Below are 57,671 nucleotides of genomic sequence, written 5' to 3'. Positions count from 1 at the left end.
CAGCTGCGCACCGTGCGGTCGGTGATCTCCCAGATACGCGCCTTCTCGGTCTTACCGGTTCGCTTATTGCGTCGCTCCAGCGGAACTTTCAGCGTGGCCACCATCATCTGCAGCTGACTGACGTACAGGTGGTCCGAAAGGGGGATCAGGCGAAGGGCCTGGCTCCCGGCGGGTGCACGTCCGGCCGTTCTCGCTGCTTTCTCTGCGCGTTGTTTGAGCGTGGCCAGCTGCACGAATGGGTAAAGCTCCGTCAGGGAAAAATCCCCACGGGTCAGGGCCAGCGCCTCGTTAATGCGCGCCCCCGTATTCCAGAGCGTCGCCAGCAGCATCTTACGGTGCAGATCCGGCACATAGTGGAGCAGCGCGCTCACCTCCGGTGCTATTAGGTAACTCGGCAAATTGTCCTGAAGCACCGCCATCTGACGCAGGGCGAGCGCGGCCGGATAGTCGATGGCCACCGGCAGTGTTGCCAGAGTCCCCTGATGAAACGCCGCCGGAGGGTATGAAGGGGTCATGATGTTTCTCCTGTAGAGTTTGGATTCTTTCCCCCGTCGCGCATCTGATTACGGATCTGAAACGCCGCAAGTTCGCGCTGACGCAAGATGTACTCCACCGCGCGACGGTGCCGTTCCTGCCGCCATACTTGCCAGAGTACGGGCTGGGCAGACCATTCCGTCGCATCAAGACGGGTGCCAGGCAGACAAACTAGTTTGCGCAGCCGCCGTGAGAGGATCAAGGCTTTCAGCCCGAGGCGGGCATACTGGTACTGACGTTCCTGAAAGCCTTCTTTGTGATAGGGGGCCCAGCTATGCTCTTACGCAATAGCAATGTCTCTTCGGGCTTCGCTCTGCAGTACGGGCAACTCGCGGATTCGATACATGATCAGTGGGGGCAGCGTACGCCAGTCTCCCGAAACATCCACGGTAATCAGCTCAGGTTGTTTTACCGCAGGAGAATACTCACCTTGCTGATCGGGCTCGCCCTTGTCCGTGGCAACCCGGACACAGTCCTCGGCAAAGTGCTCCAGCAAAAAGACCAGCTCCGTGGCAATAAATAGTCGTTCACTGGCCTGCTTCGCTGCTGCAGCCCTTTCCTCGCGCTTTCGAGTAAAATGATGCGTCAAACCCACGCCTCCCAGGGCCGCACCAATCGAGGCTATTGCCGTGATGATTTGTGGTGCCAGGCTGGCACTGTCCTTAACCACCTTCACCCCTTCAGTCGCAATAAACCAGTCACCCATGCTTTTTCCTTATTGAGTGCAAAATCCCGCCTACGATAATTGCCAATCAAGAAGATCAGTAAATCAAGCCAAGCGTGAAAATTGATTCCTCAGTTAGCTCATCATCAAACTGTGATGGTTGGCTACCGGGCGGATAAGGGAAAATTACTGTCGCATGCTTTGTAAAATCCCAGCCTTTAGTGTGAACATCCAGATGTCTCTCAGCCACAATGTAATTGTTCCATGTCACTATCTGACAGACACCTTTCTTCCTGTTATGAGGTCTTGGGTAGCAGAACCACAATTTCTCATGACCAAGCATGATTAGTGCATCATGAATATTTCTTAGATCAATTATCTTTCGCATAGCCAATCCCATATTCAATTATATATTTTTCAATAATCCCGCTTCGCATTCATCACCCATCCTCACCAACGTAATGATGATCGCCCTTGCAATACCTCACTGAAAAAATAACATTAAGAAATAATAACTATCCTGATGACCACGCCTGCAATTACCGTTTCGCCACTCCCGTTGGATCCGATTTTTTGGTATATGGAGAATTTCCGGAAGTGTAGCACGGAGGGTTAACGCCGACCAGCCGCGTTCAGGTGTCTTACGCACGCTCTGAAAACACTCCGCAACACATTATATAGCGTTTTAAAGATAAATATTTCCCACATATGCGAATGTTGCGCAAAAAACCGGCGCACCCTGAGCGGAGATCCAGAACTGCCAGAAATCGGATCTCAGCCGAAAAAATGAAAGGAATGAGGTACACCTTCATTTAAATGACATCATGTCTTTTAAAGACATTGAGTTACATAATATTTTAACAGTGTCAATAGTGAAGGCGTCTAATGATTTTAAACTCACTCTTGAAACACTCCTGACAGGAAAAAAATGATGCTCATCCAGCTGACCCTACGCTTTCCTAAAAAACTCATCGACGCATTGAAAAACCGGGCTGTCACGAAAAAAACCTCGTTCAATGCCCTAGCCAAGCGATTTGTGGACGCCTCCCTGCAGACGCCGGGGCAGGACGACTCATAGTGGTCAACCAAAAAAGCCAGGTTGAGAATTGCCCGAAGACGTACTGTATTGACAATAGATACACAACCTTATAATGTATATCCATTGTCATTACGGGAGATATATAAAATGCGTGATGCTGCGATTAATTTGCGTGCTTTGCCGGAACAGCGTGACCTTATCGATCAGGCTGCCAGTCTGTTAGGTAAAAACCGATCTGATTTCATGCTTGAAGTAGCGTGTGAACGCGCGCAAGCAATTATGCTCGACCAAATTTTTTTCCAGTTAGATACTGAAAAATTTCATGAATTCACAGCGATGCTTGATGCACCTCAAAAGACAAATCAGGGTCTGGAGCGCCTGATGGCAGTGAAAGCACCTTGGGCATGAGTTTACAATTATCTGCCCCGGAGCCACTGACAACTGCACATATCCTTGATGCTTTTGGTTGTGGGGAATCAACGTTAGATGAATGGTTAAAACGGCGCGCTCTGACAAACCATTTAAATGGTGCAAGTCGTACTTTTGTTGTCGCGACTAACGATAAAAGTGTTTTCGGTTATTACGCCCTTGCAGCCGGCGCTGTGTCCCACAGGGAAGCAACAGGGTCAGTTCGGCGCAATATGCCTGACCCAGTTCCGGTCATTGTATTGGGAAGATTGGCGGTCGACCTTCGCGCTCAGGGAATAAAGTTAGGAGCCTCATTATTACAGGATGCTGTTCTTCGAGTTCACTCAATTGCTAAAAACACAGGGGTCAGAGCATTGCTCGTACATGCACTTCATGAACCCGCTAAACAATTTTATGAACACTACGGTTTTACATCATCGTCAATTAATCCGATGACATTAATGCTTCGCCTTTAGTATTTACAGCAACCTTGAAGCAAGGCAAGTGATGAAATCGAAAAAAACAAACAAGAATTCATACTTCACAATGATGAAGTATGAATTATGCTAGTTGTTATTTTTCTGATTTATAAGACTTTTTTCCATAAGATCAGTCATCGCACCTTCATGAGCCTGAAGATTGCGGATATAGCGCATTAAAGTTTCAGGCTTTTTCCATGTCCCTTCCTGCATAATCTGAGCGACGGCATAGCCACGTCCCGCCATGTCCTGTGCAGCTCCTACACGGGCACTGTGACCAGTCCAGGTCATGTAGCGTCCTTTGTTTGGGGTGATAGTTTCAGCTGTTCCAATCGTACGCCAGGCCTGGGTGAAGATAAATTCTATCGCCGGCGTGCTCAGCGGACGGGTGATAGAAAGAGTTGCACTCCCAGAGCGGTGAACCGGACAGAAGAGGAAAGCGTCAGGTTCGGCGCTCATACCTGACGCCGACAACCATTCCGACAACCGTCGGGAAGACTGCGAGCTTAGGGATTTGATAAGGCCCCCCGTCTGAACAATAGTTTTGGTATAGCTCACATTGAGGATGATCCTGCCATCCGGTGCCCGGGAGATGTCTCGAACACGGAGTCGAGCTAATTCACTGATACGAAGCAGCGTGCTGTAAGCGACATGCAGGAATGCCAGATCCCGTTTGTGCCGAAGCGATTTCGAGTCAGACCACAGTGCATCCAGTTTCAGCAAATCTTCAAGACGAAAGGGAACCGCCTGACCCGTACGTTCACCGGTTACAACCGCAACACGGTTTATCTTCTTAACGGCCCGGAACACTAGCGGTGAGATGTTAGGAGGGGTAAGACCTGCGTTACGGTGTAACATCGAAATCAAAGAACCGTGCGTGGCAATCGTTGAAGAGGCGCGCCCGTTCTCTTGTAACCAGTTCAGGTAATCGCGAAGATCGTCCGGAAGCATAGGCAAAAACGAACGGCCATTCTTTGTCGACCATTTATGACAAATCCGCATTACGCTCATCAGTTGTCGCCAGGTATTGGGTGAAAATGCTTCCTTGTCCTGTACAAATTCCTTAAGCCTGGCCAGAACATCCTCTTCAGCTTGGATAGCCGGTAGCGCTTGGGGAGTTGGTGTTAATTTGCCCATATATAGCTTAAAAAGCGAACTCCCGGTCAGTGACGACGCTACGTAGATTCTGAGAAAGATGCAGGGGATTTACCTTGCAGATTTCACGTAGCGAAACCTGCACGATCTACAGCAAAAAATCACCTGAACCTGTAACTACTGGATAGATTACCAGCTAGTTCAGAAAATAACTAACTTTATATAAGTCCCATTATATAAAGTTGAATAAACTACCCATGTTTAGGAAATACTATAAAATATTCAGTAGAAAGGGCTTTTTTGGGTTATTTAAGCTGCAGGTATAGTTGACTGTGCTCGAACGCATGTCCGTCGCCATTGCTGCAGACGATCTTCCCACTGTTAGTCTTAGAGACTCTAGGTTTAATAAGCAACGTACTCAAAGCCTTTATTGTGGCAATCGGCGTAAATATGTCTGACAGACGCTGATAGTCAGCATATCCTCTAAGCCGCTATACTTAACCTAATCCAAGGTGATCGGACGCTTTAGTACTCAAAATGTGACATGTAAGCGAGTGCACATAATCGGTCATCAATGTTGTGTAAATAATAATAATAGATTTGATGTTTCAATTTCTTGTTATTTTTCTATACCTATCAAGATTAGCTAAACTATGATATTTATAAAAATCAGGCCACTAAAGGTGGCCTGAGAGTAATTTTGTTAGGTTATCTGTAATAAATATTAAAATTCATATTTGATGCCTAAAGCAACGTCACTGCTATTGTAGTTATTACTTCCGAAACGTGTTCCAATATTACCCCAAATGTTTATATTCTTTATAATATCTCCTTCGGCACCTACACGAACCTCTCCCATATTTCTTGTACCGCTCTGACTTACACGTTCTCCATCCATGCTTGTTGAAAACGCATTGGTATTATGGACCCAGTTAGTTTCGATATAAGGACGGAATATTTGATAAGTTTTTTGACCAGGATTTGGATTCTGAGCGATATAAGTTTTAGCACCAAGGCGAGATTGAATATTCCCATTACCTCTAATTATTACACGAGTACCATTATCTTCGGTGTGCTCTTTTGATTTCACTCCCATCCATGTAACTTGTGCATTCGGCTGAAGGTACCAATTATATTTCTCGCCGAGTAAAGTTGGTGAGTTGTTAAGTTGAATAGAATAACCAACCTCAACCGAAGCGGTAATGCCTTTAGACCGGTAGTTCTCATAGGTCAGTTGATCACCTTTTACTGAGTTATCAAACCAATTATATAATGCCCAACTATCAATATAAAGCCCACTTTTTTTTTGTACATCTTCGAACCATGTGCCATAAAGACCTGCACTATACCCGCTAATATTACCTTTTGAAGAATACCCTGTAAGCGAGCTATGTGTTCTACTTTTGCTAGTGCCGTATCCAGTCATAAGACCTAGACTCAAACGGTCCGCTCCTTTTAATTTCCATGATTTGATATCACCCCCAATCTGAACAACATACTGATTACTTTTTGTTTTAAGCTGTCCAGAAGAAGTGTGCCAATTCGTATGTCCGCCAACATTACGCATCCAAAGCAGGGTATTCTTTTGCTCACCCGTAAATGAATCACGGTAAGTAGCACCTGAGGACCGGTCGCCAATACGAGTAGTGAAAAGCGTATTAGCAGCAGCTGCATTAGAAATGTAACTGCCAGCTTCTGGCCGTTCTTGGCTTGAAGCCGAGGGAGCAGTCGGTGGGACAGTCGGTGGGACGATCGATGGTACAGTCGGATTGGTCGGGTTCGTATCTTTGCTTGTTAGATACCAGTTTCCTTTGTTTGAGCCAACACCGCGAACTAAAGAATAATCATAGGCTCCTGCAACAATCCTACTACCCTTGGTAAAGGTTGCCCCGGAATTTCCATCAACAGTAATGACGTTTATACCCTCAACAGTTTGCGCCCCATGACCACCTAGATTATTGATATATACAGAACTTTCACCATCGCTGTTACCGGTTATTAGTAGCTTGTCAGAACGGGAAGTATCATCGGACAATATACTGTTCATTACGATTTTTGAACCATTGTAACCGATATAATTGCCATCAATTGTCAACGTATTGCCTACAGTGTCGGCAGATGATGATAAGGAAAGCGTAGCGTAGTTATTTATATCACCAGTAAATATGCTTTCGACCATACTGTCATCTTTACTGACAAGTTGCAAAATACCAAAGTTTGTCAAATCACCTACGATACGTGTGTTATTATATAAATCAATACTTCCAGTAATTTCATTTAAGATAATACCTTGATTCAAGTTTGTGTAGCTGCCTGTATTTACGATAACTCTCCCAGTATTAGTAATGTCCATATTCGTGGAATTATCTCCGTCTATTTTTAAAGCCCCTGTGTTTTTAAACGCACCCCCAGAAATATCTACATTCTTAATAATAAAAACTCCAGAGTTTTTAGCATCTGTTCCCGAAAGATTTAATAATGAATCTGAAAGCGTAAATGTACCTGTATTCTCAAAACTAGAACCATTTAGACTTATATCCCCAGATAAACTCATCATTCCATTATTATAAACATTACTATCAGTCATTATTATATTATCGGTACCAGATACTAGACCTCCATTATTTATGGTAGATCCAGACAGATCAAGATTCCCTGAGAAATAAAAATTACCATTATTGTTAAGCGTTATGTTATTTGCAGTGGTTCCCACGTTATCTTTACAAACTTCATCGTTGCAGTCACCAATTGTAAAATTAGTGCCTTCGGCGTTGGTAATTTCAGAGTCTGATATGTTATTCCCAAGAGCAATTATAGTACCTCCATTGACATTGCTTATGTGAGTATTTTTTGCAATATTATGATACAAATTTATGGATGCGTCATCGTTGGTAATGGCTGCGCCTTCTACAGAATTACCATCAACAACTATCTTACCCTTATTTGAATTCTCTATTTCTGCTCCATTTGCATAGTTTCCTTTTAACAATATGAAGCTATCATTATTTTTTATAATAGCACCTTCTGCTGAATTTCCTTCGACAAGTAACGTCCCGCCATTAGAGGACGAAAGTGAAATGAAGTTGGCATTATTATTAAATAAAACAACGTTTGATCCTTCTCCTTCGGAAGAAATTGAAGAACCGCCAGTGTATGTTGACTCTAAATTATTACCTTCAAAATTGTAAGCAAAAGGAGTTCCCCCTTCTTCAGAAATAAATTCTCCGCGATAATCTGAAGCTTCAACTCCTATAGCATAGTTAGTAATATGTACAGAGGTGTCATTTTGACTATAGGGATTATTGAGGGTGTTATCACTATAATTCCAGTAAGGATTATCTCCTAGATTCTGATAATTATTCCCTGTATTAGATGGTGAAGGCGTTTTATTTCCATAACCGTCCTGAAAAGCAAAGGAGTTGAGGGAAGAGAATAGGCTAAAAACGATCAAATATTGGGGTTTCTTCTTAAATAAAAACATACATAATTCCTTTATGTAGGCTCGAAAGCCGGATACAACACCTGACATCAAGCAGGTTAACCGCTCGCATTAGATACACTATTATTTAGATTCTATTAAGCATTTGCAATTTAATCACTTTCTAAGCGACGAATTGATATTTCTACGTAATAATCTTTTATATAATAGCTGTAATATGTGCCACTCAAATACAATTCTATTTGAATCTGAATTTAAACTTAAACCATAGTTTACACCAAGACCTAAATTCCATATGGAAACTTGAAAAACTTTCCATACTCAATTTATTTAGTGCATTATTTTTGTGGCTACTGATTGTTTTCTCCTCAATATTAAGAAATTTTGAAATACTTTTTGAACTCATACCTTTGCAAAGATTATCTAAAACCAATAACTCACGCATAGTAAGCGGTGGTTTAGGGATGAAGTGACTATTTCCTATAACTTCCATAAGTTCATCAGCAAAATCATTAGTGTTGAGGTTCATCGAAATTTTATTCTTTCTGCATATTGCAAATATCTGTATTGGTTCAACAAATAAATTTGGTTTTATTTTATCAGGAAAAAAAACATATACGCTACCGTGTCCTGTATAAAAATATTTAATATTGAGGTTCGAAGGTAAGAAACCATTCTTTAACACCTCTTTTAAACCAATCTCAAAATAACTATTCTCTGTAATAATCATCAACTAACTCCCATTTCATAAAATGCCTTCGAATTTGAAAAAAAAGTGTTATTTTCGCATCATAAATTAAGGGGAATATATTAAAATAGGAACGCAGTAATTTTCTGCAGTATATAGCGTACCCAGTTATGTCTATTTGCCATGCACCCAAAGAAATGCGTTAATTTTTATAAGTAACACTTGTGAATCTAAATCAGATGCTGCTACAAAAAAACCGTGTGTTATCAAGATTAACTAAAGCTATGGCATTCACTCTTGAATGCGTTGATCTATAATTATAATTTTGATATCGTGTTCACTATCATCATGAACATATAAACTTTAGTTTTATTATTTAGATTATTGCATGCTACATATGAATTACCTTCAATTTTTAATGTTCTTTAATAATTAGTTAAAATTAAAAACTTTGAACACTTTTTTATTACCAATAATATTCCCACATAAATTATGTGAATTTTTAGTTACAAATTTTCGAAAGTCTGCTTTCAAATTTCAAGTATAGTCTAATCTATAAATAGTTGTGGAATTAATTACTATAAAATGATTCGATCACGAAACTTAAAAAGTAATTATGAGAGATATTCATGAAAAATAAATTAGTTATTTTCAGGGAAATATGCGGCCTTTACGAAACCATACTTAAAAATGAGTCTATAAACGAAGCCATCATAAATCATTCATTGCTCATTTTGGATGAATTCCGTTCAAAAAAACTTTTTTATAAATATATTTTTAAAAATAATCGTTTTTTGGCTGTTAGTATCGCTGCATGTGTTTTTTATAATCAAAATGATTCCTATTTTTCTGATGTAAAATCAGAGTGCTTAAAAACAGGAATGATTAGTGAAAATACAATAACCTCACTACTCTCCATGCTTAAAATCACAGGAAGAATAACTATTGACAAGAGCAGGTTAGATAAACGTAAAATAAAGTTTTCTTTCACAGAGAAAGGGGAGTTAGATACGCTATCTTTAATAAATTCTGTAATGCCAGCTCTCAATATTTTGTTCCCTGACATTGTCAACTCACCCAGTTTATCGAAAAATGAGTTAAGTTTATTTTTCAAAAAATACTATGATATTTTCCACGCTGGTTTATATCTTGTAGATTTAACTAAAGGAGCTGAGATATTCATCACTAAGGACTCAGGCCATATGATCATGGTTAGCTTATTTATGTTATGCCAAAATAACGAGATTGAGTCAAAAAAATCGAAAATTTTATATATTTCAAAAAATTGTGGAGTATCACGTTCGCACTTAAGAAACATTCTCATTGAGGCAAATAAATTGAACCTCCTCGTTTTTGATAACAAGTCAGGGCACATTCAAATCCTTGATACTTTCAATTCTATGTTCAGGTCCTATATGGCATATTACTTTTCTTTTGTAATTTACGGGTTAAAAGTGAGTTAAAAAATTCTGAAAAAAAATTTGCAATATACTTCAAAGTAATAGCCTATATTTAGGAACACTACCGTTATTCCCTAAAACATCTTGACTGAGAACTGCTAAGCTTCAAATCTGATATAAGAATAACCTTAGCTGTGGTTTTTGAGTAATACAAAAATTACCCCCAAATTTTAACAACCCACAACCTTTACTAATTGGTAAAAACATGTTCTGAACTATAATCTCTTGACATCATCCATTTGTTGGAAACATCTTTCAAATTCTCTACGTCGATTCTGCAAACTGCTGAATTAGCTGCAGTAAATTCGACTCGACGTAAATTCGAGAATACAAAAGGTATTGAATTACCTAAGCATTAGACTTAACAATTGGTAAATAACTTGGAATATCTTTGGTATATAACTTCTATATAGCCTAAATACTCGTCAAAACTGTTTCTATCCAGCGTGCCAAGTGCACTCATCCTGGGAGAATGGATGTCGTTGACCTGCCCCCAGAATTAAATACAAGGCTCAGTTAGTAATGTCGGACCCTTAACTCTCATAATTACCCTTTCTCCAGCTCGCTGCAAATTCAGACGGCGTCTGATAATTCAGCGTGGAGTGCGGGCGACATTCGTTATAATCTTGACGCCATTTGCTGATGGTTTTCCTGGCATGATTGACGTCGCTGAACCAGTGTTCATTCACGCATTCATCGCGAAAGCGCCCATCAAAACTCTCAATAAATCCGTTCTGCGTTGGCTTGCCTGGCTGGATTAAGCGCAACTCAACACCATGCTCAAAAGCCCATCGATCCAGTGCGCGGCAGGTGAAATCCGGCCCCTGGCCAGTTCTTATCGTCGCCGGATAGCCTCGAAACAGTGCAATGCTGTCCAGAATACGTGTGATCTGAACGCCTGAAATCCCGAAGGCAACAGTGACCGTCAGGCATTCCTTTGTGAAGTCATCGACGCAGGTAAGGCACTTGATCCTGCGACCGGTAGCCAGCGCATCCATGACGAAATCAATCGACCAGCTCATGTTGGGCGCCGCCGGGCGGAGCAGCGGCAGACGTTCTGTTGCAAGCCCTTTACGACGACGTCTGCGTTTAACGCCCAGCCCGTTCAGATGATAAAGGCGGTGCACGCGCTTGTGATTAACCAGAAGTCCTTCACGACGCAGTAACTGCCATATGCGGCGGTAGCCCAAACGGCTGCGCTCCAGTGCCAGTTCAGTAATGCGCCCTGATAAATGGGCATCAGCCGCCTGACGCTGAGCGTCATAGCGGCAGGTCGACAGGGACAAACCTGCGAGTCTGCAGGCACTACGTTGCGACAGACCGGTCGCATCACACATCAACACCACGACTTCGCGCTTCTGGTCTGTCGTCAGTACTTTCGCCCAAGAGCCACCTGAAGCGCCTCCTTATCCAGCATGGCCTCGACGAGCAGCTTCTTGAGTCTGGCGTTCTCTTCCTCAAGTGACTTCAGGCGCTTAACCTCAGGCACCTCCATGCCGCCACACTTCTTACGCCAGGTATAAAACGTGGCGTCGGAAATGGCGTGCTTACGGCAGAGTTCCCGGGCAGAAACTCCGGCTTCAGCCTCGCGGAGAATACTGATGATCTGTTCATCGGAAAATTGCTTCTTCATGGGGATGTCCTCATGTGGCTTATGAAGACATTACTAACATCGTGGTGTATTAATCAACGGGGAGCAGGTCAAGCCTTAATGTGTGGAATATCGCTGGAGCACTAAAACAGCTAACATGATAAAATTATGTCCATATTAATGAACTAGATTTAACATAATTATGATTATGTGAACTTAAGTTATTGTTTATAAACATAATTCCGATGCGCACTGGTGGGAATTTATCAATACGAGATTGTGCTTTGGTATTACTCATGATGTTCGTCACCAACAGATGCGGTATACGTTCGCGTCCATATGGGTCTCGACATGACCATTGAGAAAATCTGCCAGATATTGCGTGTAGTCAGACGACTAAATATCAACTCAATGCAAAATCTGTTTTGAAAAAGAGAGCCTCGCTCAGGCGAGGCTCTCTTTAGTGTATCTGCGTAGTTTGGGAATGTGGGGATGGAACAACATGCGAAATATCTACAGCTTCACGTGCTTTACTGAGATCATAAGTTGCCTGCATAGCAAGCCAAAGGCGTGCAGCTATGCCTAGCCCAGCTTCGAGGCGTACCGCCATCTCTGGAGTAATCGCCGTTTTACCGGCAGCCACCTTGCTCAAAGCTGACGGCGAGATACCAAGATCTCGAGCAAGTGAACGTAGAGTGATTTTATAATCATCAAGATACTCCGTAATTAATCCGCCTGGGTGCGGTGGGTTAAACATAGCCATTAATGATAATCCTCTAAATTAAGTATATATGCATCCCCATCTCTAAATTCGAAGGTGATCCGCCAGTTAGCTCTAACAGTTATAGAAAACAGATTATGTTTATCACCCTTCAGAGGGTGCAGTTTAAAATTTGGATAAAGCCTAAAGTCATCAGTGGTTGATGCTTCATCAAGTACGAGTAAGCGGAGTTTAATGCGCTCAGCGTCTTTAGCTTGAACCCCGCTTACGTCCCCTTTTTCGTAGAGCTTTTGCAGCCCTTTGTGCTTCCAGCTTTTTATCACTTTAATCACTTCCTGTTTCTCAATAGGAAACAGTATACCATGCGTTTCCTAAAAGGAAACATCGGGCTTTGCCACTTTATAAGAATGAAGGAAAGACACGAAGCTCTACCACCGCTCGATTAATTTTATCATATTGATTTAATTAACATAAATAGCATTAACCGCACCACGATGTAAGCCCCATTTTATAATGGAATTATCAGTACGCATTGAATCGGCTGCACTGCATCCAAAGAAGCCGCGCTTGAATCGCTTAACCGGTATCGTGATACGCCTACCGGACGCATCCGCATCAATGCTGCCGTTGAAGCGGCAAACCTTTTGCTTGCGCCGGTCATGCCCGCATTTATAGATCGCTATCCCGATATTGAAATCGATATTGTGGGCAGCAACCGTATGGTTGACGTCACTGATGCGGGCTTTGATGCCGGTATCCGCTATGGTGGCACTGTCCCGGAAGACATGGTTGCCCGGCGTTTATCTGCCGATATTCGCTGGGTTATCGCCGCATCCCCCGACTACCTGGAACGCTACGGAACGCCTGAACATCCGGATGATTTGTTACACCATCGCTGCATCAGCAATCGTCTCGGCGATGAGCGGATTTATCGCTGGGAGCTTGAGCGAGACGGTGAAACGTACCAAATCTCTGTGCCCGGCTCAGTGACGGTCAATCAGGCTGAAACCGGCCTTGTGGCCGTACTGGGCGGAGCCGGCCTGATGTATTTTCCGGAGCCTCTTGTTGCCCCCTACGTGAAGGATGGACGGCTCCGCCTGGTGCTTACGGAATGGTCCCCACTGGAGGAAGGTTTTCATATTTATTATTCAAGCCGTCGGCAACTGCCGACCGGGTTTCGCCTTCTGATTGAGTTCATACAGGAGGCCAGGCCGCTGGGGTTGTGAAATAGCGCTTCCATACGGGACGATGCGATTTCGTCTTTATCGTTCCGTGGCGGATATCAGTAAATCAATCAGGGCCTTCACTCTTTTCGTTTTACCCGCGTTTTTGGGGTAATAGAGATAGACTGGCGGGTAGGTTTTCCAGTGACTCTCCATCGCGGGGATAAAGAGCTCCCTGTCGGGCTGTAACTGCCAGATGGGTTCAAACAAGCGTCCAATTCCCAGCCCGTTACGGATCCCGTCAGCCATAACGTCGATATCGTTACTGATTAACTGCCCGGGCATCTCAACCGTCAACTGCTCTCCACGGTCGTTCAGGATCAACGGAAGGATTCGGTTGTTAGTAATAAAGCGGTAGCCAATCAGCTTGTGTTGACTGAGATCTGACGGTACCTCAGGCGTTCCATGCTCGCTGAGATAGGCTGAGGATGCATATAACCCTTCACGAAAGGGTTTCATTAACGGCCGCGCCACCACCCCACCCTCGAGGATATCTCCAAAACGGATCCCAAAATCAAAACGCTCTTCGATTATATTCACGGTACGGTCGTAAACCGATATTTCCAGTTGTATACCCGGATACGCGCACAAAGGTATCCGAATTAATGCGATTTGCCCGGGGATTATCGAGACCCCAATTGTATCCGGCATGCTTGAATCCCAGCCTGAAGCGATGGCCGAACTCATGAAAGAAGTTCCCATGCGACGGTTGGGCCGCGCTGAGGAAATCGCCGATGCCGTGCTCTGGTTATGCAGTCCGGCATCAAGTTTCATCGTGGGACATGCACTGCCTGTCGATGGCGGATATACCGTTCGCTAACATCTGTTTTTTTACGAATTAGTTTAGCTTAAATGAGAACCAGATTATGTCCCGTGAGTCATTTGAACCACATTCAAATAAAGGTTTCTTGCGAGTTTTGCTGACTCTCATGCTTGTCATATTTTCTGGTTTTCTTATTATCGGGGGCGCTCTGCCCGTTCTGCCGCGATATGTCCATAACGTATTGGGTTTTGGCACCTTTACGGTTGGCCTGGTGACCGGTTTTCAATTCGCAGCATCTCTGGCATCTCGTTTTGCCGCAGGCCGCTACGCCGACCTTCGAGGTGGTAAGAAATCCATCGTTCTGGGTCTGTTTCTGGCTATCGGTGGCGGTATGTTCTATCTCATATCACTGCTGTTCATCACACATCCAATAGCCGCTATAAGTCTGATACTGACAGGAAGAGCAGTCATCGGCGCGGCTGAAAGCTTCATTATCACCGGAGGAATGACACTCGGTCTGGCTCTCACCGGCGAAAAACAAGCAGGTCGTGTCATCGCATGGGTGGGCACCGCTATGTTTGTAGCTTTCGCTTTAGGCGCGCCTGTAGGAACCTATCTTTACGACAAAGCCGGTTTTTTATGGATTGCATCAGCGACCATCCTCCTCCCATTTGCCGCGCTTGCAACTGTGCGTATCCTCCAGGACCATGTTGACCCCAAAGCCAGTAAAGGCGCAATCACACGGACAATGAAAGCCGTATGGGTCCCAGGACTGGGTGCGGCACTCAACGGCGTCGGTTATGCAGCTCTGCTTTCCTTTTCTGTACTTATGTATGCAAATAAAGGATGGGGAATGGGGTGGCTGCCGGTCTCCGCATTCGCGACAGCACTCATAGCTGCGAGACTTTTATTAGGACAGCTGATCGATTCGCTCGGCAGCATTCGTGTTGGGGTCATCTTTTCTGTCATTACCGCGGCTGGGCAAGGGTTAATTGGATTTGCCCCAAATCCCCTGATTGCTGCCTTGGGAGCTGCAATGACCGGAGCCGGATGGGCAATGGTATACCCAGCATTTGGCGCAGAGGCTGTACGCCGCGTTGGCATGGCAAATAAAGGCATGGCAATGGCAGCCTATTCAGCCTTCCCTGACTTTGCCATCGGTCTGGCGAGCCCGGTTTTAGGACTGTTAGTTTCACCAGATAAAATCAGCATTGTCTTTCTGTGGAGCATGGTTTTGGTGAGTCTTGCTATTCCGGTAGCGCTTTGCTCGAGAGGGCGATTACCCTGACTGGATTTTTGAACCTTCACTGAACACCGGTTATCTATAACAATTGCAGCTAATGTTGCCTGGGGCCACATAATCAAGTAACTGCAAAAAATTGTTGTCGTTAAAACAGACGAGTTTATCAACCGTATTTCCGACAAATTGGCGTGCTAGCGATTCGTCAGACCTGCCTACAAAGACCAGAATTAGGCGAACACATTTTTTCACTACCGACTGATAAAGATTGTGACGAAACCGCTCTCCACTCAAGAGAGCGGTTTTTTATTATCAGAATTCAGTCTGCAATTTAACTGATTCCGGCTCAGAACCTTCGTTCTTCGATAACATGGCTGTGGCAATACCATTACCAAGCACATTAATTGCCGAACGCCCCATATCAAGGAAGTGGTCGATTCCCATTAACAACAAAATTCCTGCAACCGGGATATTGAAGCTTGGGATAGTCGCAGCCAGAACCACAAGGGCAGAGCGTGGCACTCCTGCAATCCCTTTTGAAGCCAGCATCAATGTCAGCATCATCATGGTAGTTTCTGTGAAATTAAGATGAATGTTATAAGCCTGTGCAATAAAGACTGATGCAAAAGAGCAGTAAACCATTGAACCGACGAGGTTAAACGAATAACCAATAGGTAGAACGAATGAGGCGATATTACGTGAGCAACCAAACTTCTCCAATTGCTCGAGTGTCTTAGGATACGCGGCCTCAGAACTACTTGTTGTAAAAGCAACCAGAACTGGATCTTTAAGCATATTCAAAAGACGGAAAACTTCTTTCTTAAGGACAATATAACCTACCGACAATAACATCACGCTGGTCAACATAATAGCGACATAATATCCTCCGATAAAAGAGGCATAATTTAGTAGGATGCCTAGACCTTGAGTCGCTATAACCGACGATATTGCCGCAAAAATGGCTAATGGCGCTACATACATCACATAGCCTGTCATTTTGAGCATAATATGTGACACAACGCTAAGCGAAGCTACCAACGGGGCATTGAATTTTTCACCCAGAGACGCACCTGCAATACCAAAAAACAATGAAAATACAACAATTTGCAAGATTTCATTGCTAGCCATTGCTTCGGTTATACTGGTTGGAATGGTATGCGATAAAAACGCTTTAAGATTCATCCCGCTTACGGCCAGGCCCGTATCAACTGACTCTTTTGGGATAGCCAGATTTAAGCCACTACCAGGATGGAAAATAGTAACAATAAAAAGACCAACCAGAATAGAAAAAATGGATGAAATGATGAACCAAATCATTGCCTTGCCACCGACCCTACCTATAGTAGCAGTCTCACCAAGACGCATGATGCCCACGGTTAACGTGCTAAAAACTAATGGTGCAATCACCATTTTTATCAGCCGTAAAAATAAATCGGTAAAAAGAGTAATGTTTCCAGCCCATGATTGGATAGTATCTGACGAAGCGTAAGAATGGATTGTTGCTCCTGAAATAATGCCGGCCAGCATGAAAATTACTATAAACAACGTTAGCTTGTTTTTGGTTGCCACAAAAATAACCCCTATCATATTTTTTACGTATTGATTTCAGCCCTGAGGACTTACTTATCGTAATAGACTGAAATATTCGACGCATACATTGAGTAAAAGTGTCGTGGGATACAACCCTTTTTTGTGTTATTTTTTGTCGAATAAATCTTAGTTTGCCCTGTGTATCGCGATCATCTAGCTGTCGTAACAACGATGCACAACGGCCGTATTGCAGTTGTCTCCCAGTACCTAAGGAAACGCCCCTGGTGTTTCACACTCCACCATTCTGCCCAAGCTATGCATAGACAACCTGACCGAGACTGGTGCCTCAGTGAGAAGCAGTGGAAGTGCTTGCCATTCTGGGATACAACATTTACCGCAGGCAAGCATACTCTCAAAGAAGATTTCAATTCACGCACTTAAACAATGAACGTATTTTTTCGAGAAAACGTATCTTTGGTGAGAATTGAAAATATGCCATAGACTTACAAGTCGGGTATAGAATGCTGCCACTCAAGAGGGCAGTATTGCCCTCTTACCTCTCAATATAATTAATTATTGAAACGCGAAGCATATATTATACGGTCTCTTCCAGATCTTTTTGCCTGATACAGTGCATCATCCGCAGCAGTTATTGTGGATGATGATGATTCGTGCTTCTGTTTGATTGCAACTCCTATACTAAATGAGACTTTAAAAGTACCATTACAATCATATGAAACTGATTCTTTTATTTTTCTTACGATACCTTCTGCACTGGCATGATCAATAATGACAATTGCAAACTCTTCGCCACCCGATCTGGAAATAAAAACATTATCGCTTGCCAAATTACTCAGTATTAACCCTGTATTTCTTAATACCCTATCACCAGCGTCATGACCGTATGTATCATTTATTCTTTTAAAATGATCAATATCAGCAATACAAATTGTCGCAAGTCTATTTTCAATTTCCCTCAGCTTAATATTCAAATGTCTTCTGTTTGGTAAGCCTGTTAGTTCATCTGTTAAGGAGAGATTCACAGCTGATTTGTAATTATGATTAACGTAATTTATGAATTTCCTGAATGAATAGATAATCATAAGCATAGCCGGCACATAAAGAATAGCAGCTATTAGGGAAGCCGTATCCCTATCGATTAGGTTCATTCCTCCAGCCATAGAGGCAAGAGATGAGTTTAGTAGAAAAAATAAGCTAATCCTAAAAACCAATAAATGCGCTTCCCTTGAATGAATATTAAATGACTTTCTTATGAACCATGTCATCACTGCTACTGTGCATGTGTTTATAAAAAAGTAAAAATTTAATCTTGATGTATCACCTATGACCAGAGCTAGCACAGTTAATAAGGCAGTTATGCAGCAAGCATAAATGATAATCATTCGATATAGTAATCCCTTTGGGGATTCAACTTCATGAACAAGTTTGTCATGTATCTTGAAATTCATCTTATGACCTTAGATTAATTGAGATAATTAGTGTATCATGTTATTAATCAATTTGGTTATAATTTGTGCTTCCTTACTCACCAGGCACGATATGCTCAGTCTTTCAGTTATAATCCTCAGGATTTTTATATAAAAAGTTTAAACTTTGGATTTTTTTACAAAACATGTTGCTTGGAATACAACACTTTATTTTATTTTTTAAAATCTGTTAAATAAGTTTTGGCCAAAAAGATATTTTTTCCGCTAATGATCTCACCTCACAATTTAGAATTTCACCAATGGAATTACCTAACTCCTGATATTTTGAAAGCGGTAATGGATAATCCATTTTGCTTGCATAAATTATTACATTACCACTATGTGTTGTGCAGTAAAGAACGGTTTTAAAAAGTTCGTGTAATGCATGAGAAAAGACTGATGATGCATCAGGACGAATATGATAATTCATTACCAACCAACCGTTAAGTGTAAGTCGGTCAGCGCATGAAACTAAAAAACTCCCTTTTGATTGCAAAGGAGACATCTCATCCTCTGAATAAAGGTCGGAAAATATAAGATCATACAGAGAATTATTCTCATGATTAATGAAATGATTAGCATCCTGAACATAATAATGGGTTAGAGCATTTGCAGGTAACGAAAAATACTCGTAACCAATACTTAGCACAGCAGCCCGAAGCTCGACCACATCCATAGCGGCTTCATTATTGTAAGCGTTAACAGCTCGGACCAAGCACCCTCCTCCTAGCCCCAAAACAAGCACCTTGTTGACAGGAGTAAAAGCGAGAGCCATAAGCATTGCTCTGATGTAATGATGAACTGGAACCATGGGTGAAGCTTTGAGTATTTTACTTTGCTCATAAATCATATCGAAAGTTAAAATAAAGTACTTGTTTTTTTCTATAACGGTAACGGAACCGTATTCATCATCCTTATGCACCAATTTTTTGCCGTGAATTCGAAAGGGAGAAAGTGACTTCATAGTGTTTGATATTGACATTCAATATTGAGTCCATGTTTAAAATATATAGAAAAGAGAACGCATCCATGAGCCCTCACGGAGTAGATTTAAGCATCTAAAATTACAGCGCATACTTGTAATATCACTGGAATGTAAGGACGGAATTAGTATCTGCTGTTGAATTCGCCCCCTCTTTGAAGATTTTTGAGTGTTTTATAATCCATTAATTGACACGGGTTGATATCCGAAGAGGCTATGGTAGTTGCGTGTGACAATGGGAATAATTGGCACACATGTTGTCATCGGAAACCTGTGATCTCGGTGCCGTACACTTAGGGATAAATGGGAGTAAAATATACTTCCCTAAGAACCTGCCGCTTGACATAATCTTTAAAATACCCCAGTTATTCCTTCTAATGAATTTCCAAGAGTATACATCAAAAATGATTGCATTTGAGTCCTGATGAAAAATTTTTAGTGAAGCAGCAATGTATGTCTCAAAGCAAGATGTTCACTCTTCCGATTTTTCGATATTTTTTAATATCCTATTGTTCAATACAGTTCCCAAATTTTCCTCTTCAAACTTGTACAGTGTGGAGGCCTGCATATACATCATTATTTTTTGCTTATCAAAACTAACTTGGCTGATTATCTGATTAGCCTCAGACAATTTTAGCATTTGAGGTAAGGTCAAACCAAGTATAACTTCCGCGGTTGCTCGGTTAATATTCAACTCAGACATTCCAGCTATTATATCTTTATATAAAGCATTCTGTGCAAAAATTAAATAAGACAGATTTATGTCATAAGTACTTCTGTGCAGAAGTTTATTTTTTTTCACTGGCTACCTCCAGATAACAACCCCTAGACTTATAAAGGTTGACTCAATTTCATGCAAACAGCAAAAGTGAAATAATGCTGTTTGCGCAGAATGCAGAATTAATACTTTGATAAATTATTTAATATTAGAATTAGGTGTAGGAAGAACGAAACTACTGACGACTTCACGCAGCTTCTCGGTTCTGGCGTGAAGATTTCCAGCTGAAAGAGTCACTTTCTGAACAAGGGCTGCATTCTGTTGAGTTACTCGGTCCAGTTCTGCGATCGAAAGCGTCACCTGTGAAATACCTTTACTCTGTTCATTAGAAGACAAAGCGATTAGTCCAATAAGTTCATTAACGCTATTGACATTTTCTTTTACCTCGGACATTGCGCTTCCTGCACCGCCGGCTACCTCAGCTCCCTCTCGAACAAATTCGAAAGTAGTACTTATTAGTGTTTCAATTTCCTGGGCAGCAGAGGCACTACGCTGAGCAAGCGAACGTACTTCTGTAGCTACCACTGCAAAGCCCCGTCCTTGCTCTCCTGCCCGAGCCGCTTCCACCGCTGCGTTTAGAGCAAGGATGTTTGTCTGAAAGGCAATGCTATTGATTGTAGAGGTAAAGCGACGTATCTGTTCTGCTTCTTCGGAAATTCGGCTCATTGTTACGGTCAGTCTTTCAACAAGAACACTTGCTTTATCCGTTACTGTGGCAGTTATTAAAGCAAGATTGCGTGCCTGACATGCATTGTCAGCATTGTGCCTTACAGTCGACGAAAACTCCTCCATACTCACTGCAGTCTCTTCCAAAGCGGCAGCCTGCTGTGTTGTACGGTTTGCAAGATCCGTATTCCCTTCGGCGATTTCACTTGCCTCCTTATAGAGAGCATTGGAGTTAACAGTGATAGCACGAACCGTCTTTTGCAGACTTTGTTGCATTTCTCGTAAAAGTGGCACCATTTGGCCTATGCAGTTTCGTCCTTGCTCTATTGGTTCACGTGTGAGATCCCCGTTACCAATATCATGAAAATGTCCTCTAATCAGGGAGACGGGGCGAACCAGGTGAACGACCAGGTAACGATCGCAAAAAATCACCAATAATATGGTAAATGAGACAGCCAAAAAGAGAACAGCATTCAACTGATGCAATTCATCAACTACCTGTAGTTGAGCAGCATCTATCTGCTTGGTTAACAATGAAAGGTGTGAACCCGAAGCATTTTCAGATGACAACGATGAATCAGAAAGATGCTGTTTATAGCTCGCCCACTCAAATCCACTTGGAACCTCATTTTGTAGCGCAACCTTTTGAGCAGCAGTTCCGTTGTGTAAGACATCTTCGGCATGTGCCAGGAAAATCACTTGATGCGTCAGGGCAAAGCTCTGATCAAAATATCTATGCATGTCATGGACCACAAACGCGGCATAGCCTCCAGTCACGGTGATTAACCCCATTGCCGTGAGTAGGATCCAAAGAACGACTCGGCGAATAGTAAAGTTTTTCAGGAAGTTCATTGTCACACTCTTATCTTGTTGTAGTGATATAAAAAGAAAATTAAGTAGCTCACTATTTATTTATGAACAACTTAATAGTGCGAGTATGTCAGTATGTTTGACTAAATAAAACATCACTACAATTAAATAATTTCATGATGAAACATTATTATTTCTATCGGAGATTCAAAGGAATGGAATGAGATTGTTATGTAAGGCTTTTTTAGGGAAAATCTGTGATTTGATAGCTTATGCCATTGGAATCGATAATCAGTTCCACTCATGTGGAAGTTTCTCTCTGTGGATGGAGTAATCGCTCATCGGGAGATACTTTATGACCCTAAACACTAAGTGTGTGTGGTTGCGTAATGCGAAAGATTAGAACGGAGATGGGGTATTCTGGTGGATGTTAAAATTACTTATAATTTGTTGTTTATTATCTAATTTCAATTCCGGTCTTAATGATAAATAACAGTTCTTATTTACTAATGTTTGAAGATACAAGGTTTCTAATTATTTTCCCAGGCTCACTACATGCCATCGTTTACCATCACTTCGCAGCAGCGTTGTGCTTAATGGCAAGATATCAATAAGTTGAAGAGAACTAGCGGGTGCATCAAGTATTTGAATAACTATCGCCCGAATGACAGTTGAGGATGCAACGGCACAATGTATCCCTCGGTCCGAGACTCTGCGCGATAGCCATATCCCAGTTCGCGCCATAACTTGTGCAATTTTTTCCCCTTCCGGCGGAGCCTCCCCCGAAAGCCAGCACTGAAACGTACCATAATCCTGTTCTATAACTTTTTTAATCGAGACCCCTTTCCATCTTCCATATCCTGCCTCAGCAAGCTCCCAAACAGACTCGCTAAGAAAGCCCAACTCGCGCGAAGTTTGACACGCCGCCTGATCCGGAGCTGTCCAGGTTTTACTGAATGGCCCAAAGCATCCCTTTAGCTCTTGAGCCTGTTTCTGGGAGACTTCGGTCAGTGGGTCATCAAACGGGAACCGTGAGTTCCTGTTTGCCAGGGTTTCCCCCTGGCAAATAAGCTGCATAACACAGGTCATGAAATCAGCACCTTTCCACCTGATAACGATGCCCAGGTTTGTTCATCGTCCTCTCGGCAAAGGCACCAAACAACAATCCTATTACGCACCACATCGTCAGCTGAGTGCTGAAAGCACTTAGGCGAAAACGCCACAGTAGATCCGCGGAAAAGACCTCCGGGATCTCATTGACTGTGGGCATCAAAACACAGGCGACAGTCAGCATCGTCAGTCCCACCAGGCCTCCGCACAGCGTAGCGTTCCAGCCACCTAGCCGCGATCTGAGATGATGGGCGCTCCACGCAGCAGCCACGACAATCAACATGGAAACCAACAACATGCTAAAATAGAGTGCAGTCCGATAACCAATCGTTGATGGATCTCCCACGGCGGGGGGATTTGGAGGGTATTTGAGCCCAGGCATCATGCTCATTATCAGAAACCCAGCCAACGACAAAGACAGAGCCAACGCTCTCGCGCTGCGCGGCCCAGTTCGCTGCCAGCACAGCGACCAGACCAGTGCCAGAGCACCACCCATAGCTGCGCTGAATAGGATCATCCCGCTCAGTAGCCCTACACCGGACTGGGTCTTGCGGCTAAATACTTGCTCATCAGCTTCTTCCTCGTGATGATGACTGCCCTCCACATTCAGTGGCTTGTGAGAGATTTTTTCTTCAAATGATATCGCGCGATCAACCTGCGGCTCACCGAAGACGTGGGCAAAACTGAAAGCGATAATGCCAGCGAATATTCCGGCTATCATTCCATTTAAAAGAAGTCTTCCCGTCATTGTCTTATCCTCAGTGGCAGGGAAATCCCAGTAGATGTCGGGCATCATGGAAGTATTCGTGTATCTGATTACCAGAGAAAACAGCCGTTGCCCCCTGCTCTGCACCGATAAAATAGACGCACAGCATCACAATCAGCGTGATAAATGCAATCCACGGCAATATTGCATTAAGCGGGATGGGCTTATGCTCGACTTGAATCTCATTTAATGTCTGCTCCATTTTTTTTCCTTATATCTGACTTTAGATAGTTTTTAGGGTTTAAGACAGATGGATGCTGGGCTCACTGCCACAGGGCTACGAAGTGCCAGGTGGTGGTGATTATGTGCCGGCATGCAGGTCGCGTTGGTAAGTACAACTGGCATCCCGTGTGGGGTGTTAAAATAAGCCTGACGCCATTCATCGGTTCGCCGGAGAACATCTTCCTTAAGTGCCAGTTTCAGTGAGATAAACATTTTTTCCGCTGCTGAGACCCACTGCCGGTAATAGGCATCGTTGATGCTTTCTCCCTTCCGCAATGGACTGGCTTTTATTTCCTCGCTAAAAACATCAACCCACTCTTTCCAACTGAAGTTTCCGGCCTGATGAAGGTAAACAATCAATGAAAAAACCTGCGCCTGCCACGGATGCTCAAAGGTGGCACTCTCAGCAGCAGGAGCTAATCCGATTTCTTTACTCATAACGCCTCCAGATAGTCGTCCCATAGGTCGATTCGCACCGTATCTTTACGCGGCGCTTCACTACCCCATAATTCGGTCGCGTCAAAACTCACGCTGTAAACGTGCTGAGGATGATCACCCTGGTCGTGTGCTGCCGTATCCGGAGTAATAAATACTCCATGGTCAATCACAATCGTACCGACCTTACCTCGAACATATCGTGGCAGACGGGTATGCCCGGCAGGATTGATATTTTTTGCTCTTACGCGGTCGCCTGGACTAAAGCTTGCAGGCAGATCAATTTCAACCCGCGCCCCCCCTCCGGTACTGACAACTGCCTGCACCATATCCTGTCGCAGTACAGGTGTTTCCGGCGGGACTGGGAGTGGCTTAACCGCACCTGAAAGCTCATTAGCGGTAATCACTCCCCTCTCAATCAAAAGCGTCTCGAAAGCATGCATCCAATGTTCGTAGTAGCTTTCTTCGAGATAGTGTACTGGGGGCATGCGTTCAATGGCGTGCCGGAACATATCAACATTGAAATGACCACCAACAAACAAAGAGGCAAAAAGCGAAAAGGTGCGCCGCTCCCATTCATGATGGAAGGGAGGTTCATTTTCTTCAGTAATGACGGCGCCCATACCATGCATACCGCCCATGTCATGTATCCCGTTCATCGGATTCTCCATAAGAAAGTTGAAAGAAATACCCTATGTTGCTAATTGCCCGGCTGAAGTGCCACGCCCGTACCAATCATTGCATCACGGGTTACCAACGCGACAAGTTGCTCTTCACTCCATCCCTCAGTGCCAGCTGGCCTTTCTGGCAGAACCAGATAACGCAACTCAGCGCTGCTGTCCCACACCCGGATTTCTCTGTCCTCACTGATGTTAAGACCAAATTCAGCCAGCACGCTTCGCGGTTCAAGGACAATTCGCGATCTATAGGGTGCTGATTTGTACCAAGCGGGCGGAAGACCGAGTGTTGGCCAAGGGTAGCAGGAGCAAAGTGTGCAAACCGTCACGTTGTGAACCTCAGGGGTATTTTCAACAACCATCATGTCTTCCCCCTGCACGCCTGAAAAACCTAGTTCAGCAATTGCACCGGTACCATCTGCAAGAAGACGGGCTTTGTAATCAAGATCGCTCCAGGCTTTTGCCACAACAAGTGCACCGTTCCGAGGGCCAATTCGATGTTCATAGGTGTCAATAAGCTCATCTAGCGCAGCTGGATCTATCATTCCCTTTTCCGTTAACAGGGACTCGAGTGCTTTAACACGAAGCGCAATTTCCTCAGGTGGTTCGGTATGGTCGTGGTCGTGTGCCATGATATTTCTCCATAAATTTAATGTTACTGCCGGGCTTTAAGTCCGCCGGTATAACTCTGAACCTATCGATGAATAGCGGTTACATTTCCTGCCAGTTACCGCTTGCTTCAAACGCGGCGGCGGCCTGATAAATAGTGCTTTCAGCGTGGTGCCGCCCAATCAGCATCATGCCTACCGGTAATCCGTCAACCAACCCACAGGGCACCGACATTGCTGGGTGGCCCGTCACGTCCAGTGCGGCCGTGTTACCAATCATTTCGAATGCTTTGGAGATATATTCGGTAAGTGAGCAGTTCGGTTGTGGTAGTGGCGGAGCCGTCACCGGAACGGTCGGCATGACCAGTAAATCGAAATCATCGAACGCGCGGTCATAGTCTGCCCGTGCTCGGCGGGCCAGATTCTGTGCCTTCGCGTAATAACGGCCGTTATAATGTTTCAGGCCAAACTGGCCTATGAGCATGCAGATTTTGAGAGAAGGAGAAAGCGTGTCAGCGCTGTCACGCCATCCCGCATGTTTGTCCAACAGAGGGACATCGTAGAGCCCTTCCCAGTTAAACCCCATTCCGTTGCCATGCATCATCTGCATGGTGAGTCCTTCGCAACCAATCGGCGACCACAGTGCGGCGGCAAGCTGGTGACCGGGCACAGAGACTTCCCCGACGAGCGCTCCCAGACTTTCCAGCCGTGCAACAGCATTACGGACCTTTTCTGCAAGCTGAGGCTGGAGATTAGGCAACTGGAACCCTTCCGTTACTACACCGATCTTCAGCCCGCTTACCCCTTTATCGAGCTCAGCGGTATAGCTTCCGCCCCGGGAGATGTACTGCCTTGGATCAAGACCGTCAGCTCCGGCCATCACCTCCAACATCAGTGCATTGTCCTTCACATTAGCGGTAATGGGCCCGGCATGATCGATGGTGGCTTCAATCGGCATAATGCCAGTGTAGGGGACGAGTCCGTGGGTGGGTTTCATGCCATATGTGCCACAAAATGCAGATGGAATACGAATCGAGCCCCCTTGGTCACAGCCTATCGCCATATCAACTTCCCCGGCAGCCACCAGCGCTGCACTACCCGATGAAGAACCGCCTGCGCTGTGTCCCTTGCGCCACGGATTATGTACCGGAGCAGGATCTGACGTATGACTTCCCCCTGAGAGGCAAAAATGTTCACAGGTGGCTTTACCCAGAATGGTGGCGCCGGCATCAAGAAGACGGGTTACAACGGTGGCATCGAAAGCTGGTACATGCCCCTCCAGTGAAGATGCACCGTTCATCATTGGGACTTCTGCCAGGGAGATATTGTCTTTAAGCACCACGGTTTTCCCGACCAGCACGCCTTGTTGTGCGCCTTGCACTTCACTTTTGTAGTACCAGGCATTCAGCGGGTTTTCTTCGCCCTCCGGGCGGTATCCTTTTTCACGCGGATATTTCACCGTGGGGACCTCATCACTCAGGCCATCAATCAGGTCGTAGGCATCGAGGTTTGGTTGCATGAGAGCAAGATATTCTGCAGCTTCGCTCTCAGAAATCTGCAAATGAAGCTCGCCTGCAAGCTGTTGCAATTGACTGACATTCGGACGTTCAATAGGCATATTTGTTCCTTAGCTAAAAAAATTGACTGACTCAATCCTGACCTGAACATATCGCACCGGCACAGCGGTTACCTGTCTTAGACGGACAGATACGTTGTTAGGAAGGACAGCCTCAGAAAACGCGTGCGTAGCGAAGATTTAGCCTGAAATTTTCTTCAGCACCGTTTTCAACGCGCAGGTCCCTGCCCAGCTGTATCTGGAATTGATCACGAGGTGTGGCAAATTTTGTTGCTGTGATACGGACGTTGGTGGTTTGTGACTGGTTATTTTGCTTATCACCGTCAATCGTGGTTTCTCCCCCCCAGGTCTGACCAAAACCCAGACCCAACGCCAGTGTAGGGTCTGGCATATAGCGCCCCATAATCTGTGCTGCCCATGCATTATCCTGCTGAAGGCGAGATGTGCCGGGCCCATAATCGTTATTGTCACCGTACCAAATGGCATCACCGACCATATCCAGCGCCCACTTTTCAGTGAAATATTTCACCCAAGCCGCCTGCAGGTCGACCTTCCAGCGGTTCTCTCCCAGATTTAGTGAATCGTTATGGTCATAGCTGCCGCTGGGCACATAGAGATAAGGGGCGAAGCCAAAAATGTCCCCCCCTGCGTTGAGTTTGATTTTTAAAGGCACGGTAAGGATCAGATCACTGGTCCCACTGGCTGAGCCAAGAGAAGCCGCATCACCGCCGCCAGATATCCTCCCGAAGGGCAATAGAAACTGCGGATCAAGCGTTGCTGTCTCAGAAATTTGTACGGTATGAAGCAGACGCAACATGCCAATATCTGAAGTCAGGTTATAATCAGAACTGACTTTTTCACCACGCGAGTGCGCTGAACCGGTTGAGGCATGCTGATAATAAAGCAGCCCCACCGTTGTACCGTCGGGAAATTGGCTATAATCGCCAGGTGCGACTTCAACGGCGAGGACTGGAGCAGACCCAATCAATATAAGAGGCAGGAAAAAGCGCAATGCGTGCATGGAGTAATCCCCGGAGAAAGTTGGATGGATGAGTTATAGTCGTGTGGTTTAGCGCTGAGCATCACGTAGCATCCCGGTCATAGGATGGCAGTTGATGTACTCGAAGGTTTGAAAGCGAGCGTCTGAAACAGAAACCTCGTGGTAAAGTCGCAGTTTCTGCAAACCCGTCACCACCCGGAAAAATGTAGTGAAGATGCGAAGATGAGTGGGGTGTGATTCTGCCCAGCGCTCAAGCCGGTCAAGTGAACGCCAGAAGCCAATATCGTAGGCAATATCCAGCAGATTTCCGTCGATATCTACGTTGCGAACGAACCGGTTGCTATAACAGCCGAGCATGTGACCTTCATCCCGAAGAAAATCCATACCAGCCTGCAAAGGAGGAAGCATCTCTGTGAAGTAAAGCTGACGTTCATCTGCATCCGCTTCCATCCAATCCTGCCCTGAACGGATTAGCGTAATGTTGTCATGCCCCTGCACTACAACTCTCCCGCCGGCATCAGGGTCGCCAGAAATAATACGCAGTTCTTCACCAGGCTGAAGCCAGTCATTCTGGGAGGCCGGAATACGGTCACGTACGGAACCCCAGTAGCCATGTTCCTGGATCTCGCCGCTAATACTGCCCATTACTGCCCCGACACCCGGCAGGTCTTCTTTAAAGGCATACAGCGTTTCAAACTGTTCAGCCCGCGGGGCTATAATTTCACGGAAGTAAGCGACATCATCCAGCAGGCGTTCATCAGAAGACCACCATTGCTCGATCTCCGGCTGACGGATCCAGCGGCAGTAAGCAGCCGGATCCCGCCAGTAACCCACTACGATAAAATTACCGTAGCCCTGATTGTCGGTATGGAAAGAGATGTCATGGTTGCCTGGCCCGTTACTCAGCTTGAAAGTCGACACCATGTGCTGCATTGCCCGGACAGCATCTTGACGATTTTCTTCTCGAAACTGCACGCCCAGATAGGCCATAACGACCTGTGTCAGATCATCCCCAGATCGACCAGCGAACATCGGGAACGGCGGCTGATAATCGTCATGTACCCGGCGTGAAAGCGAACGGGGGCATTGCAGGTGTTTATCAATGGCAGATTCCATAAAGACTCCTGGATAAATAGTTTCAGCGATGGGTTAACCCACCACTGATACTAAGGAGAAATCAGCCGGAGACCTGTTTTAACCGGACAATCGTCTGGCTTGGAAGGACACGTGTGATATTTTTTGAGTCGTGTGACTGATGATGAAATAAAACAGTGCGGCACTGCCCGTTAATAGTGCGTTTCATTCCGTTTATCGTATCTAAAGATATCCATTATTTAGGAAATCTCTCGCAAAGCGCTCATGGCGCAAATATTGCTTTCAGTTTGAAATAATTCATTCTGATAAGAGGTGTTGCCGTGAACAGCCATTCCATTTCCCGGGAAATACGCTACTCCACCGAACATGTTTCAGCGCATCACCGTTTCGAGTATTGGAATGATGTTATTCTTCGTCACTGCATTCCTTCCGATGGTAAACCACTCGCTGACTGCGGGTTTGACGGTGAACTTAACGTGCGTGAAGTGGGTCTTGTAGATGTGTGTACTCTCACTTCAACACTTCACCATTGGGAGCGAAAATCACGACATCTGAGAACGGGACCGGACGATGACTTGTGGCTCGGTTATATCCAGGGTGGCTACGGGCAGCTGGAACAGGGAGGACGAAAGGCCTGCCTGGCTTCAAATGATCTTGTTCTTTATGATGCGGCGCAGACCTTTCGCTTCAGCATTGGGGGTAAAAATAACCACCTGATAAGAATCCCCCGGCACCTGCTTGCAGGAAAAGTGCCTGCGAGTGATAGCCTGACCGCAACAGTTCTTGATGATACCCGTCCGGGTATTGTTCCGCTGCGTGAGATGATTCACCAGGCAGCTCAAACACCTCTATTGGTAAGCAATCCGGATGTGGCCAGCCGCTTTTCACAAACAATGTTAGATCTACTTATGCTGAGCCTGGAGCTTCAGGATCAGAACACCGTGTCTGTAGAACGCGATTTATACGCAAGAATGAGAAACTATATCAGTAGGAACCTTACTAATCTTGAACTCAGCGTGGAGAATATTGCTCTCGCTCATCATGTGTCAGTACGCACGGTGACAAGGACTTTTGCGCGTCACCAGAAAACACCAGCAGCGGTTATTTGGCAGGAACGGCTTCAGGCCAGCCGAGAAGCACTTGAAAATGGGCATGTTTGCAGCGTATCTGAGGCTGCACTTGACTACGGATTCTCTGATTTCTCACATTTCAGCCATGCATTCCGTAAAGCGTTTGGCGTTACACCAAGCTCTGTTATGAAACAGCAACGTCAGTTTTTTATTCAACCCTGACGATAAAAATACTCGCAAGAAAATAATATTGTGAAATTGAATAAGCAGAAATTTCTGCCCCTTAATATTCGGTTTAATCAAGATTACTTCTCATAGTTCTGAACCAAGTCTAAAATTGTTGCTATGAAAAGCGCTACAATAATACTTAAAAGCCCCTCCGATACCAGGGGCTCTTTTATTAGTTACTAAACACCATGAGAACTTAATCTTATACTAAAATAAATTCAGGAGTATCACTCCTACCTAGTAACTAAATTTTGATATGATATTTTCGCCTGCTATTGCAGGCTTTTTTTTCTGTCTGTTGAAAATTTCAATTCTTCAGGATGTGAGCAAATATGCCATGCATTAATAAATAACCGATCCTTAGTGGTGTTTTTCATGCTTGAGGAGTCTTTATTAGCTATCACTCAATTGGTTGATAATTGACTGATAGCATATTGATTCCCTTTGGTTTTTACTCACTTTTTTCAATTTGGCAAAAACGATGATTAGATTCTCCCTACTGATGGCGTACCCGCTACCACGCAGTCCAAGCACAACGTCCCCCAAAAATCATGCACATTTCAGCATACTCTTCAATCGACACCATTTAGTCTTCTAATGTGGTTACTTTCCAACACCTAAATATAGATAGTTGACCGTTCGGGAGGCAAGAAAAGACCCACTAGGAAAAATTCACTATTCAATGAATACACATCTTGTAAGATTCATTACTCCCAGAAACGACATTTAGTCCCAGCCTAAGCGATTTGCAGGCATACCTCACCATACCTAAGCTATTGGTAATCAATAAAAATATCGATTTTTAACGATTGAGCCGTAAAAAAAAGGTTTTACAGTAGTTTTTGCACAAAGACTTAAATTTATATTGTGTGTTTTCATACAGTGCTTATAATTGCTTGCGTGATTATTTACCCTCATGTAGTCACATTTGGAAAACCCCTTGGTCGTATCATTAACCGCCTCTAACTTGAGGCGGATTTTTAATCTCAGTTCATCATAATTTCAACTACCAAGGGATTCGGGGCTTTGCCAAAGGATGTGATTTTCTGGGCATGGAGCGAACCTTCCTTTTTGAGAAAAATATGTTTCGTATCTGCTTACTTATTCTTTCACTTTTAGTTATTTGCTCGTCAATTTTTTGCATAGGTATGTATATGGCGTTGTTAAAAGGAGTGTAATTTGATGGTTAATAGATGATCGGATTTTTTGTGGCTCCTAACCAGAAAAAATTAAATTTTGAAGGGGTTGAGAATTTTCGCATACCTGCGACGTACACGTGGAAGATTTCCATTTCAGGAAGATCTCGATTACTCCAGATGAGCATATAGTCTGGCTTATGCTGCTGCAAAATAATACCCGGTATTGGGACATAACAGAACTACTGGGGCTGCTGGCAACCATAATATTATGTGGTAACACTACGGGTATCAAAGATGCAACTGATCTGCCACGAAATGACCTAAGTTTTCATTTACTAGATATTATTTATCGCTAAATGAAGTTGGAAATAATGTTGATCTGGTCCTGAGACTAGAATCTGAGCAATTATGCTGTGGACCATTCGATTCTATTCTTCCCCCCACATTTCGCTTCATAAAGGGCGACGTCAACACGCTTGAGTAAGTTCTCAACAGTCTCGTCTTCTTTTTTGTGACCGGCTCCGATACTGACGGTGAACCGTATCTCCCCATGGATAACCAAGTCCCGCGTTCGGGATAATATTTTTTCCGCAACGACACTGGCGTCCTGTGTTGAGGGCAATTGCAAGATAACCGCAAACTCTTCGCCCCCGATTCTGGAGGCGGTGACATTGCCGTCATACAGGCTGCTCAGTAGATCTCCGAATGCCCGAAGAACTTCATCACCGATGTCATGCCCGTATTTGTCATTGATGTTTTTAAAGAAGTCGATATCGATGATAAAAACATAAATATTTTTATTGTCTAATTCCAGAAGAATATTTCTGAAATAACGTCGGTTAGGCAGATGCGTCAATTCATCACGATAAGAATCTATACTGACATCGGCATATTTATCATTCACGTATTGCACGATAAAGTAGATGCCAATCGAAACGCAGAGCATTCCTGCCAGTCTGGAAACATCCTCAATATAATATCCCACCCACAGAGGTTGATGGATAAACTCATCCATCACATCAAATGCTGCTGACATTATCCAGATATAAAGGCCCAGGTTAATCCATCTTCGCAGGCTGGCTTTAACAGTCAAACGGTTAAAACTCCATAAGATAAAATGAAGTATCAACCACTGAACGGTATCCACAACCCAGCCGGAGTTCTCCATCCAGGAATGTCCGATTTCTTTTTTCGGAAAGCTGAAAAGATTAATAACCATCACCAAAAGACACAACGCCAGTGAGAATATCATTGGCGTATACAGGGTTTTTCGTGATTCATTTTTAGTAAAAAGTCCGTCTTCATATTTCACGAATGGCATATGCCCCCCTGATACATATTGAAATGAAAATCATTCTCATGTAAATTTATATGTCTATATATTTCATAATTTACGCATCGCTGGTGGTTAGAACGAAATGTCATCTCCTTGTTTTGGTTCGGCTGAAAACATTGTGCTGATCTTCTCAGAACATCACAACTGGCTACAAAAAATACTCAGACGACGCCTTGGAAATGCCAGCGATGCCGCCGATCTCGCACAAGATGTTTTTCTACGGCTGCTGTTAAAACCGCGAAACTTTGACAGTCTGGCCGGCGCGCGTGCCTATCTTGGCGCTATGGCTCAGGGAATGTGTATTGATTTATGGCGTAGAAAAGAAATTGAACGCCTATGGCTGGAGACATTAAACGCTCAGCCAAAGCCTGTGGCAGTCTCGGCAGAACATTGCGCAGTCGTACTCGAAACCTTATTTCAGGTGGATACGATGCTGCGTGCGCTGCCAGTTAAAGTCCGTACAGCATTCGTGATGTCGCAAATCCGCGGGCTGACTTACCCGGAGATTGCCGTCGAACTCTGCGTATCAGTGCGCATGGTGAAGAAGTATATGGCTCAAGCCATGCTGCACTGTCTGGTCTTAGAAGTTGAGCATTTCGACGCGACATAGGTGAACTGAGCAAAGCAACATGACGAATAAACCCGGTTTTATCGCGCTTCAACAGGCTGCAAAATGGTACGCCGAGCTACAAGATATCCCCGCATCGCAAGCCAGCCCCAATGCATTCCAGCACTGGCTGAATGAAAATTCAGAGAACCGGCTTGCTTGGCAGTATGTGCTAAAAATTAGTCAGCGTTTTACGCCACTGTGCGAGAGCGATGCCCGGAAAACAGCGGCCCTGACAGCATTAACTCATGCTCAACATAATGCCGGGCGCCGTCAGGTGCTGAAAATGGCAGCATGGATTTCGGTCGGTTCGCTGATAGGCTGGAGCACATGGCGTCATACCCCATTGCGTAATCAGGTACTGGCATGGCGTGCTGATTATCACAGCCCGCACGGCGCAATCACGCAGTTCACGCTAAATGACGGTTCCCGCATCTGGCTCGATACGGACAGTGCGCTGAACGTCAACTATTCCACGAAACAGCGGGCGTTACAGTTACTTAAAGGCCGCGTCATGATTGAAACCGCAGCCGATCCCCAGCGTTCGCTGACGGTGACTACGGCTCAAGGAAAAATGCGCGCACTCGGCACACGATTTAGCGTGCATACGCTCAACGAAGGCACGGTGCTGCACGTCTATCAGGGCGCAGTGGAAGTCTCACCGGCCGCCACCGCCGATAAGCTGATTATCACAGCAGGTCATGGGGTGACTTTCCGGCAGGATGCGTTTGAACCTGTCACGGCGCTGAGCAAGCCTGAACCAGTATGGCCACGTGGACTTTTGCAGGCCGAAAATATTCCGCTAAGAGAATTCATCACACGCCTCTCTGCGTATAGAAACGGTTATCTGGGATGTGATCCCGCCGTAGAGGCGCTGGCCGTTACCGGTACGTTCCCGTTACATGACACTGATATGGCGCTGGAGATGCTGACCCACATACTCCCTGTACAAATTCACCGCCGTTTTTCGTGGTGGCTGACTGTTGCACCACGCGGCGTATAAATGATCACCAAAAATAAATTCACCTCTCCGGTTCCCCATTTCGTTTCCTCATCCGATTAACCCTGTGCAGCACTTCTACTTTTGGGAATTTTCAGGGGGATCTATGTCACCATCATCACAAAATGACCTGCCACGCGCCTTGCGCAGCAAACCACTTGCCACATTTATGCACATGATGCTTTACGTGCCAGCACTTTCTTTCGCCACGTCCATGGTGACATCTGTTCATGCCGCTGAAATCACAGCGCGTCAAAATGTTTATGCCATTCCGGCGGCACCGCTTGCATCTCAGCTCAATCAGTTTGCCGCACAGTCCGGTATATATCTGGCGAGCGATGCCACCTTAACTAATGGGTTATCTGGGACAGCGCTCAACGGCACTTTCACCATAACAGAAGGGTTATCCCGCCTCCTGACATCCCACGGCCTTCAGGCCGATCAACAATCCAATGGCAGCTATGTACTAAATAAGATCCCTGAAGGCGAAGAACTCGTGGTAGTAGGTAAAATTGATTACGGCTCAATGACTGAAGATACACGCTCTTACACTACCCACAGCATGTCAGCCGCGACCCGTCTGAATCTTTCTCCGCGTGAAACGCCGCAGTCGGTCAGTGTTGTAACCCGTCAGCGCATGAATGATCAGAATATGACCTCCCTGGACGATGCCATGCGTCAGGTGACGGGTGTCAATGTGATTAACGAGAGTTCGTACCAGAGCCGCTACCAGTCACGTGGCTTTACGATGGACAACATTCAGGAAGATGGTATCAGTTCCTCGTTTCAAAACAGCCTCGCGGGTATGGGATACGCCGAAGCGTCAACCGAATCGCCTGATTTAGCGATTTACGACCATCTGGAAGTTTTACGCGGCGCATCCGGCCTGACTCAGGGCAGCGGTGAACCGGGCGGCACCGTCAATATGGTGCGCAAACGTCCTACATACGATTTTCGAACCTCATTGAGCGCCAGCGCAGGAAGCTGGGATAACTATCGCAGCGAAGTGGATATATCCGGCCCGCTCAATGACGATGCTTCGCTGCGGGGGCGTCTGGTTGGGGTGCTGCAAAAAAAAGACAGTTTTACTGATTACGTAAACAGTGAACGTCAGGTGCTGTTCGGGACGATGGCCTACGACCTCACGCCACAGACCACTTTGACGACAGGCATTTCGTGGCAAAAAACTGACACGGTTCCCAATCTTTATGGTGTCCCGATGTCAACGGACTATTCCAGTCTGAATCTTCCACGTTCGACGTTTCTGGGTGCCAGCTGGAATAATATCACCTTCGAGAAAACCAATGGCTTCGCCGAGCTTGAACATTATTTTGACAATGAGTGGGTTGCTAAAAGCTCGCTGAACTATACCTCCGCCAGTGCACAGGGGAAGTTCATCGGTGTTTACGGTAACGGCACGCAAGGCGTGAATGATTCTGGCGATGCAAGACTCAACAACTACCTGCAACGGCACAACCGCAGCAGCCAGTACGGTCTAAACGTCAACCTTAGCGGCCCGTTTGAGTTTTTGAAACGCGAACATGAACTGGTACTCGGCGGCGACTATCAGAAAGAGAACTTCAGCAATTTATTCGGTTCACTAAGCAACACCAGTAAGGTGAATATTTACAGCTGGGATCCGGAGAGTCTGAGTGAACCGGACTGGGATTATACGCGCCGTTATCAGTACAACGTCTATCAGCGCGGCCTGTATGCGACAACACGTCTGAGCCTCGCAAATGACTGGAAGCTGATCCTCGGCAGCCGTTACAGCGACTTCACCTACGACTCCTATTTCACTAACCTGACTACCGGCGCAATGACCGGGTACAGCAATTACAAGGTGAAAGGTAAAACTATCCCTTACGGCGGCCTGCTGTGGGATTTCGCAAAAGATTACACCTGGTATTTAAGTTACTCTGAAATCTACAAGCCTCAGAGCACGCAGGACGCCAGCGGCAACTTCCTGCCGCCGGTCACAGGCAGCAATTACGAGACCGGTGTCAAAGGAGAATTCTTCGAGGGTGCGCTGAATGCCTCTATCGCCCTCTTCCGTATCATTCAGGAAAATAATGCCATGAGCGGGGTCGGCTGCGACGACTGCTATATCGCTGATGGCAAGGTCCAAAGTCAGGGGATTGAGATGGAAGTATCCGGCCAACTGGCCGAAGGGTGGCAGGTTTATTCAGGGTATACGCTCAATAACAGTAAATATCTCGAAGCAGCCGACACGCAGAAAGGCACCAACTTCAGCAAACATACCCCACAACATCTTATCCGCGTCTACAACAGCTATCAGTTCCCGGGACGTTGGGAGAAATGGTCCGCAGGCGCAGGATTAACGGCGCAGACGTCTACCACAACTAACTACGACGTTTCGCAGGGCGGTTATACGCTTTTCAATGCCAATATCGGCTATCAATACAACAAGCAAATACGCCTGAGTCTGAATGGTAACAATCTGACGGACAAAGAGTATTACGTCGGCGTCTCCAACCGTCACCGTGGCGGTAACAATTTTTACGGAGACCCGCGTAATTTCATGCTCAACGTGAAATGGGTTTACTAAGTTGAATCTTTTTTAAGCGCGTTAGCCAGCCACGCGGGTGGCTAACGCGCTTTTCTCGGACGCTTCCGGTACAACTAACCTGACACTTAATGCGATTTTATTTATGCAAAGCTTGAAACAATTTTACCGGCTGATAGCCCCCTATTGGCTCCATCCCCGCGAGTGGTTTTCGTGGCTTTTGCTTTTGTTGCTGGTCTCTCTTACGTTAGGCGTGGTATGGATCAGCGTGCAGTACAACAACTGGAGCCGTGCATTTTATGATGCCCTGACTGACTACTTCCAGCATGCCTCGGTGGCTGGGTTGGCACTGTCTTATGCAGGATACACGGCACTTTTTGTGGTGTTCATAATCAGTACCAACTGGCTGAAAAAATTACTGATTATCCGCTGGCGACAAAAGATGACACTGCGATTTCAGTCAGCGTGGCTTAGGCAAAATAATCATTATCGTTTAAGTCTCAACAGTGAACCCGATAATCCCGATCAGCGTATCGCCGAGGATATCCGGCTGCTGATTGAACAAAGCCTTGGACTGTTTTTGTCATTGTTAAAAAATACCACCGGTCTTTTCTCCTTTATTTTCATTTTATGGCAACTATCGGACACACTCAGCATCACCGTTCTCGGTCATACCATTACTCTCCACGGTTATTTAGTCTGGGTCGCTCTGGGGTATGCCACCATCAGCAGTGTTCTGGCGCACTGGATCGGACGGCCTTTGCATCAGCTCAATATGGATAAACAAAAAGCAGAAGCAGACTACCGTGCAGGCTTATTACGCATACGTGAAAACACCGAGCAGATTGCTTTATACCGGGGAGAGCGTGCCGAACTACGTCGAATGCATCATCACTTTTTAGCCATCGTTCACAACTGGCAGCGATTGATGAAACGCGAGTTCAGACTGGATACCTTCACGACCACCTACTTTCGCCTGAGTCTGATGATTCCAATTTTTGCTGTATTGCCGCTGTATATTGCCAAAAAAATCTCTCTCGGTGGTGTAATGCAGGCACGTGCTGCTTTCGGATATGTGCTGGATGCTTTCGGCTGGTTTATCGATTCGTACCGTCAGATTGTTACGTGGTCAGCAACGGTAGAAAGACTGTGGGTTTTCGAGCAAAACTTAAAGGAAATCCCGGCTAAAGCGATACGTTCACGGCAACCAGGACCACTGATATGCCAGGAACTGGTCGCCCGACACGCTTCGGGAACACCACTTTTTAAACCGGTAAACCTGCGTTTACATGAAGGCGACACCCTCGCCATTACAGGCGCCAGTGGTTGTGGAAAAACCACTCTTCTCAGAACCCTGTCCGGACTTTGGCCTTACAGCAGCGGACGCTGGATTTTACCAGCCGGAAAAAATCTCTTTGTGCCACAAAAACCCTACTTGTCATACGATTCCCTGAAGCGTATTGCAAGCTATCCGGGGTTAGCGAAAATCAGTGACGAGCAGATAAAAATGAGTCTTGATAAAGTGGGTTTAGGGCATTTTTCTTCTCAAATAAATCAAATAAAGCTCTGGCAGCGAGTGCTCTCCGGTGGAGAACAACAGCGCCTTTCTTTCGCACGTATATTGATAAACCGGCCAAAACTTATTTGCCTTGATGAATCCACAAGTCATCTGGACGATGAAACTGCGCTCCGTCTTATTAACCTTATCCGAGGTGAGTTGCCTGAAAGTATCATCCTCTTTATCAGTCACCAAAAATCCGTAACCAAATCATTTACAAAGCAATTAGAGGTTGAATTACATAAAGGAAAGTAAATGAGGTGACCTCAATCTTATGGACTCACGAAATGCCCGTTTAAGCGGGCATTTTTGATTATGTATTAATCCTGACTTTTATTTCTTTTGAGATATCAGAATTCAAAAACTTCAGCCTGCATTAAAAGATAAAGTTACTTAAATAGTCTAATTAATTGGTGCACAACGATACGGCTAGTTTTATCGATATATCCGGAACCGAAGTCACTCCGGGATATTATAAATTAGGGTTAACTAGGTAACACTGACCCGATGAGAGCTGACAGTTTTTCTCTACTTCTTTTCCATTTCTAAACATTCGACACCGAGAAAAGCAAAAGTTGAACTTGGGTTTGTATTACCTGGTAGAGCTCTTCCGAAAATCAGTCCCTAAAAAAATAGCTGGCGAAAAGTTTAATTAAACAGGCAGAAAATTCTACGCTCATACCATCGCCTTACCCAGGTGATTACTTGATAAAATACTCTCACACAAGAAAATATACGTTAGGCTTAGTCTTTTGTTCTGAAACACCAAATCCATTCTAGCTTGATTGAATTTCCGAAGACCCATACGAACCAGGCCGCCATTCAAAAGATTAATCTGCTTGTCCGACAAACGTGTGCAACTTCGTATCTGAAAATTCAGCAACTTTACCCGGCAAAGTTCTTAGGGGGGGAATCGCCAAAAATGAGCAAATGAAGACTATGTATAGGCATCAAAAGTTCTCTGATATGGATCCGTACAAAAAAGTTAATCCTTATTTCAGAATATTTTTACAACACGACCTTTCGATGTTCAGATTACCCCACCTGCTTTCAAGTGAAAGTTGACTTTTGCTATGGGGAGGGTTGTTCCTTACCAAACCGTTGTGAACGTAGATACCTTAGTATTGGATCTCGAGCACGGTCAAACCTCTTTTCTTTAACATACACTTCGATAGATCGGATCTTCTAAAAACCCTTCCTTCAATGAATAGCTACAGCTGACCATTGAAGACGGACATAATTATTTAACATGTTGGCATTGTTAAAAATCAGTATGAACGGAAAGTCGCACAAGAATACCAATTTTTTTATTTAGAAATCAGTAAATTACACCACATCACTGAGTAGGAGTTAATTTTTTCGGAATTTTTTAACACCAAACCTGTACAAGATGGGGTTCTTTGTATAACTTTGTAGTCACGAAGGTTATTAATTTATCCAACATTTTACAGAGAAAAATAACCATGCCACATAGAAAGCAGGCAATAACACTCTCAGGTTCTACCTTTCTACAAGCTTATCTTCCTTCTGATGAAGAAGCGATGGGCCGGATTGTAGTTGAACTTCTTACTGCCGGGAAAAACTTAAACCGAAAAAATCTGTGTGCAAAACTACTAATCCTTGTAGAGACGGCAAGCAGCGCAGATGAAGAAAGGCAATATATGCAGCTGATTCGCCTTGTACTTGAACGTGACTCCTGATTGCTAGCTGTTGTAGCAAATGGTTCACATTGAATTTTAGCTTTACTTATATAAATACAAATCAAATTTATTAATTGCATTCAATCCAGGAATCACTCTGAGCCTGCAATCAGCCTGTCAGCGTTTGGGAGAGGCAACATCAGAGGTTGTTAAAATGTACAGAAGTGAAGATGAAAAGTTGACTGATACGCTGATGGGCGAAGCCGTAATTACTCTACTTAAGTCCCAAAAAACTATCTCCATGCAACGCTTATTGGCTCAGTTAGAGTTGATGGCTACAGGAGCTGGTGAGGGTAAGCGAAAAGACTCTTGTGAACAGTTAATTAATGAAATACGCAGTGGTCTGAATCAACGTAAACCACAGACTACCTACGAGATTAGAAGTACGGATAATGTACGACATTTTTTCAATGCTGAAGGGCCCCCAGATGACCGTAAAAAGCACTAACTCTCAGGAAATGGCCGCACGAGGTCATACAGACATAGTTATGTCTCAAGGAGCAAATGATACGCACAACGCCTTGTCACAAAACAAAATTTATCAACACTTTGTTAAATCAGGTGAGTTGTTTTCCTCCGAGACTGAAGTGCTTGGCGCCGCAATCAGGGATATCCTGAACGATAGGGGCCATGTGAATAATAAAGCTATCATTCTGCATCTTATACTTAAATTGGAAAGCACTTCAGATGTCGTACAGATGGACATTCTGCGAAATACATTGGAAATGGTCGTTGGCATTACGCCCGATGATCCGGAAATATGATGTTATTTAAAGAAATTACTGCTCTTTTTTCTATCAGCTGACTGTTAATTGCTGTGATCGACTGTTTCCCGGCATCAGAACTTGTCTGAGCATACCAGGCCAGGAATTATGATCCTCCATGTTAAAGTCAGCTCTATATCTATGAAGTAAAATCTGACTGACATGGAGGGAATGAAATGCGAGATATGGTGAGCGTGCCGTTGAAACTGGCCGACTACATCTTCAATGACGATCCGGGGATGTTAACAGGTAATGAGATTATCTTAGGCATTTACGCAAGCTTATCCAGTCAGGGGAGACTGGTATCTAACAAAGATATAATCCTGTGCCTGATAAATAATATTGAGTGTGAAAAGAATGTCTTGATGCAGGACAAGTATCTTAAAGCACTTGAGTATATTGTCTATAGAACCCCAGATGACTGGGAACGGTGACATGTTAGAAGTAAATTATTACAGTTCCCTGCATAACCCAAACTCAATGCAGGGAACCGTATTTTTAACATCAGCACCAAGTCTAGGTATAAGTAGATGAGCGGCACTATAGCCTGTGACTAAGCGTTTTGTTAGCTGGCTTTAATCACTATCTCGTCAGCCTCTGGCCAATTAACAGCTGGGAACGCATTAAGTGCCGGGGAAGCAAATAGTTCTCCCTGAAAATTAGAGATACCTGCTGCATCGAGCCACATCCATTCCTCAGGTTTTATTATTCCTGTCGCGATCACAGAAATTTCCAACGAAGAACAAAATTTGATTATAGCCTGTACGATGGCTTGCTTTGGACCACTCTTATGAACGTCACGGATAATACCCTGATCGACCATGATTTTCTCAGGTTGGAACCTTGTTAGCAGTAAAAGTCCTGCGGACCCCGAACCAAAATCATCAATGGCCAAACGCATCCCAGAAGCCTTCAGCTGTTTAAGTACTTCAGCCAAGTTGTCATCTCGTGTTTTTTCACTATTTTCCGTAATTGCAATGACGATTTGTTCGGCAACCAATCCTTGTTTTTCAATTTCTCCAAGCAAGGCTGTAATCGCATCAGGCACAGTTATCAGTGTCATTGGAAGAAATTTTAGTGTCAGAGTCTTATCACCAATACCCAATTTCTTTGCCACACTGATGGCGAGCTTCTGTGCTTCGAGGTCTGCCTCATAAATGTTCCTATGCGTTACTTTGGAATAATAACTGATAGCAGACGTGCCGGCGGGCCCGCAAAGTGCACTTTCATAGGAAAGAATCTCTAAGCTAAGCGGATCAATAATTGGCTGAAAAGTAAACCCAATGTCCTTCAAATCAGGCAAACTGACAACTTCAGGTGTTTTACAGATACCATCAGCTTGAAAAGACCAAACCCCGGCTTGAGGAATATCCAGATAATTATCCCTTTCCCTAGCTTGCACGAAAGTGCATAAAAACTGCAATGCCCGGTCATCATAGGTGAGGCGATACTTCGAGGTTCCTTTATCCAGAACTGCCTGGAGGACAACATCTTCCGAATAACTCTGGAGATCAATAATCTCCATTCCTACCTTGCCGAAGCGCCGTGCTGGAGCGTAATCATGCATTAATTCAACGACATTATGATGGCGTGAGTCTGCACAAATGGTTTCAAATATGCTGGATACCGCCTTTTCCGGCCCCTCAAGTAACTGAAAAAAGTGGGTCCCATCAAAAAGCAGGATCCCAGTCACCGAAGACAACTCATTTTTACTGCTTGCATGCGAAATCATGCCCTCAAGGGATGAGGGAGAGAGACCTTCACAAATACGGCTGCGATAAATCAGCGTAGACAACATAAAGTTTACCGAATACTTAAGTGATAGATTTTCAAAATAGCAGATAAATCTTGTTGAGGTAAAAATTTACAAGGGGGATAGTGTGTCGTTGTTAAGCTATAAATGCTTAACTAATACTTTAGAAACTCACCTAAAGTTATAAATGGTCTAAGCTAGCCATGAATCCCAGCCAAAAAGTGTGTGCTTTGCACAGGTGAGTTGATTAAGAAACATTCAATTCAACTTTTTTGATACACCCTCCAAACCGTGAATAGGAAATGAGACTTCGCGTTCGCACATGATATTGCTACGGCTCATCTCTATCCCCATCGAAGTCAATCCTAATCATCTAAATAGAGCGAAAATAACAGTACTATAAGATTCAAATGCGTAAGGCGAACGCCAGAGCCCTGCCCTTCCTATTGGCTTCCGAACTAGCCGCCTCTTTTATGCTTTCAACTCATTTGCAGTAACTACTTAAGTTCTCTCAAATAGTTAATCACTTGAACATGCAAGTATTAAGTCTTCTTGGCGGTTTAAATTCCCTGTTATCAAATAGCGCTAAAAGCTCTTTTTTTGTTACCTCACGTCCACATGATGCACAGTTTAAGCTGAGAAAGTTTTCCTCAAAATCAAAAAACTCTGGTTGCTTAAGAAACTCGCATCTGCAGACATAACAAATAAAAAATTCAAGAAAATTGTCTGCATTCATTGCACACCCCTTTTTATGGTAGATTTAAGAGCAGGATAGAATTTGAATGTGTATTTCGGGGAGCAATACAATGAACAAAGATGGTCAGTCAATCTTGCTAAAAGCGACACAAGGACAGTTATGCTCTGAGGATCGCTACAAAGGTAAGCAGGTCATTTCTGTCCTCGATGTTGCCCTTGATGTGATAAATGATTTAGAACAAGAAATAAATAGGTTGAACGCTATAATCCGACAGATTGAAGGCAAAAACTAACCTACTCCCCATCAAAAAACACGCCAAGTATGGGCATAACTTAGAGTGTATAGAACAGCATTTAATGGCAAAACTCAAATACCGTAACAGTCAGTTTTATGTATTACGAATCCCTGATATGGTTAAGATGTTGTGATGAATCCCACCTATGCGGTAGGGCATAAACAGCTAATTTCTTTCAGTTGTGCGGAAATGCGAACCATGGTTAGCTGGCCGACGGTTCACCGGGAGGCACCCGGCATCGCAACACAAAGCTTGTGGGTTTACCACGATTTATCTTTGAGTTACGAAAAGCTCTCTGCCATTTCACTAATTAAGCGTCTCGCAAATCCTAGCTAAGGTCATCGACCTCTTTTACATACATTACCGTCATTTGAATGCATTGCTGCTTTTCGTCTGATGAGCGAGTAATTTGGCTACGCCTATAATCTTCTGTGGCAACTGCTTGGATGCCCTTTCTACTCTACTTGCGGGTATTGATAGATCTTAGATCTGAATTAGGAGAAATAATGATTTTTGCCGCGTAGTTTTTATGATGGTGTACGCCACGACTGATGAACCGGATGATAGTTCATGCATTCAAAATGCGGAAAAGCAGTGCCCTATTTTTGTAATAACTGTTGGTGGTTAAAGTTTCAAATAGAGGAAGACAATTTCTAAGCCACAAGGGTAAACCGGCTAAACAGTTTTAGCTGAGTTTGTGCTGGGCAACCTAGAGAGAGTCATACCCTTCTCTCGAAGCTGCATCAGGAACTTACCCATTTACCCGAAAACGGCATGCAGTAAATTTTCTTACAAAGAACCCGTGTTAACGACGGGCTAAGTATCAAAGCTATCAATATTGCTTAATTTGGAAGGTAGTCACTCCGTCCACTTCAAAGATAAGCCAATACTCAGCGATTCACCACGTGACAGATAAAAAAAGAGCCCGTTGTTTAGGCGGGCTATATTCAAGGATTAGAATGCTAGTAGTCTTGGCAGACCTGCTGATCTTTTGTCAGCTGAACAAAGCATAGTTGGTATTCTGATAGAGATTATTAATTTTTCTAAAGTAAAAATCCTAGGACAACTTTTCAGTTACATTAAGATGACTTTTTCCAGATCATCGGGAGGTTCTCATGGATATTCCAAATCCAGTCTTTGAGGAAGCATGTAGGCTAATCGGGGAGTGCTGCGTAATGCTTGCGCAGAATGGGGAAGAAATCAGCCGTAACCGGATAGCATTAAGACTTGAACGAGTTCAAGAGTCGGCGATAACGATAACCGGTAGGCCGAATGATGCGCTGTGTCAGGCTATAGACAGACTTAAAGGTCTTTAACTGCCCTAAGTTGGATAGTCTTATTGCCAATATATAGAAGCGGCGTACCACTACGGTATTCTGATAGTTGTAAAGAAAATCTTGGGCCCGATTAGAGAATATTTGTGTACTTTTTCTCCATCGACTAGAACCAAGCTTACCCTTTATGAGCATTCACTCAGTAACAGGAACTACATGAAACGTGATCTCCCCCCTACAGCCACATTGCGCACTTTCGAGGTCGCTACCCGGCACATCACGTTTACGTCAGCCGCAGAGGAGTTATTCATTACGCAAAGTGCTGTCAGCCATCAGCTCAAAAATCTCGAGGAAATCTGGGGGCTGCAACTCTTTCAGCGAGGTAAAACTTTGCGCCTTACGCCTGCTGGCGCAGCCCTTGCCCCTTTGGTACGCGAATTCTTCAGTAAACTCGAAACCACACTTGTCGACCTGCGTGAACAAAATGGGCGTGTACGTTTGCGCGTCAGCACCACCTATTCTTTTGCGCTTAAGTGGCTGTTACCCCGCTTGCCTGACCTGGCTCTCCTACATCCGGAAATTCTGGTTACAATCGAAAACACCGATAACGCTATTAGATTCGCGAACGGAGATGCCGATTTGGCAATCCGTTTTGGGAACGGTAATTATCCTGCGCTACATTCAGAGTTTATGTTCCGTGAACAGCTCTTTCCGGTGGCAAGCCCTTCCCTTTTACAGCGTTTTGGTATTCCGAATGCCCCTGGCGAATTGTTACGTTACCCGCTCCTTACTCGTGACGGTGCTGACCTGGTACCAAAATGGGACACATGGTTCAAGAAAGTGGGCATCAATACGGATGTACTCCACGAGAATGTGCGCTTCGCTGACACCAATATGACTATTGAAGCAGCCTTACTAGGCCAGGGCATTGCATTGGCGAGAAGCGGGCACGTTGAAAAAGAAATCCGTGAAGGAAGCTTGGTCCGATTATTTGACGTAATATTCCCCTCACCTGTTGCTTACTACTTGGTCTGTCCGGAAGGCACAGAAACTCAGCCGCATATACTTAAATTCCGCAACTGGCTTCTCGCTCAGTCACAGCAAGCTCAGCTTAGCTACAGTTAATGTATGAGCGTTTACTCATTCTTCAATGACAACAATTCACTTCAAATCGGGGCAGATGCTGTTTAGCATCAAGACATGCCCACTCATATTATTTTACTGACGTTGTTCGCCGCCCTCCTGCACGCGAGTTGGAATGCCTTACTCCGCGGCGGTTCTGACCGGTTGTGGTCGATGACCATAATGTGTGTAGCGATCGCGTGTAGCTGCGTCATTATCGCTCCATTCCTTCCGCTGCCCACCGGCGAGAGCGTTAAATATGCGGTGTTATCGGCTTTGCTGCATGTCGGCTACAACCTGTGTTTAGTTCGCAGTTACCAAAGCGGAGATCTCGGGAAAACCTACCCAATTGCACGGGGTTCTTCGCCCCTGATGGTGACCTTTGGAGCAGCAATTTTTGCAGGGGAAAAAATTGTCTCAACTACGTTTGTCGGTATCGGGCTGATCTCGAGTGGGATTATGTTACTTGCTATAAGAAGTCCTAAAGTGCCGGTGCGAGACCTCAAATTTCCCCTCGCTACCGGGGCGTTTATCGCCGCCTATAGCGTTGTGGATGGGTTAGGTGCGCGCGTCTCAGGCAATTCTTTCTCTTATACCGTGTGGATGAGCATGTTGTGGGGTGCGCTGATGCCTGTGTTCTTTATCATCCTGCGCGACAAAAAAAGTTTACTGCGCTGGCGTCCTGGTTTATTTGGTGCGGCAGTTGGTGGGCTTGTATTGTTATTGGCTTACGGCCTCATCATTTATGCCATGATGGCCGCACCTATGGGAGGCGTGTCAGCTCTACGCGAAACAAGCGTACTTTTTGCTGTTGTTCTGGGGTATCTGTTTTTGGGGGAAAAGTTAACGTTGAGAAAAATGCTGGCGTGTACGGTGATCGTAATCGGAACGTTTATGATGGGTTAACATCAGGAGAAATCGATATGTCTGGCCTTCCAACCATTGCTCTTATTGGACCCGGCGCGATTGGTACTACAGTTGCTGCATTGCTTCATGAAGTTGACCGTACACCAATGCTTTGCGGACGTACCGCGCATCCACAATTAGTTTTGCATCACGATGAGGGGAAAATAATCGTGCCAGGCCCGGTGTTGAACAATCCTTCAATTGTCAGGCATCCGATGGACCTGGTCTTTGTTGCGGTAAAAACTACCCAGGTGGCTGATAGCGCTGGTTGGCTGGCCGCGTTGTGTGATGAAAACACTGTAATATGTGCCCTGCAAAACGGCGTGGAGCAGAAAACTCTTCTGGAGCCCTTCGTTAACGGGGCAACAGTGCTCCCATCTGTTGTGTGGTTTCCAGCACAGCGTGAATCCGATACTTCTGTCCGACTTCGCGCAAAACCCCGACTAACCCTACCGGATGTGCCACTTGCACAACTTGTCACTGACGCGCTCAGCGGCACGCGTTGCACGGTTGAGTTGTCATCTGATTTTGTGTCGCTTGCATGGCGTAAGCTACTGCAGAATGCGGTTGCGGGCCTGATGGTGCTTACAAATCGCCATGCAGGGATATTCTCACGAGAAGATATTACACAATTGGCCCTAGCTTATTTACACGAATGCCTAATCGTTGCACGTGCACAAGGGGCTGTGCTTCAAGATAGTGTCCTGCAGGAGATTGTTAACGGTTTTCAGCGTGCGCCCGCAGATCTAGGCACCTCTATACTTGCCGACCGGAAGGCTAACCGGCCGCTTGAATGGGATATACGTAACGGTGTCATTCAGCGTTATGGCCACTCAAAGGGTATCCCAACTCCCATTAGTGACATCCTGGTACCATTATTGGCGGCGGGGAGCGAGGGACCGGGCTGACTCCAATTACCTCCAGGGAGTTAGACAAAAAACGGCATTAATATGACCTAAATACTCAGGCTATTACGGGTTTGAATAATGTCATCACTTGTGGCTCTCGCATTGCAGAGCGATCCAAAGGCAAAAAGTATAAGAAGCGGCTAGATAGAAAGTCCGTAAGCGTATCATTCAGACCGTCGTTCATCTCGGGGTCACATTCGCTACCATGAATACTTTCGCGGACGTGGTCAATATCGCGCACAGAAACACGCCCTATATCTCGATGAGCATGCGTTTTAGTGACGCTATCACTTCCCGAGAAATCGCGGCAAAGCTGAAAATCAGCTCATCAGCTACGTATATGATCTTCACGCGCTTCCTACGCACCAGTATATCATGGCCCCTATCTGAAGATTACACACCGTAAAAACTCGTAGTTGACTCTACACTTTTAACCTTGAGATGAATCTGCCTGTTAAAAAGCCCCGGCCGACTGGACAATAGAGTTCAAAATTCACATGGATGAACTCAGCTGAGCCTGCAGCCCGGCTATTGTGTCGCTGCTCTTGCATGGGAAAATAGCATTAATGTCAACCTGATTTTCAACTGACGCAACCACTCAGCACCGGCGTACTCGCCCCGGATCCTAGCCTCGGGGTTATCGCGGTAAACTTGGGATCTCTTACTTGTGCCATGAAGGCTAACAGAACGAAAACGTACACCAAGAAGGTAACATTGGGGTGTCTTAATCATCGGGGGGAGGACACTTAACATGGTAATTGTCTGTCCACTATTGGTACAAAAGGGGACAAGCGAGTAAGATCAGCTAGGAACTGACTAGCGAATTAAACGGAAAGGCATAGGAAGTCTCGTTACTTTTTGTTCAGGCCAGCAACCTGATTCCGCTGGCCTTCATTTGAAACTTTGTTACAGGGGAAGTGGTCAGGTCAGCGCGACCCTCACCTTTAGTCCGATAATAAGCGTGGCAAAAAACATTATGCAACCAGCGGTGATGAAAACACCTGTAACGCCGCTGATACCAAAGATTAATCCCCCCCACGCAGCACCCGCAGCAATTGAAGATTGAACTGCTGCGACTACCATACCGCCAGCGGTTTCAGCCTGATCGGGTACGGAACGCGCTACCCAGTTTGACCACGCAACGGGTACGCCACCAAATGCCATCCCCCACAGGGCGACGAGCATCATCAATCCTATTTCCTCTAGTGGCAGCAAAATCATGCTTAATGCCGCTAAACCGACAAGCGCTGGCATGAGTATCAGGGTAAGACGCAGGCTTCTCTCCATCAGCCACCCAGCCAGCAGCGTACCGATAAAATTAGCGATGCCAAATCCAAGTAGTATCAGAGACAAACGATCCACATCAAGTTTGACAATATTTTCAAGAGCCGGACGAATATAGGTAAACAGTGCATACTGACCAGTATGGGCAATTACACACCCCGTCATTCCCATCGCAATACCTGGGCGGCGGAGTAACTCCATGACAGATGCTGTTACCATCATTCTACGCGGAGCCATTCCTGGAAGGGTAAATAGCTGAAAGAGTAGAGTCAGCACGCCTACCCCGGTTGCAGCGATAAAAGCACTACGCCAGCCATAAAGCCCACCTAAATAGCTCCCCAGTGGGATCGAAACTACGGTACCGACAGCAATACCGCTAAAGATAATGGAGAGCGCGCGCGGAACGCTTTTAGCAGGGACCAGACGCATAGCTACGGCAGCAGCCATACTCCAGAAACCTCCCAGTGCGATGCCCAGCAAAATGCGCATGACTAACAGTACGGCCAGACTGGATGAAAGCGCGACAAGTAGATTGGAGGCAATCATCAGCATGGTAAAACCAAGCAAAACATTTCGGCGATCATAATTACGCGTCAGGCGGGGAACCATCAGACCAGCAAACAAGGCCACCACAGCCGTTACCGTTACAGCCTGACCAGCAAGAGCTTCTGTCACACGGAGATCGGCCGCCATGGGTGTCAACAGGCTGGCAGGAAGATATTCCGCAGTCAGTAAGCCAAACACGCCCATAGTCAGTGAAATAATGGCCATCCATGCGGATTCTTTGGGTTCCGAACTATTCAAACTAGCGGATACAACTTCAGTTGCTTCATTTCTCATAACACACTCTTCTTGGACAAAAAATTACAACTCCAAGTCTAGAGTCGAGTCGCTGGACGATCTATGATGCCCTATCCTGATTTTTTACCAGAAACTCCGAATATGCATCTGAATAAACATTTTGCCCTGTCATCCGAGCTCATCAGTGAATTGCTGCTGGAAATGCGCCTACGTGGCGTGCAGTATCGCCGTTTACAGACTGGCTCTGAATTCGGCATCGGTTTTAGCAACAGGCCGGGGCATGCCTATTTTCATTACATCGCTGTGGGAACTGCTCTGCTTCGCACACGCGATGGTATGTTGCACGAACTGAAAGCCGGAAGCATGGTATTCATGCCGCAGGGTGAGGATCATGAGCTCGTATCGGATGTCAGCAGTTCATTTCAACATATCGACACGTTAGGCTCTGCTCCTTTAGGCGAAGCCGTCAGCGGAATCAATACGTGCCCGAGTTCGAATCCGACACCCAGCACGGTTCTGTTTTATGGCTGTATGGAGTTCGATCTCGGTGGAATGCAAGGTCTTGGTAAACTGATGCCACAAGCCATAGTGGTTGAGGCAAATGAACAGATTTATCCAGGGTTGGTCCCCATTCTGGGCGCGATGAAATTTGAAATTTGTTCCGGGCGAGCAGGCTTCGCGGGCATTCTGGCACGCCTCGCAGAAGTGGCGGCCGCTATGATTGTGCGTGGATGGATAGAAAACGGCAGCGAAAACGCCGCTGGCCTGATCGCTGCGTTACGTGATCCACGACTTGCCCGTGCTATCCTGGCCATTCATCGCGATACATGTCGGGAGTGGTCTGTTGCTGAACTTGCTGCCCAGTCACATGTGTCACGTTCTGTTTTTGCAGAACGCTTTAAATCAATCATCGGCATACCACCCCTGCGCTATGCAAGGGAGGTGCGAATGCGTATCGCAGGTCACTGGATAATTCATGATAAGATCTCAATTGACACCGTTGCTCTACGCCTCGGCTATGCCTCACAGGCTGCGTTTAGCAGAGCTTTTAAGCGCATCAATGGATATCCGCCAGGGGCTATGCGTCAGCGAAAGGCAATACACTAATTGAGTGAATGTGATTGCTGAATTAACTGTAGGAGACAGCTCTCAACATTAAATACTGAGCGCAAACGTCTTTCATCATTCAAAGTATCCCAATTTACTCAATGTCCGCTTCCTGCACGAACCAAACATGCTGAAATGAGTCTTCCGGAAAGAGCGAAGAGCAGACCTCGCATCTCAATACGATTTATTTTTACACTACCGAACAGATTTCTGAGTCAACGAAGAGCAAGCTACACTGACATATTGAAAATTCGCAAAATCTTAGTCGTTGGATTATGCTGCAGATAGTTTTTAAAGGGGTCATTATATGAGCAATAGAGTAAGTTTACATTCTGCAGTCTATCATAGACAGATCGTTGAAAATCTATTTCGATATTACGTTTACGACCTCTCTGAGTTCAGTCGAGGCCCATGTAATAACGATGGAAGTTATAGTTTTAAGTCGTCATCACTTGATCCCCACTATAGCCGTAATGACCATTGGCCGTATTTAGTTTATTGCGGTGAGGAACTCGCTGGCTTCTGTCTGGTTAGACTCTATCCCTATGATTTACAGCGTTATGATATTGATCAATTTTTTATTATTCGTAAGTTCAGAGGAATGGGCGTTGCTAAAGAGGCATTTCGTCTTGCAGTATCTGATAGGCCTGGACTGTGGCAAACAAGGGTAATGCTGAAAAATACATCGGCATTGCAGTTCTGGCGTTCGGCGGTTAATTCAGTCAGCGATGGTAATTTTCAGGAGAGGATTCTGGCTGATTATGATTTAGACATGCATTTCTTTTTATATGAAATAATATAAGTGTTTTTGCAGTTAAATAAGTATAAATAAAGGAATAATCGTCACGTTTTTAAAAGAGAATTTCGCCGTTGATGAATATCATTTGATCAAAAGCACTCTTAGTCAATATTTCTCTCAATCTGACCTGCTTCTATTGATGAACGCACCGCGAATTTAATATGGTCCATTTTTCGCACAAAGCAGACAGCAGACAGCAGACAGCAGACAGCAGACAGCTGAGTGAATCCCGTCAGAAATGGGTGAGGAACGGAAATCAGGAATGCATACTCTCATCGATGAGTCTTGAATCCTGGGGAGCATGTCAAAACGATTGGTTGCATGTTTGTCTACGCCGACCCGACAACATGAGTGATTAAATGAATACTGAAAGTTGTTAATTGCATGGTAATTATTCTACCTATGTTTTCATTTTTTTCACGTTTTTTTTAACATCATCAGTTCTTCAGGATCTTGTTAGCCGGTTAGTGCCGTTTATTTCTCAGAATATTCAATGCGATAACCTTATACGCATCTATAAATGGCGACTGGTTTAATTAATGTTTCATTCCAGTTTGTAAAATAGAGACTAGCCAAATATATAAGGATTATTCTTCACATGAAAACATCAATAATTACCACCACTATTTTAATTGGTTCTTTGTTAAGCGGTTGCGCTGTGCAAAATGATAAAACACAGTTTCAAGGCTTGGGCTTGATATATCAATCCGATGTCAAAAAGCTAGAAAATGGTGACTATCTAACTGAAGTAGAGGCAGCGCCTGCTGCAGGCCGCATACAAGGTGCTATTGGGACTGCAACTAAAAAGGCTTCTGATTTATGTAGGGTACAAAACAAATCTATGAAAGAAGTTAAAACTGAAATTGATACACACTTACTTGTTAATGGCGTTGCTCGCCTGACGTTCAAATGCATTTAAATATTCCTATTTATAAAACTGAGAGCCGTTATTAAACAGGCTCTCTATGGGCATATTATTATTGTGACTAAGTGGTAATGTAATTATTCGCTACAAACGTGCTATTCGCTTTTAGAGATTTTCTGATATTTTATCCCTTCCCAATATCGGTGTCAGGATAAATCAGAGATCCGGGCCTGTTGATTCCTTCCCTGTTTATAACTAATTAGTGTTCCGATAGATCGTATCGTTCAGCCTTATCTGAAGTTAGCTGTTTACTATGAACAAAAACGATGAGTAGGAATTTTAATACATGCCTGAGCCGTTAACACAATGTCTGCGGTATCTCATCGGCGCCAAGAGCGAAGAGCGGACATTAAAATTCTCCGCAGATTAATAATTCTTAGTCACCCCAGCTTACCAAAACAACGACAAGGCTAGTTCCAGACGATAAGTGTAGGTGTTGTGACTCTTGAACAGCTCAATGTTGCTATGACAATGACGCCATAACAGCTGTAATGCCATATAACCCGATACCATACGAAAGGTGCGTAATCAGGCTTAAAAGACGCGCCACCCATGGGCGAGGTGTACGTGAGGCAGCGATACCAAAGCCAAACGCGGGTTGCAAAATTAAGAACGGAGCAATCAAAGTTAACAAACCTGTTAACATGCCCATGAAGAGCGAGGGGTCAATGAGCCAGCCTCTTCCGTAAAGCAAAAGTGGTATAACCGCAAAAAGTATTCCGATTAGATAATGGAATACCCAGCCAGTAAGATTCTCCCCTGGTATCCGTGATGCTGAAAGAATGGTGTGATGCCTGAATTTTCCTTGTGGAAGCAATAAAATCCAGCGACCTACCAGCGCATAATCTAATGGTGGAATTTTTAAAATAAGCTTTTGACATAACGACCACCAATCCATGACCAGTGTTGCTCCAATGCCCGCTATGACGGTTTTGAAAAAAATGATGATATCCAAAGCGTACTCCTTCTTATTAATGACATAATAATCATTGTGCAACTTAAAGTGAGGTTTAAGTCAACAATGAAAGAACTGGATATCAGGGAAATCGCAGACCGTACCGGAGTTACCCCGTCTGCATTGCGATATTACGAAAAGAAAGGTCTAATCAAACCTGTTGGCCGTAATGGCCTCAGAAGGCAGTACAATGAAAACGTTATCAATAAACTACAATTGATCGCGCTTGGGCAGGCAGCAGGGTTTTCTCTTAATGAAATAGCGACGATGTTTAGTCCAGAGAACAAACTCGCATTGAACCGCGTACAGCTTCTTCAACGAGCAAAGGACATCGACGGCACTATCCGCAAACTCCAGTTGTTAAGCCGGGGACTGAAACATGTAGCATGTTGTACGAAGACTGAGCATTCCGAATGTGAGGAATTCAAAAGAATTGTCTCAAGAGGGCTGCGACTCGTCAGGTAAATTATTCTAAGGTCCCGTGTTATGAGCTATATCCGCTTCTGGCACAAATCGGACCTGTGCAAAGTTCGTTAGGTTCGCTGTGAGCGAGGAGCGGACGTTAGACATCCCTGCTAACATTGGCTCTGAGTAGTCAGAATTGAACTTAGCGATTCATTGTGAATTACTGAACGCCTTTGCAGCCAGTCTGATTCGCCGCAACTTTTTGAATTACTGATCCTAATTAATCTGTCCATTGTTGCCATAGTGGTGAAAAACATGAAATTTTAAACCGGATTCATGGTTATGAATCACGATTTTGTTCCACACACAATAATCGTATGAGGTTTTTATGCTGATAGTGCAGGTTTCAGACATTCACGCCTCACCCGAAAATGACCATCTGTTTCGGTTTGATCAGGTACTAAATTGGCTTACGTATCTGCAGCCGGACGTACTGGTAATTACAGGTGATCTAACAGATGGGCATTGGCAGGAAGGTTATATAAAGATAGCTGACCGTCTGAATCAGCAAAATTTCCCTTCGTTGGTCCTGCCGGGTAACTCAGACGACCGCTGTCTGGTGCGTTCTGTTTGGGATGAGAACAAATGGGCGCACGATGCCCAAGGAGAGGCCCTGCACTTCATTCATAACATTGGTGGCATTCGCCTGATTGGTCTGGATTCGACGATTGATTATAAGGATTACGGCAGTGTGACAGACCATCTGGAATGGTTGGATAATCAACTTAGCGCCGCATGCAGCCCTCCGTCATTGCTGTTTATGCACCATCACGTATTTGCATCTGGCATACCAACGCTAGATGAAACGATGTGCAGAGGTCTGCCTGAGATGGAAGATTTGATTAGACGCGCCCCGTCCAGACTACTCGCCATTTCTTCAGGCCATGTCCACAGACCAATAGCGGGTACGTTTGCGGGCATACCTGCCTACATTTGTGGCTCCGTTTGCCCGGCTAATCCTGTCTGGTTTGGAACAGTAAACGCTCCTCCTGCGAATGACCCGCCAGCATTGATGGTTCACCGCTACGTCAGTAAATCCATTACCAATCATCACGTTTGCGTTTAACTGGTATTCAGAAAAGCATAGACCTCATAGAAAACGACCTGATCCCCAGTGATCAACACGTAATGTTGTGCGGGAGCAATGTCTGCTCCTGGCACAGGGCTGCTGTTGCAGCCCTGACAACCTTAGACTTCAATCGATTCAGAGATCTCTAACGCATCATCGACTTCAATGCCCAGATAACGGACTGTGCTTTCCAGTTTCTTATGGCCCAACAGAAGTTGGATGACCCGGAGATTCTTGGTTTTCTTGTATATCAGGTAAGGTTTTGTTCTTCTCATCGAATGTGTGCTGTAATGCGAAGCTTTGAGACCAAGCTTTTCTACCCACCCATGAAAAATTCGGCTGTATTGCCGGGTTGATATGTGCCGGTTAGTTCCGATCCGAGACCGAAACAAGAAGTCTTTACTGTGCAAATTGCCAAGCTTTATCAATGCAGCAACAGCTTCTCTTGTCCCTTTGGTTATCTCAAATTGCACAGGGCTACCGGTTTTCTATTGCAGCACCGTTGATCTGCTTGAAACCGAGCTACCATATGCAACATCAGATACTTTGAGGTTCACCAGATCACAGCCTCGTAGCTTACTGTCTAAGGCCATATTGAACAGAGCTAAATCACGCGTTTTACCTTCCAGTTCAAGCCGGATTCGGATCCCCCAGATATGAGATATCTGAAGTGGTCTTTTTTGGCCTATGATACGGCCTTTGTGCCACGGTGACATGTTCATACTCAAATCTTCTGCAATGTTGGAGATTTGAGTATGGTTGTCCCTTATGAGCGAAGAACGGACATCGTTTTTTGAGAAGGATAACTGTTATGATAAATTCTGATGGAGAGGCATTCAATTGATAGAAATCGGCGAAGGCGATAAGAGGGAGATGTGATGTTTACCCCGGAGTTTATTAATGAAGAGCAAGGAGAGTTTCTACTTGTAGCCAGCCATAGCCTGTCATCTACGGAGTCAATAAGACTCAGTATTGCGTATAATATTGCCAGAATATCTTACGGACTATCGCAGGTTCCATCGCACATACAAACTTGTCGGCTCGTTTATGATATCAGAGGACAATCAATCTCTAAGCTGGTCTTGGACCAGATTAAACAAGCATTTGAGCAGCTAGCCATTGTGGAGTTTAAATGCTGATGGGGCTTCAGTTAATTGTAAAAGCAGAACGTAAGCATATAGATAAATCGTTGGGTTCACTGACTTTAGAATGTGAAATATTCGCTATCTCTGATGGCCTTTTCGGCATTTCAATTCCAGAGCGAACTCTCTCATCCATGGGTGAAGATGTTGTTCTACAAAAACTTGCACTACTCAAGCGTTTTGACCTTTGGCAGGGGAACTGGCAAGAGCCAAAGAGGCGTTGGCTCTGGTGAGTTTCAGCTTTGAGCGAGGAGCGGACATGAACACTTCGGATCACTAGACGACATCCTACTTGTCAGACTCACTTCAACAGCAGTCGTATTCCCAAAAAGGCCATAAAGCCTCCGCTTAGTTTATCTAAAAACTTACGGTATTTAATGTAAGCCTGACGTGGCCCGTCAGTTGATAATAAGCATGCAACGACGGCATACCAGAGCACATCAATAACGAATGCCATTGTGGGCAGGATGATGTACATAACAGGCTGAATATTTTTGCTAAGCGTTGCGGAAAAAATACTGGCAAACACCAGTGCGGTATGGGGATTGCTGATTTGCGTAAAAACGCCAGTCATAAAAGCTTTTGAGATGCTTACTTCCTCTGTACCGGCAGAATCATTAAAACGATTTGAAGGACGACGAAACATTTTCAACGCCAGCCATAAAAGATAGCAACTGCCTGCAACCTTAAGTCCTGTGTAAAGTGATGGGACCAAAGTCAGCAGGGTGTGAAGACCGGCTAACGCTATGGCAGCAAAAACAGACGCACCAAACCCCATACCTGCAGCAACAGATAAAGCCGCCCGTCTCGAACTGGACATGGCCATTCGTGCGACGAGAAGAAAGCTAACTCCCGGGCTCATTGCGCCAAACAGGATAGCTGCGCCAATAGCAGAAACCGCGATCAAATCACTTGTCATTCATCTTCTCCATCATTAATCAGTGTCAGACAGCTCCCTCATTGCGCGAACCGCACACCTTATGAACCGCTCCCGGTTAACAACATAACACTATGCCAACAATGTCCGCTATTGGCACAGAGCGGACCTGCGCACTGCACGATTCACATTGAACGAGAAGAGGACGCCTTAGAGATAGTTTGAGAAAACGGACAGTTGTCGCTATCCGGCTATGAGCATTGAATCAAAGTCCGAA

The 57,671-nt window shown here is 44.9% G+C and carries 52 protein-coding genes and 3 pseudogenes (1 of these 55 running past the window's edge); 26 read left to right on the top strand and 29 right to left on the bottom strand.

The window, feature by feature from the left end; genetic code table 11:
• Positions 1 to 515, bottom strand: the 5' portion of a protein-coding gene (locus ACLBVC_RS21155) for a site-specific integrase (RefSeq protein ID WP_410151241.1). 268 nt of this gene lie to the left of the window's left edge; 515 of the gene's 783 nt are visible here — the first part of the coding sequence; it begins with the start codon at positions 513 to 515; its stop codon lies off the left edge, out of view.
• A 299-nt stretch (positions 516 to 814) separates the two neighbouring features.
• A complete protein-coding gene (locus ACLBVC_RS21150; protein ID WP_410151240.1) occupies positions 815 to 1,240 on the bottom strand; it encodes a hypothetical protein in 426 nt (141 codons plus the stop codon).
• Between the two features lie 886 nt (positions 1,241 to 2,126).
• Here ACLBVC_RS21150 and ACLBVC_RS21145 point away from each other — a divergent pair.
• From ACLBVC_RS21145 to ACLBVC_RS21135, 3 genes are all read left to right on the top strand, one after another.
• A complete protein-coding gene (locus ACLBVC_RS21145) occupies positions 2,127 to 2,276 on the top strand; it encodes a hypothetical protein (RefSeq protein ID WP_410151239.1) in 150 nt (49 codons plus the stop codon).
• Between the two features lie 108 nt (positions 2,277 to 2,384).
• Entirely contained in the window at positions 2,385 to 2,645 is a 261-nt protein-coding gene (locus ACLBVC_RS21140; protein ID WP_410151238.1) for a type II toxin-antitoxin system TacA family antitoxin, read from the top strand.
• Entirely contained in the window at positions 2,642 to 3,121 is a 480-nt protein-coding gene (locus ACLBVC_RS21135; RefSeq protein ID WP_410151237.1) for a GNAT family N-acetyltransferase, read from the top strand. The genes ACLBVC_RS21140 and ACLBVC_RS21135 overlap by 4 nt, the downstream gene beginning before the upstream one ends.
• Before the next feature lie 90 nt (positions 3,122 to 3,211).
• Here the strand turns inward: ACLBVC_RS21135 and ACLBVC_RS21130 are convergent, their stop codons facing one another.
• The 3 genes from ACLBVC_RS21130 to ACLBVC_RS21120 all read right to left on the bottom strand — a co-directional run bounded on the left by ACLBVC_RS21130 (position 3,212) and on the right by ACLBVC_RS21120 (position 8,388).
• A complete protein-coding gene (locus ACLBVC_RS21130; protein WP_410151236.1) occupies positions 3,212 to 4,261 on the bottom strand; it encodes a tyrosine-type recombinase/integrase in 1,050 nt (349 codons plus the stop codon).
• Positions 4,262 to 4,943: 682 nt separating this feature from the next.
• Positions 4,944 to 7,700 carry an autotransporter outer membrane beta-barrel domain-containing protein gene (locus ACLBVC_RS21125; RefSeq protein ID WP_410151235.1) on the bottom strand — a complete coding sequence of 919 codons (2,757 nt, stop codon included), beginning with the start codon at positions 7,698 to 7,700 and terminating at the stop codon, positions 4,944 to 4,946.
• A gap of 196 nt (positions 7,701 to 7,896) precedes the next feature.
• A complete protein-coding gene (locus tag ACLBVC_RS21120; RefSeq protein WP_195815984.1) occupies positions 7,897 to 8,388 on the bottom strand; it encodes a helix-turn-helix domain-containing protein in 492 nt (163 codons plus the stop codon).
• Positions 8,389 to 8,975: 587 nt separating this feature from the next.
• Here ACLBVC_RS21120 and ACLBVC_RS21115 point away from each other — a divergent pair.
• The gene (locus ACLBVC_RS21115) at positions 8,976 to 9,809 is read left to right on the top strand and encodes a hypothetical protein (protein ID WP_195815985.1); all 834 of its coding nucleotides are present in this window, start codon (positions 8,976 to 8,978) and stop codon (positions 9,807 to 9,809) included.
• Between the two features lie 530 nt (positions 9,810 to 10,339).
• Here ACLBVC_RS21115 and ACLBVC_RS21110 read toward each other — a convergent pair.
• The 3 genes from ACLBVC_RS21110 to ACLBVC_RS21100 form a co-directional block, all read right to left on the bottom strand.
• Positions 10,340 to 11,439 (bottom strand): IS3 family transposase gene (locus ACLBVC_RS21110; RefSeq protein WP_195815986.1). Its coding sequence is split into 2 segments (ribosomal slippage): positions 10,340 to 11,181 and positions 11,181 to 11,439, totalling 1,101 coding nucleotides; the frame shifts between segments, so codons are not numbered across the junction.
• A 418-nt stretch (positions 11,440 to 11,857) separates the two neighbouring features.
• A complete protein-coding gene (locus tag ACLBVC_RS21105; protein ID WP_195815987.1) occupies positions 11,858 to 12,160 on the bottom strand; it encodes a HigA family addiction module antitoxin in 303 nt (100 codons plus the stop codon).
• On the bottom strand, positions 12,160 to 12,441 hold the full coding sequence (locus ACLBVC_RS21100; protein WP_195816010.1) for a type II toxin-antitoxin system RelE/ParE family toxin: 282 nt from the start codon (positions 12,439 to 12,441) through the stop codon (positions 12,160 to 12,162). The genes ACLBVC_RS21105 and ACLBVC_RS21100 overlap by 1 nt, the downstream gene beginning before the upstream one ends.
• Before the next feature lie 234 nt (positions 12,442 to 12,675).
• On the opposite strand from ACLBVC_RS21100, the pseudogene ACLBVC_RS21095 reads away from it, so the two are divergent.
• Positions 12,676 to 13,344, top strand: a pseudogene (locus tag ACLBVC_RS21095) (LysR substrate-binding domain-containing protein); the annotation flags it as partial.
• A gap of 14 nt (positions 13,345 to 13,358) precedes the next feature.
• On the opposite strand, the pseudogene ACLBVC_RS21090 reads toward ACLBVC_RS21095, so the two are convergent.
• Positions 13,359 to 13,923: pseudogene (locus tag ACLBVC_RS21090) on the bottom strand (substrate binding domain-containing protein); the annotation flags it as partial.
• Between ACLBVC_RS21090 and ACLBVC_RS21085 the strand changes: the two are divergent.
• Entirely contained in the window at positions 13,901 to 14,161 is a 261-nt protein-coding gene (locus tag ACLBVC_RS21085) for an SDR family NAD(P)-dependent oxidoreductase (RefSeq protein WP_410151258.1), read from the top strand. The pseudogene ACLBVC_RS21090 and the gene ACLBVC_RS21085 sit on opposite strands and share 23 nt — an antisense overlap.
• A gap of 46 nt (positions 14,162 to 14,207) precedes the next feature.
• Positions 14,208 to 15,392 (top strand): MFS transporter, encoded by a 1,185-nt coding sequence (locus ACLBVC_RS21080; protein ID WP_195815988.1) that lies wholly within the window; start codon positions 14,208 to 14,210, stop codon positions 15,390 to 15,392.
• A gap of 264 nt (positions 15,393 to 15,656) precedes the next feature.
• Here the strand turns inward: ACLBVC_RS21080 and ACLBVC_RS21075 are convergent, their stop codons facing one another.
• The 14 genes from ACLBVC_RS21075 to oxdA all read right to left on the bottom strand — a co-directional run bounded on the left by ACLBVC_RS21075 (position 15,657) and on the right by oxdA (position 29,107).
• Positions 15,657 to 16,913 carry a dicarboxylate/amino acid:cation symporter gene (locus tag ACLBVC_RS21075; protein ID WP_195815989.1) on the bottom strand — a complete coding sequence of 419 codons (1,257 nt, stop codon included), beginning with the start codon at positions 16,911 to 16,913 and terminating at the stop codon, positions 15,657 to 15,659.
• Between the two features lie 530 nt (positions 16,914 to 17,443).
• On the bottom strand, positions 17,444 to 18,343 hold the full coding sequence (locus ACLBVC_RS21070; RefSeq protein ID WP_410151234.1) for a GGDEF domain-containing protein: 900 nt from the start codon (positions 18,341 to 18,343) through the stop codon (positions 17,444 to 17,446).
• A gap of 208 nt (positions 18,344 to 18,551) precedes the next feature.
• Entirely contained in the window at positions 18,552 to 19,343 is a 792-nt protein-coding gene (locus tag ACLBVC_RS21065; protein WP_410151233.1) for a spermidine synthase, read from the bottom strand.
• A 472-nt stretch (positions 19,344 to 19,815) separates the two neighbouring features.
• Positions 19,816 to 20,145 (bottom strand): flagellar transcriptional regulator FlhD, encoded by a 330-nt coding sequence (locus ACLBVC_RS21060; protein ID WP_410151232.1) that lies wholly within the window; start codon positions 20,143 to 20,145, stop codon positions 19,816 to 19,818.
• 114 nt (positions 20,146 to 20,259) lie between these two features.
• Positions 20,260 to 21,639, bottom strand: a complete 1,380-nt coding sequence (locus ACLBVC_RS21055; RefSeq protein ID WP_410151231.1) for a methyl-accepting chemotaxis protein — start codon at positions 21,637 to 21,639, stop codon at positions 20,260 to 20,262.
• 492 nt (positions 21,640 to 22,131) lie between these two features.
• Positions 22,132 to 22,674 carry a histidine phosphatase family protein gene (locus ACLBVC_RS21050; protein WP_410151257.1) on the bottom strand — a complete coding sequence of 181 codons (543 nt, stop codon included), beginning with the start codon at positions 22,672 to 22,674 and terminating at the stop codon, positions 22,132 to 22,134.
• A 16-nt stretch (positions 22,675 to 22,690) separates the two neighbouring features.
• Positions 22,691 to 23,455, bottom strand: coding sequence for a CbtA family protein (locus ACLBVC_RS21045; protein ID WP_410151230.1), 765 nt, complete (start codon positions 23,453 to 23,455; stop codon positions 22,691 to 22,693).
• Between the two features lie 10 nt (positions 23,456 to 23,465).
• Positions 23,466 to 23,675, bottom strand: coding sequence for a CbtB domain-containing protein (locus ACLBVC_RS21040; protein WP_410151229.1), 210 nt, complete (start codon positions 23,673 to 23,675; stop codon positions 23,466 to 23,468).
• Between the two features lie 32 nt (positions 23,676 to 23,707).
• Positions 23,708 to 24,133 (bottom strand): nitrile hydratase accessory protein, encoded by a 426-nt coding sequence (locus ACLBVC_RS21035; RefSeq protein WP_410151228.1) that lies wholly within the window; start codon positions 24,131 to 24,133, stop codon positions 23,708 to 23,710.
• Complete coding sequence (nthB, locus tag ACLBVC_RS21030; RefSeq protein ID WP_410151227.1) at positions 24,130 to 24,789, bottom strand: nitrile hydratase subunit beta; 660 nt, start codon at positions 24,787 to 24,789, stop codon at positions 24,130 to 24,132. The genes ACLBVC_RS21035 and nthB overlap by 4 nt, the downstream gene beginning before the upstream one ends.
• Before the next feature lie 41 nt (positions 24,790 to 24,830).
• Entirely contained in the window at positions 24,831 to 25,439 is a 609-nt protein-coding gene (gene nthA / locus ACLBVC_RS21025) for a nitrile hydratase subunit alpha (RefSeq protein ID WP_195815999.1), read from the bottom strand.
• Between the two features lie 79 nt (positions 25,440 to 25,518).
• Positions 25,519 to 27,033, bottom strand: a complete 1,515-nt coding sequence (locus ACLBVC_RS21020) for an amidase (protein WP_410151226.1) — start codon at positions 27,031 to 27,033, stop codon at positions 25,519 to 25,521.
• 112 nt (positions 27,034 to 27,145) lie between these two features.
• Positions 27,146 to 28,012, bottom strand: coding sequence for a transporter (locus ACLBVC_RS21015; protein ID WP_410151225.1), 867 nt, complete (start codon positions 28,010 to 28,012; stop codon positions 27,146 to 27,148).
• Between the two features lie 48 nt (positions 28,013 to 28,060).
• Entirely contained in the window at positions 28,061 to 29,107 is a 1,047-nt protein-coding gene (gene oxdA, locus ACLBVC_RS21010; protein WP_195816002.1) for an aliphatic aldoxime dehydratase, read from the bottom strand.
• 299 nt (positions 29,108 to 29,406) lie between these two features.
• On the opposite strand from oxdA, the gene ACLBVC_RS21005 reads away from it, so the two are divergent.
• A complete protein-coding gene (locus ACLBVC_RS21005; protein ID WP_195816003.1) occupies positions 29,407 to 30,378 on the top strand; it encodes a helix-turn-helix domain-containing protein in 972 nt (323 codons plus the stop codon).
• A 1,551-nt stretch (positions 30,379 to 31,929) separates the two neighbouring features.
• Here ACLBVC_RS21005 and ACLBVC_RS21000 read toward each other — a convergent pair.
• On the bottom strand, positions 31,930 to 32,844 hold the full coding sequence (locus ACLBVC_RS21000) for a GGDEF domain-containing protein (protein WP_410151224.1): 915 nt from the start codon (positions 32,842 to 32,844) through the stop codon (positions 31,930 to 31,932).
• 97 nt (positions 32,845 to 32,941) lie between these two features.
• Here ACLBVC_RS21000 and ACLBVC_RS20995 point away from each other — a divergent pair, with 97 nt between their 5' ends.
• From ACLBVC_RS20995 to ACLBVC_RS20960, 8 genes are all read left to right on the top strand, one after another.
• Positions 32,942 to 33,469 carry a sigma-70 family RNA polymerase sigma factor gene (locus ACLBVC_RS20995; RefSeq protein WP_410151223.1) on the top strand — a complete coding sequence of 176 codons (528 nt, stop codon included), beginning with the start codon at positions 32,942 to 32,944 and terminating at the stop codon, positions 33,467 to 33,469.
• 19 nt (positions 33,470 to 33,488) lie between these two features.
• Complete coding sequence (locus tag ACLBVC_RS20990) at positions 33,489 to 34,469, top strand: FecR domain-containing protein (protein ID WP_410151222.1); 981 nt, start codon at positions 33,489 to 33,491, stop codon at positions 34,467 to 34,469.
• A 103-nt stretch (positions 34,470 to 34,572) separates the two neighbouring features.
• Positions 34,573 to 37,035 carry a TonB-dependent siderophore receptor gene (locus ACLBVC_RS20985; protein ID WP_410151221.1) on the top strand — a complete coding sequence of 821 codons (2,463 nt, stop codon included), beginning with the start codon at positions 34,573 to 34,575 and terminating at the stop codon, positions 37,033 to 37,035.
• A gap of 37 nt (positions 37,036 to 37,072) precedes the next feature.
• The gene (locus tag ACLBVC_RS20980; protein ID WP_410151220.1) at positions 37,073 to 38,806 is read left to right on the top strand and encodes an ABC transporter ATP-binding protein/permease; all 1,734 of its coding nucleotides are present in this window, start codon (positions 37,073 to 37,075) and stop codon (positions 38,804 to 38,806) included.
• Positions 38,807 to 40,014: 1,208 nt separating this feature from the next.
• Entirely contained in the window at positions 40,015 to 40,251 is a 237-nt protein-coding gene (gene ycgZ, locus ACLBVC_RS20975; protein ID WP_410151219.1) for a regulatory protein YcgZ, read from the top strand.
• A gap of 154 nt (positions 40,252 to 40,405) precedes the next feature.
• Positions 40,406 to 40,699 carry a hypothetical protein gene (locus ACLBVC_RS20970; protein WP_410151218.1) on the top strand — a complete coding sequence of 98 codons (294 nt, stop codon included), beginning with the start codon at positions 40,406 to 40,408 and terminating at the stop codon, positions 40,697 to 40,699.
• A complete protein-coding gene (locus ACLBVC_RS20965) occupies positions 40,680 to 41,015 on the top strand; it encodes a biofilm/acid-resistance regulator YmgB/AriR (protein ID WP_410151217.1) in 336 nt (111 codons plus the stop codon). The genes ACLBVC_RS20970 and ACLBVC_RS20965 overlap by 20 nt, the downstream gene beginning before the upstream one ends.
• Before the next feature lie 176 nt (positions 41,016 to 41,191).
• The gene (locus tag ACLBVC_RS20960) at positions 41,192 to 41,449 is read left to right on the top strand and encodes a biofilm development regulator YmgB/AriR family protein (protein WP_410151216.1); all 258 of its coding nucleotides are present in this window, start codon (positions 41,192 to 41,194) and stop codon (positions 41,447 to 41,449) included.
• A 131-nt stretch (positions 41,450 to 41,580) separates the two neighbouring features.
• Here the strand turns inward: ACLBVC_RS20960 and ACLBVC_RS20955 are convergent, their stop codons facing one another.
• A complete protein-coding gene (locus tag ACLBVC_RS20955) occupies positions 41,581 to 42,813 on the bottom strand; it encodes a diguanylate phosphodiesterase (protein ID WP_410151215.1) in 1,233 nt (410 codons plus the stop codon).
• Positions 42,814 to 43,574: 761 nt separating this feature from the next.
• Between ACLBVC_RS20955 and ACLBVC_RS20950 the strand changes: the two genes are divergently transcribed.
• The 4 genes from ACLBVC_RS20950 to ACLBVC_RS20935 all read left to right on the top strand — a co-directional run bounded on the left by ACLBVC_RS20950 (position 43,575) and on the right by ACLBVC_RS20935 (position 47,970).
• Positions 43,575 to 43,757: a hypothetical protein gene (locus ACLBVC_RS20950; protein ID WP_192938236.1), complete on the top strand. Its 183-nt coding sequence runs from the start codon at positions 43,575 to 43,577 to the stop codon at positions 43,755 to 43,757.
• A 1,493-nt stretch (positions 43,758 to 45,250) separates the two neighbouring features.
• Entirely contained in the window at positions 45,251 to 46,159 is a 909-nt protein-coding gene (gene gcvA / locus ACLBVC_RS20945; RefSeq protein WP_410151214.1) for a transcriptional regulator GcvA, read from the top strand.
• Positions 46,160 to 46,234: 75 nt separating this feature from the next.
• Positions 46,235 to 47,062, top strand: coding sequence for a DMT family transporter (locus tag ACLBVC_RS20940; RefSeq protein ID WP_410151213.1), 828 nt, complete (start codon positions 46,235 to 46,237; stop codon positions 47,060 to 47,062).
• 17 nt (positions 47,063 to 47,079) lie between these two features.
• The gene (locus ACLBVC_RS20935) at positions 47,080 to 47,970 is read left to right on the top strand and encodes an oxidoreductase (protein ID WP_195815896.1); all 891 of its coding nucleotides are present in this window, start codon (positions 47,080 to 47,082) and stop codon (positions 47,968 to 47,970) included.
• 921 nt (positions 47,971 to 48,891) lie between these two features.
• Here ACLBVC_RS20935 and ACLBVC_RS20930 read toward each other — a convergent pair.
• A complete protein-coding gene (locus ACLBVC_RS20930) occupies positions 48,892 to 50,094 on the bottom strand; it encodes an MFS transporter (protein WP_195815897.1) in 1,203 nt (400 codons plus the stop codon).
• Between the two features lie 63 nt (positions 50,095 to 50,157).
• On the opposite strand from ACLBVC_RS20930, the gene ACLBVC_RS20925 reads away from it, so the two are divergent.
• From ACLBVC_RS20925 to ACLBVC_RS20915, 3 genes are all read left to right on the top strand, one after another.
• The gene (locus ACLBVC_RS20925) at positions 50,158 to 51,162 is read left to right on the top strand and encodes an AraC family transcriptional regulator (RefSeq protein WP_195815898.1); all 1,005 of its coding nucleotides are present in this window, start codon (positions 50,158 to 50,160) and stop codon (positions 51,160 to 51,162) included.
• Between the two features lie 307 nt (positions 51,163 to 51,469).
• Positions 51,470 to 51,964: a GNAT family N-acetyltransferase gene (locus ACLBVC_RS20920; protein WP_195815899.1), complete on the top strand. Its 495-nt coding sequence runs from the start codon at positions 51,470 to 51,472 to the stop codon at positions 51,962 to 51,964.
• A 595-nt stretch (positions 51,965 to 52,559) separates the two neighbouring features.
• The gene (locus ACLBVC_RS20915) at positions 52,560 to 52,880 is read left to right on the top strand and encodes a hypothetical protein (RefSeq protein WP_410151212.1); all 321 of its coding nucleotides are present in this window, start codon (positions 52,560 to 52,562) and stop codon (positions 52,878 to 52,880) included.
• 469 nt (positions 52,881 to 53,349) lie between these two features.
• On the opposite strand, the gene ACLBVC_RS20910 is transcribed toward ACLBVC_RS20915, so the two are convergent.
• On the bottom strand, positions 53,350 to 53,841 hold the full coding sequence (locus tag ACLBVC_RS20910; RefSeq protein WP_104925367.1) for a DUF2938 domain-containing protein: 492 nt from the start codon (positions 53,839 to 53,841) through the stop codon (positions 53,350 to 53,352).
• A 66-nt stretch (positions 53,842 to 53,907) separates the two neighbouring features.
• On the opposite strand from ACLBVC_RS20910, the gene ACLBVC_RS20905 reads away from it, so the two are divergent.
• Positions 53,908 to 54,306 (top strand): helix-turn-helix domain-containing protein, encoded by a 399-nt coding sequence (locus tag ACLBVC_RS20905; RefSeq protein ID WP_104925368.1) that lies wholly within the window; start codon positions 53,908 to 53,910, stop codon positions 54,304 to 54,306.
• Positions 54,307 to 54,634: 328 nt separating this feature from the next.
• Positions 54,635 to 55,372, top strand: a complete 738-nt coding sequence (locus tag ACLBVC_RS20900) for a metallophosphoesterase (RefSeq protein WP_410151211.1) — start codon at positions 54,635 to 54,637, stop codon at positions 55,370 to 55,372.
• A gap of 122 nt (positions 55,373 to 55,494) precedes the next feature.
• Here the strand turns inward: ACLBVC_RS20900 and ACLBVC_RS20895 are convergent.
• Positions 55,495 to 56,097, bottom strand: a pseudogene (locus ACLBVC_RS20895) (site-specific integrase).
• Positions 56,098 to 56,507: 410 nt separating this feature from the next.
• Here ACLBVC_RS20895 and ACLBVC_RS20890 point away from each other — a divergent pair.
• Positions 56,508 to 56,750, top strand: a complete 243-nt coding sequence (locus ACLBVC_RS20890) for a hypothetical protein (RefSeq protein ID WP_229893632.1) — start codon at positions 56,508 to 56,510, stop codon at positions 56,748 to 56,750.
• A gap of 68 nt (positions 56,751 to 56,818) precedes the next feature.
• Here the strand turns inward: ACLBVC_RS20890 and ACLBVC_RS20885 are convergent, their stop codons facing one another.
• Positions 56,819 to 57,436, bottom strand: a complete 618-nt coding sequence (locus tag ACLBVC_RS20885; RefSeq protein ID WP_410151210.1) for a LysE family translocator — start codon at positions 57,434 to 57,436, stop codon at positions 56,819 to 56,821.
• Positions 57,437 to 57,671 lie beyond the last annotated feature (235 nt).

It is taken from the genome of Rahnella selenatireducens (assembly GCF_046449555.1).
Lineage (GTDB): Bacteria > Pseudomonadota > Gammaproteobacteria > Enterobacterales > Enterobacteriaceae > Rahnella > Rahnella selenatireducens.
This window is presented reverse-complemented; position numbering and strand designations above follow the sequence as displayed.

Bases quoted from the DNA above. Each gene is read 5' to 3' on its own strand.
- ACLBVC_RS20940 (WP_410151213.1), top strand. From the start codon at position 46,235: ATGCCCACTCATATTATTTTACTGACGTTGTTCGCCGCCCTCCTGCAC.
- ACLBVC_RS20985 (WP_410151221.1), top strand. From the start codon at position 34,573: ATGTCACCATCATCACAAAATGACCTGCCACGCGCCTTGCGCAGCAAA.
- ACLBVC_RS20965 (WP_410151217.1), top strand. From the start codon at position 40,680: ATGACCGTAAAAAGCACTAACTCTCAGGAAATGGCCGCACGAGGTCAT.
- ACLBVC_RS20930 (WP_195815897.1), bottom strand. From the start codon at position 50,094: ATGAGAAATGAAGCAACTGAAGTTGTATCCGCTAGTTTGAATAGTTCG.
- ycgZ (WP_410151219.1), top strand. From the start codon at position 40,015: ATGCCACATAGAAAGCAGGCAATAACACTCTCAGGTTCTACCTTTCTA.
- ACLBVC_RS21120 (WP_195815984.1), bottom strand. From the start codon at position 8,388: ATGATTATTACAGAGAATAGTTATTTTGAGATTGGTTTAAAAGAGGTG.
- ACLBVC_RS20915 (WP_410151212.1), top strand. From the start codon at position 52,560: ATGAAAACATCAATAATTACCACCACTATTTTAATTGGTTCTTTGTTA.
- ACLBVC_RS21040 (WP_410151229.1), bottom strand. From the start codon at position 23,675: ATGGAGCAGACATTAAATGAGATTCAAGTCGAGCATAAGCCCATCCCG.
- ACLBVC_RS20995 (WP_410151223.1), top strand. From the start codon at position 32,942: ATGTCATCTCCTTGTTTTGGTTCGGCTGAAAACATTGTGCTGATCTTC.
- ACLBVC_RS21070 (WP_410151234.1), bottom strand. From the start codon at position 18,343: ATGAATTTCAAGATACATGACAAACTTGTTCATGAAGTTGAATCCCCA.
- ACLBVC_RS20900 (WP_410151211.1), top strand. From the start codon at position 54,635: ATGCTGATAGTGCAGGTTTCAGACATTCACGCCTCACCCGAAAATGAC.
- ACLBVC_RS21045 (WP_410151230.1), bottom strand. From the start codon at position 23,455: ATGACGGGAAGACTTCTTTTAAATGGAATGATAGCCGGAATATTCGCT.
- ACLBVC_RS20920 (WP_195815899.1), top strand. From the start codon at position 51,470: ATGAGCAATAGAGTAAGTTTACATTCTGCAGTCTATCATAGACAGATC.
- ACLBVC_RS20905 (WP_104925368.1), top strand. From the start codon at position 53,908: ATGAAAGAACTGGATATCAGGGAAATCGCAGACCGTACCGGAGTTACC.
- ACLBVC_RS20970 (WP_410151218.1), top strand. From the start codon at position 40,406: ATGTACAGAAGTGAAGATGAAAAGTTGACTGATACGCTGATGGGCGAA.
- ACLBVC_RS20925 (WP_195815898.1), top strand. From the start codon at position 50,158: ATGATGCCCTATCCTGATTTTTTACCAGAAACTCCGAATATGCATCTG.
- ACLBVC_RS20990 (WP_410151222.1), top strand. From the start codon at position 33,489: ATGACGAATAAACCCGGTTTTATCGCGCTTCAACAGGCTGCAAAATGG.
- ACLBVC_RS21135 (WP_410151237.1), top strand. From the start codon at position 2,642: ATGAGTTTACAATTATCTGCCCCGGAGCCACTGACAACTGCACATATC.
- nthA (WP_195815999.1), bottom strand. From the start codon at position 25,439: ATGGCACACGACCACGACCATACCGAACCACCTGAGGAAATTGCGCTT.
- ACLBVC_RS20960 (WP_410151216.1), top strand. From the start codon at position 41,192: ATGCGAGATATGGTGAGCGTGCCGTTGAAACTGGCCGACTACATCTTC.
- ACLBVC_RS21080 (WP_195815988.1), top strand. From the start codon at position 14,208: ATGTCCCGTGAGTCATTTGAACCACATTCAAATAAAGGTTTCTTGCGA.
- oxdA (WP_195816002.1), bottom strand. From the start codon at position 29,107: ATGGAATCTGCCATTGATAAACACCTGCAATGCCCCCGTTCGCTTTCA.
- nthB (WP_410151227.1), bottom strand. From the start codon at position 24,789: ATGAACGGGATACATGACATGGGCGGTATGCATGGTATGGGCGCCGTC.
- ACLBVC_RS21035 (WP_410151228.1), bottom strand. From the start codon at position 24,133: ATGAGTAAAGAAATCGGATTAGCTCCTGCTGCTGAGAGTGCCACCTTT.
- ACLBVC_RS21150 (WP_410151240.1), bottom strand. From the start codon at position 1,240: ATGGGTGACTGGTTTATTGCGACTGAAGGGGTGAAGGTGGTTAAGGAC.
- ACLBVC_RS21015 (WP_410151225.1), bottom strand. From the start codon at position 28,012: ATGCACGCATTGCGCTTTTTCCTGCCTCTTATATTGATTGGGTCTGCT.
- ACLBVC_RS21130 (WP_410151236.1), bottom strand. From the start codon at position 4,261: ATGGGCAAATTAACACCAACTCCCCAAGCGCTACCGGCTATCCAAGCT.
- ACLBVC_RS21125 (WP_410151235.1), bottom strand. From the start codon at position 7,700: ATGTTTTTATTTAAGAAGAAACCCCAATATTTGATCGTTTTTAGCCTA.
- ACLBVC_RS21145 (WP_410151239.1), top strand. From the start codon at position 2,127: ATGATGCTCATCCAGCTGACCCTACGCTTTCCTAAAAAACTCATCGAC.
- ACLBVC_RS21055 (WP_410151231.1), bottom strand. From the start codon at position 21,639: ATGAACTTCCTGAAAAACTTTACTATTCGCCGAGTCGTTCTTTGGATC.
- gcvA (WP_410151214.1), top strand. From the start codon at position 45,251: ATGAAACGTGATCTCCCCCCTACAGCCACATTGCGCACTTTCGAGGTC.
- ACLBVC_RS21020 (WP_410151226.1), bottom strand. From the start codon at position 27,033: ATGCCTATTGAACGTCCGAATGTCAGTCAATTGCAACAGCTTGCAGGC.
- ACLBVC_RS20890 (WP_229893632.1), top strand. From the start codon at position 56,508: ATGCTGATGGGGCTTCAGTTAATTGTAAAAGCAGAACGTAAGCATATA.
- ACLBVC_RS21140 (WP_410151238.1), top strand. From the start codon at position 2,385: ATGCGTGATGCTGCGATTAATTTGCGTGCTTTGCCGGAACAGCGTGAC.
- ACLBVC_RS21105 (WP_195815987.1), bottom strand. From the start codon at position 12,160: ATGGCTATGTTTAACCCACCGCACCCAGGCGGATTAATTACGGAGTAT.
- ACLBVC_RS21115 (WP_195815985.1), top strand. From the start codon at position 8,976: ATGAAAAATAAATTAGTTATTTTCAGGGAAATATGCGGCCTTTACGAA.
- ACLBVC_RS21000 (WP_410151224.1), bottom strand. From the start codon at position 32,844: ATGCCATTCGTGAAATATGAAGACGGACTTTTTACTAAAAATGAATCA.
- ACLBVC_RS20935 (WP_195815896.1), top strand. From the start codon at position 47,080: ATGTCTGGCCTTCCAACCATTGCTCTTATTGGACCCGGCGCGATTGGT.
- ACLBVC_RS20955 (WP_410151215.1), bottom strand. From the start codon at position 42,813: ATGTTGTCTACGCTGATTTATCGCAGCCGTATTTGTGAAGGTCTCTCT.
- ACLBVC_RS20885 (WP_410151210.1), bottom strand. From the start codon at position 57,436: ATGACAAGTGATTTGATCGCGGTTTCTGCTATTGGCGCAGCTATCCTG.
- ACLBVC_RS21065 (WP_410151233.1), bottom strand. From the start codon at position 19,343: ATGTCAATATCAAACACTATGAAGTCACTTTCTCCCTTTCGAATTCAC.
- ACLBVC_RS21050 (WP_410151257.1), bottom strand. From the start codon at position 22,674: ATGCAGCTTATTTGCCAGGGGGAAACCCTGGCAAACAGGAACTCACGG.
- ACLBVC_RS20950 (WP_192938236.1), top strand. From the start codon at position 43,575: ATGAACAAAGATGGTCAGTCAATCTTGCTAAAAGCGACACAAGGACAG.